Genomic DNA, 57,671 nt, shown 5'->3' on the forward strand with positions numbered 1-57,671 from the left:
CGCCGAGATTTTCGTGACCACGGGTGGTGCATTCGGAACGCGCACGCTGTCTTATTTGATCTTCCAACGGGTTCTGGAAAGCCAGAACGTTGGTCTCGGCTCCGCCGGTGGTGTCTACGCCATCATCCTTGCAAACATTATCGCGATCTTCCTGATGCGGATCGTTGGTAAGAACCTGGATTAAGAATATGGCACGTTCTGTTACCCCCCGCCGGAAGCTCATCAACACAACGGTCGCCTGGGCGATTGGCTTGCTGATCTTCTTTCCGATCCTCTGGACGATCCTCACCAGCTTCAAATCCGAAGCAGAGGCGATTGCAGCCCCACCCATCTTTTTGGGCTTTGACTGGACACTCGAAAACTACCGCATCGTGATGGAGCGGTCCGACTATGGCCGGTTCCTGTGGAACTCGATCATCATTGCAGGGCTTTCGACTGTCCTTGGTTGCATCATCGCGGTACCCGCTGCTTGGTCGATGGCATTCGTGCCGTCCAAGAGGACCAAAGATATCCTGCTCTGGATGCTCTCAACAAAGATGTTGCCTGCGGTCGGCGTTCTTTATCCGATCTATCTGATCTTCATTGAGCTGGGCCTGTTGGATAGCCGCGCTGGTCTGGTGGTCGTGCTGATGCTGATCAATCTGCCGATCATCGTTTGGATGCTCTACACCTACTTCAAGGAAATCCCCGGCGAGATCCTCGAAGCGGCGCGCATGGATGGTGCCACCTTGCGCCAAGAATTGATCTATGTGCTGACCCCAATGGCGGTACCGGGCATCGCATCGACGCTGTTGCTCAACTTCATCCTTGCCTGGAACGAAGCATTCTGGACGCTCAATCTCACAGCCGTCAACGCGGCCCCTCTGACGGCCTTTATCGCCAGCTACTCCAGCCCCGAAGGCCTGTTTTTTGCGAAACTCAGCGCGGCTTCGACGATGGCGATTGCGCCGATCCTCATCCTTGGCTGGTTCAGCCAGAAACAACTTGTACGCGGCCTGACGTTTGGCGCGGTGAAATAAGGAACCTGACAAATGGGACAGATCCAACTTAAACAGGTGACCAAGTCTTTTGGCGACGTACAGGTCATTCCACCTCTTGATCTCACCATCGAAGACGGCGAATTTACCGTCTTCGTCGGCCCATCGGGTTGCGGCAAATCGACGCTTTTGCGTTTGATTGCCGGGCTAGAGGACATCACAACAGGACATATCGAGATTGACGGCACTGACGCGACAGATCTGGTGCCTGCGAAACGCGGCCTCGCGATGGTGTTCCAGTCCTATGCGCTTTACCCGCATATGTCGGTGCGCAAGAACATCGCTTTTCCGTTGCGAATGGCCAAGATGGATAAGGCCGAGATTGACCGCCGCGTGAATGCAGCCGCCGAGGTGCTGAACCTTGCCGACTACATCGATCGTCGTCCGGGCCAGTTGTCTGGCGGTCAGCGTCAGCGTGTGGCCATTGGCCGTGCGATTGTCCGTGAACCCTCTGCGTTTTTGTTCGACGAACCGCTGTCCAACCTTGATGCGGCCCTGCGCGTTGGCATGCGCATGGAAATCTCGGAACTGCACAAGAAGCTCGCGACGACGATGGTCTATGTCACACACGATCAGGTCGAAGCGATGACCATGGCCGACAAGATCGTCGTACTGCACGCGGGCGTGATCGAGCAGGTTGGTTCGCCGCTGGAACTGTACCGCACACCGCGCAACACCTTTGTGGCTGGCTTCATCGGGTCGCCCAAGATGAATCTTATCAACGGCGAAGAAGCGGCCAAACACAACGCGGCCACGATCGGCATCCGGCCCGAGCATATTGATGTGGTCGAAAGCGGTGGCACTTGGACAGGTACGGTTGGCGTGGCTGAACATCTGGGCTCTGACACGTTCTTTCACATCCACAACACTGGACTGGCTGAAACGATCACAGTTCGCGCGATTGGCGATGTGAGCCTGACACACGGCGACACGATCCACCTGAACCCACGCAACGATGAATTGCATCGCTTTGGCGCGGATGGGTTGCGGATCGCATGAAACGGCTCGATGGCAAAGTCGCGTTGATCACAGGCGCCGCGCGTGGCATCGGGTTGGCCTTTGCAGAACGCTATGCGCGCGAGGGCGCGCGAGTGGCCTTGGCCGATGTTGATTTTGAGCGCGCGACAGAGGCCGCCGATAAAATCAACAAAGAGATAGGCGATTGCGCCGTTGCGGTCAGGATGGATGTGACCGATCAAGTCAGCATTGATGCAGGCGTCGCCGATACGGTAAAGGCATTTGGCCAGATTGATATCCTGATCAACAACGCCGCGATCTTTTCCGCCGCCCCAATTGTCGAGATTAAGCGCGCCGATTTTGACCGTGTCTTTGATATCAACGTGGCTGGCGCGCTGTTCACCATACAGGCCGTTGCCAAACACATGATCGAACGGGGCATCAAGGGCCGGATCATTAACATGGCGTCGCAGGCCGGTCGGCGCGGCGAGAGCCTTGTCGCTGTCTATTGCGCCAGCAAAGCGGCCATCATTTCGCTTACCCAATCGGCAGGGCAGAACCTGATCGCACATGGAATCAATGTAAACGCCATCGCACCCGGTGTGGTGGATGGCGAGCATTGGGATGGTGTGGATGCGTTCTTTGCCAAATATGAGGGCAAAGCGCCGGGGCAAAAGAAAAAAGAGGTTGGCGAGGCGGTGCCGTTTGGGCGCATGGGCACGGCGGAAGATCTGACGGGGATGGCGGTGTTTCTGGCCAGTGATGATGCAGCCTATGTCGTGGCCCAGACCTACAACGTTGACGGCGGAAACTGGATGAGCTGATGAAACTCTGCAATGCAACGCTTTCTGCTTTGCCGGATGGTATCTCTGGCCCTGCCTACGATCGCTCGGCGCTGACGCCGGGCATCGTCCACATCGGGTTGGGGAATTTCCATCGGGCACATCAGGCGTGGTATCTGCACAGGTTGATGCAGCAAGGGCTGGCCCATGATTGGGCGATTATCGGGGCAGGCGTGCGGGCTGGCGATGCTGCGATGCGTGATCGGTTGCTGGCGCAGGATTGCCTGACTACGCTGGTTGAATTGGATCCGAATGGCACAAGTGCCGAAGTGATCGGATCAATGATTGATTTCCTGCCGGTCGAAGAAAACAATGCGTCCTTGATCAAGGCGATGTCTGATCCGGCTATTCGGATCGTGTCGCTGACGGTGACCGAAGGTGGGTATTATCTTGACCCGACGGGTGGGCTGGACCTGAACCATGCTGACATCATCCATGATGCCAAGTCGCCAGAGACGCCCGTAACCGCATTCGGCGCAATGATTGCCGCCTTGCGGGCGCGGCGTGATGCGGACCTGCCGGCCTTCACCGGACAATGCTGTGACAACTTGCAAGGCAATGGCGCGATCCTGCGGCAGACGGTTGTCGGGTTGGCGCGGTTGAGCGACCCCGATCTGGCCAATTGGATTGACCAGAACGTGGCTTTTCCAGACGCGATGGTCGATTGCATCGTGCCAGCGACCGGTGACGCTGAGCTGTCATTGGTCCGCGAACTTGGGATCGACGATGCCGCCCCCGTGACACATGAAAACTACCGCCAGTGGGTGATCGAAGATCAGTTCTGCAATGGTCGCCCGCCATGGGAAAAGGCCGGTGCAACATTGACCAATGACGTGCATCCCTATGAGAGCATGAAAATCCGCATATTGAATGCAGGCCATCAGGTTTTGGCGAATGTGGGGGAAGTTCTGGGTCTTGCAACAATTGCGGACTGTATGGCTGACACGCAAGTCGCGGCCTTTTTCCAGAAGGTTCAGCGGACCGAGATGCTGCCGCATGTGGATGCGGTCGCGGGGCTGCCCAATGCCGAATATCTGGCATTGATAGAGCGCCGTTTTGCAAACCCCAAGATCCGCGACACAACGCGGCGCGTGGCATTTGACGGGTCATCGCGCCATCCCGGTTTCTTGTTGCCCATCCTGCGCGATGCATTGTCAGCGGCCGCACTTGTGAACGGCTTGGCCTTGGTCGAGGCGCTTTGGGCGCGGATGTGCGCTGGCACCCGCGAGGACGGATCGGTGATCGCAGCAAATGACCCGCATTGGGAAGCATTGCAGAATGTCGCCAACGCAGCACGGGATGATAGGCAAAAGTGGCTAATGATGACCCAGATCTATGGCGATCTGGCAAGCGCACCGGGCTTTGCAGAGGCTTTCGCGGGATGGCTCGATTTGATCTGGGAAGATGGTGCCCGAGCGGCGTTGTCAGCCTATCTGGATGGGGTCGATATGTCGGCTACCGGGGACGAGCGCGCAGAACGTGCGTCGCAGTCTGGGTAGCGCATGCCGGGCCGCTAAGACGCCCATGCAAAGAATAGAATTTAAGTGATTATGTTGCGCCAAAACGGCGCCGATTACGGCAAGTGCTGACCGTTAGCCACGCATTGTGACCGCATTCTTGGTAGTCTGGCTACGGCTTGGAAGAAGTGACCAGAGGACGCACAAGACCGTCCCAACGATGCCAGCAAGTACATAAGCAAGGAATGCGTAAAGTAGGCTTGAGCCAGCAACAACGGCTGCTATGGCTGCAATCAAGCCGGAAGCAATTCCTAGTATGATGTACAAAATGAGCATTCTTACTCCTGTTAGCTCGCCTTCTTACGACGCGACTCACTTTTCGCGTGTATCTGACCGTCCCAAACAATAGAGGCGAAACTTTGTCTCTATTCTGACGACGCTGCACTCAATTCGTTAACGTACCCTTAACGTTGTTAGCAAAATCAATCGATTCACTTGTCTATTTGAAAAAACATAGCGTTTTTGAGGGAGTCGCCAACCCTTTGATTACAAAACAGATACAATGAGGCTGTTTTCAGCCCATTGCCCTAGGTAACCCGTCCGAGTTGTGCGGGAATCTGCCGGTTTTTCTGCGATTTGGATAAATTTTCTCAGGGGCGCCAAGAGTAGACGCGATCAAGCGACAGGAAAATGGTGCTGCTATTGGTGCGCAGCCCGTCATCGTCGCGGGCATCGGCACGTGCGCCGACGTTTAGTTCCCACAGAGGTGTCAGCTCATATCCATATCTGATGGACACGCCGCCGGTGGCGATTGTCGTGTCACTGTCGAATTCTTCTGATTGGCCAAAATCAAACCCGAAACGGATATTGGTGATCGGAGAAAGATCCCGCTCATAGCTTGCCTGCAGGGTCGTTGTGCCGCTGTCGGCTCCTGCGCCAACGTCACGCTCTGCACTGACCGAGACGAGGCCAGAGGGTATATCTTTGTCGTAGCTCAGCCGGGCCGTGACTTGCGCGTCGCCAACTTCATCTTCTGCGACACCCAATGCACCTTCGAAGTTTCCACCGGGAACGGCAAAGCTGCGTTCGAGAACTGCGGCCCAGAACGTATCGCCATCATCATCGCGGCTTGCAGTCAGACGCGCGGTCAAATCGCCCAGAGGCCGGTCAAAGGTCAAAGCCGTTGACAGTGATTGTGTGTTCTCCGCAGCTTCGCCGTCTTCTTCAAGACGCTCAAACCCAAGGGCAACATTTGCTGTGATGACTGCGCTCAGGTCAAACCGTACGCCGACGTCCACAGTGGCCATGTCCGAATCTACCAGCGCTGTGCTTGCATCTTCATAGCGGAGGGTTTCCACACCAACGCCAAACGAATACCCGATAGGGGCCGTTTCGTTCCAACTTAGGGAAGTGGCGAATGTTGATGTGTTCCGAAAACCAGACCCGGTAAGTTCATCAATATCATCAGGCAGAACGATCACGCCGTCATCGCCAATGAAGTCAGTGATATCACGTAAGAAAGAGATATCGGCGCGCTGAAATGCGAGCGAGGCTTCAAATTCAGCATCCGCCCCTGTCCGGGCATAGGTCAGGCCGACAGTGTTGCTATCCAACACGATGTCGTCCTCATCGATCCGTAGATCGGTCCCGAGTTCGAAGGCAAGGCGCTGGGTTCGGGTCTCGGTTACCGCCTCAAAGTCGAGTGACGTTGTGCTGACAAGACCGTCTTCAACCTCCTCTGTGACAAGATCACTATCGGTGCTAGCTTCGAATTCTTGTGAGAAGTCGAATGTGAAGAACACGCCGCCCGGATCTGCCTCTTGCGCCAAACCGACGGATGGGCAAAGGCAGGTCAGGACAAGAAGGTTACTGAAGTGTCTCATATTCAACCGCCCCCCAGTGGCGCGTTGGGGCGATTAACCTACTCGAACAATTTGCGCTGTGGCACGACGATGACGTCACCTTCGCGTAGGACAACTGCACCGTTGTTGCTGCTGCCGTTGAGAATTTGCTCATAGTCAATCGTATAGATTTCAGAACCGCGGCGCAGTTGGATACGCTTGGTCGCAGCAAAGTTTGTGAAACCACCGAACTGGGCAATTGTTTGCATCAGTGTTGTGCCTGGTGACACCTCGACCAGACCGGTGTTCGTTGCTTCACCCACTACGAAAACACTGCGCACAGGTGGATCTTCATCCTCTGGTGCAAGTGCAGATACGCCGACAAAGACGTTCGGAAGGCTGACAAAGTTTGGCGACAGGCGTTCAGCCAGGACAGCCTGGATTTGCTCAATGGTGCGCCCGCTTACCCGGAGCACGCCAGCGCCGGGCAGCGAGATGCGCCCGTCGGGAGTGACCAGAACCGAACGGTTCAGGCTGGAATCCTCGATCACTTCGATGGTGAGAGTATCACCCGGCTGGACGCGGTAACTCTGTGCGACGGTCATAGTAGACAAAAATACGAGGCTCAGAAGAAGCCCTAGAAATGTTGTAATTCGGGTCATGACATGGCCTTTTACTAAATCGGAACACGGGCACACTGCGCCCCAGCACTGTAATGATAGTAACGCTAAATCACGTTGATCAAAGCGTTAATACGCATCAAATAGGGCGGCTACGTGCCAATTTTCCGCCATTTTCACTATTTCGGCCCCATTTGCGCAACGATGAGAGTGGGCGCAACGGCCAGATATAACACGCCGACCACTGCTCATATCGGCAGTTATTGGTTCGGGCAGCCAGCAAGAGCATGCAGCACTTGCTGGCAAAGAGGTCGCGTTGGACCGGCTTAGTAACCGGTTCCTTTGACGACAACGCGGCAGGTCGCGAACAACAGTTTGATGTCATTCACAAACGACAACCTTGCGACATAGTCGGTATCGAAGCGCGCACGATCAGCAAAGCTGGATTCATTCCGCTCTGACACCTGCCAGCTGCCTGTAATACCAGGGCGCTGCGTATAGTAAGCGCGGCCTGGGTACATATCGATCTGCTCCGGCATCATGGGGCGAGGGCCTACAAGGCTCATGTCACCAATCAGCACATTCCAAAGCTGTGGCAGCTCATCCAGTGAGCTTTTGCGCAGCAGGCGGCCAAGCGGCGTGATCCGAGGATCATTCTTGAGCTTCTGTGTCAGCTCCCATTCAGCAGCCGCTTCAGGATTTTCGTCCAAGTGGCGCTGCAGTTGCTGATCGGCATTCGCAACCATCGAACGCAGTTTCCAGATTTGGTAAATGCGCCCGTTACGGCCAACACGTTCCTGCAGATAGAATGCGCTGCTGCCATCGCGAGAGACAAAGAATGCCAGAACGCCGATGATTGGCGCAATAAAGGGAAGCGCCAAAGCAACACACACAACATCAAACAGGCGCTTAAAGCCTATCTCATAAACGCCGACTTCCGGCATCTGTGGTGTGATGGGACGTGATTTCGTGTGCTCGGAAGCACTTGGAAAATTCGTAGCCATATTAATTTTCACTCGTTTCTAACCAACATGTGCCCAAGAATTGCGGCACTAACCTTACCTAAGAACGTATAACCGACGTTCCATCTAATCGATGTGTTACATGACACTGACTTCAAACAGCCACTGCCTACGCTTACTGATAATAAGGGCCAAGGTGCCATAAAAATAGTCCCAATCGTTCACAATTTATTAATTTTCCGGCCGAATAAGTGTATGATAACACCCATATTTTCATATTGTCGCCGTATTGGAACCAGTGTGTTGCGTTTGCTGCCTTACTTAAAGTCAGCTTTTCCATACCTTCATGAGTCGAACTGGTGGGATTCTTCGTTTTCAACTAAGGATATGACGTGGCGAGTCGCGCTATAGAGGTTATTGTAGGTCAAGGTTGACGGTACTTTGGTGTCCGCGCCGATGACGCGTATATTAGGAGTTGTATTTTCGTGACCCAAACAACCGAAAGCTCTTCATTCGCTATTCTTCCGGTCATATTGGCAGGCGGTTCCGGCACCCGTCTTTGGCCGCTGTCGCGCAAGCACTATGCTAAACAGTACCTCGCGCTTGATGGTGAAACGACGATGCTGCAGGCGACAGTCGCACGCATGGCAGGGCTGCCCTGTGCGGCGCCTTTGGTGATCTGCAACGAGGAAACCCGCTTTCTTGCGGCCGAGCAGATGCGGCAAATGGGACAGGACGGCGCGCGCATCCTTCTGGAACCCGCGGGCCGCAACACGGCCCCCGCAATTACGCTGGCCGCATTGCAGGCCGGGTCAAACGGTGACGATCCTGTGCTGCTGGTCATGCCTGCGGATCACAAGATCAGTGATTCAGCCGCGTTTGCAGCGGCCGTTAATGCGGCTTTGCCCCTGGCCCAATCCGGCAAGCTGGTCACATTTGGCATCACGCCGTCCCGGCCTGAAACGGGCTACGGTTACATCCGCGCTGGTGATGCGATCGCGGGCAGCGATGCCTTTGTTGTCGATGCCTTTGTCGAAAAGCCAGACCTAGCCACCGCAGAGGGCTATCTGTCGGCGGGCGGTTATTCCTGGAACAGCGGCATCTTTCTGTTCCGTGCCAGCCGCTATCTGGAAGAACTTGAGAAATTCCGCCCCAACATTGCGACCTCATGCCGTGACGCCTTTGCTGGCATAGCAGGTGATATGGATTTCCTGCGGTTTGACGAAGCAGCATTCCTGGCCTGCCCTGACGAATCCATCGATTATGCCGTGATGGAACACACCGAAAGTGCCGCCGTCCTGCCAATCGACGCAGGTTGGAGCGATATCGGATCCTGGTCGGCGCTTTGGGAAGCCTCTGAGAAGGATGCCGATGGAAACTGCGAAATCGGAGACGTCATCAGTCTGAACGGTTCCGGTAACTATATCAACGCCGGCAGCCGTATGGTCGCTGCGGTGGGCTTGCAAGATATGGTGGTTGTCGAGACAAAAGATACCGTCTTTGTCGCGCCCAAGGCCCGCATTGATGAGATCAAGGCGCTCGTTGCAAAGATGACGGCAGAAGGTCGCCCCGAATTGGAACATCACCGCGTTGTCTATCGCCCGTGGGGCAAATACGACAGCATCGACATTGACGATCGGCATCAGGTCAAGCGGATCACGGTAAACCCCGGCGCAAAACTATCTGTCCAAAAACACCATCACCGTGCCGAGCACTGGGTTGTTGTGCGTGGCTGTGCCAAAGTCACCCGTGGTGAGGAGACGATCCTGTTGTCGGAAAATGAATCTACTTACATTCCGCTGGGAGAAATCCATGCTCTTGAGAATCCCGGCAAGATCCCACTGGACCTGATCGAAGTACAATCTGGCAGCTATCTGGGTGAGGATGATATCGTGCGGTTCGAGGATAAATACGGACGCGCGTGATAGCGCTTCAAAGCAGGACCGGTTTGTCGCCACCCTCCAGAACCCAATGATAAACCCGCGCAACCTGACGGGCCTTTGCCTGCCAGGTAAAGGCATCCTGCACGCGCGCATGCGCGGCCTTTGCGATTGCAGGCAAGTCCGAGGGATCGTCCAGTATTTCGCCCAGTTTGGTCGCGAATGCGGCGACAATCTCTGCCCTGCTGCCGATCGGCACCTTGAAGCCCACATCATCGGTGACCAATTCCCCAGGTCCTGCATAGTCAATGACCATGGGCACAACGCCCAGCGCCATCGCTTCCAGCACAACGCCGCCGCCAAATTCGCGGATCGACGGAAAGGTCAACAAGTTGGCCTTTGCTGCAACAGATTGCACATCTTCATGGGGTAGGTTGCCGTGGAAGGTGACTGCTTCACTGATGCCAAGCTCTTTTGCCTGCGCCTCAAGTGCTGTGCGCATGGGGCCGTCACCGATCATATCAAGCGTCAACCGTCCGTCGCGCATCGGCTCTGCCGCCGCCTCCAACAGCATGTCGGGCCCTTTGTAAGGGACCAGCCGCCCAATAAAGCAAGCCTTGATCGGGCCAGAGATGTCTTGTTTAGACAGAAGATTAAAGCGCGTTTGGTCGATGGCATTTTCGGGCAGCCAGATGACACGGTCCTGCACATATTCCGGCAGCTCGCTCGCCGTGTGGCGTGACCCGGCGATGATGGCGGCACTGCTGCGCAATGTGCGCCTGCGCTGGGGGTTAAGTTTGTAGGCGCTGCGCACATAGGACAGCCATTCGCGTTCGCGCCTGCGTTCTGAATCAAAACCTTGCGGCCACGGCACACCCCCGTTGAGCGGGCCAAGCATGAAAGGCACGCCTGCCCGCGCAACCTTTGATGCCAAAGGTGAGGCGGTCGTGGGCGACAGTGGCGTCACTCGGTGGACAATATCATAGACACCGGCCCGGATATCTTTGCCGAATTTCTTCCATACCAACCGTTCGAAATATGGGTATGTCAGCGCATCAATCGCGGTCAGCGTCGTCCAGCCTTTGCCGGCCCCCATACGCAGAACGTTGGCGGCTTTATACATCGGGGCCGCAATGGCCTCGCTGTCGATTGCGGTGAAATCAACACCTTCGACCAGGCCGGCCCGTTGGAATGCATCGCGATTGCGGATTTGGGTCACAATATGAATGTCCGCGACCTCGCGCAGCGCATTGGCAAGCGACCAGCCAACCAGCGGGACGCTGACCCATTCGGGGTTGGCCGCTTCGGCGACAACGAGGACTTTTATGCGTTTGGGCATCACGACGGGACCTGACTTAACTTTGCCGTAGTAGCACGCAACTGGGTTTTTTCCATGCAAGAGCGCGCAGCAACATTGCTGGCAAGCAGGTCAGACCCGCCGCGTCTTCACGCATTTGCACCGGAATCTCAGTTTACGCCAAGTTCATCCGCAATGAATTGCGCAATCCCTGCGTAATTCGCTTTGATGACGGGATGAATGCCGTTGGGTACATTGATGCCTGCTGGTGGCGCTGTCTCAAACATGCCCGCATAGGTGATCAGGCTGGCAAGGAAATAGGTGGTGTCCGTGCCATGTGGGTCGCCATCCAAATATAGGTCCGTCACCGAAATACCGGACAGCAATGACGTCTGCGTGATCATCTTTGCGATAATCGGCCCAACCGGGATCGATGTGATTTGCACGTCAGGGCGCCCGTCCTGCAACGCCGTATGGTAATCGTCCCACCAGTCGCTGAACTGGCCAAGGATGAAGGCGTTGTAGTCGTCAAACTCTTGATCCGATGGCGGAAAGTTGTTGATCTGCATTTCGGGCCAGTTTTCATAAATGTAAACGTGGATGCCCGGTTCCTGTGCCGCGACCCAGTCAATCACCCGTAACGTCAGCCCCGCTGTCGAGCCGCCTGCCCAATCGAGGTCTGCCGTCGGGCTTTCGTATTGGACGAAATTCACCGGGGTAAACAGGATGGAGTCAAACCCTGCACTGGCAAAATCCTGTTGGTTGTGATCCCAGAACGCAGGCGCTCCATCAAAACCCCATTCTGATTCCGGTGGTAGGTTGTTGGCGTGATCCCAGTGGAACCCATATTGACCTGCAAAGTTGAAACGCTTCTGTTCCGCGCGGGCGAATTGCACCATCCAGTAAGGTATAGCAGAGCGTGCGGTCCCATTATTGAGCAGGCTGTGCCCAAAGATAAAAGTGCGCCGCTCGCCATCCTCGTGCCCCGCGCTATGCGCAGGAATCGCAACAAGGCCCAATGCACAAACAAGGGCCGCGCTGGTCAAAGAGGTTTTCAATCTGGAGAAAAATGTCATGGGCGAAACGCCTTTCAAATCACTGGTATCAATACTTGTCGTTACAGGTTCGCTACACATCAGATGTGTCAATTTTGCGGATAATACCAGCCTTTTTGCACAAAGTCCCGCGCGCCGGGGCTGATCGCGGGCAAATACCGCAGTTTTAGGCAGAGGCCATGTACGCAACATCCACAAAAAGCTGCAGCATGAGGGTGGCGAGGTCGCATTTATGCCAATAAGATCACACAAGTTGTGGTTTGCGATGATTTGAGTGATGTATTTGATGCCTGTTCTGTCCTTCCGTTCCGTCTGCTCTTTCTACCCGGCAGGTCATCCATCGTTCAAAGGGTTGAATAGCTAAGACCATGCCAACGATTTCAGTGATCATCCCGGCCAACAACGAAGAAGGCTACATTGGTGCCTGTCTAGATGGTCTGTTGGCGCAAAAGACTGCGCAGCCAGTGCAGGTTGTCGTGTCCGCCAATGCTTGTACCGATGCGACAGTACGGATCGCGCAGGATTACCAAGACCAGTTTGCACAGTTGGGCTGGCGATTGGACGTCCTTGATGCACAGGAGGGGGGCAAGCCACCGGCGTTGAACCGGGCGGATGCTGCCGCGACGGGTGACATCAGGGTCTATTTGGACGCAGATGTTGTCATGTCTCCAAGTCTTCTAAGTGAGCTGACAGAGGCATTGAAGGGCGATGCGCCTGCTTATGCCAGCGGCACCATGATTGTCAGCCGTGCCAAAAGCTGGGTTACTCGTGCCTATGGCCGCATCTGGACGCGGTTGCCATTCATGACCGAAGGTGTGCCGGGTGCAGGGCTTTTTGCCGTCAATGCAAGTGGCCGCGCGCGGTGGGATGCATTTCCGTCGATCATCTCTGACGACACGTTTGTGCGCCTGCAATTCACGCCACAAGAGCGGATTTTGGTACCTGCTACCTACACTTGGCCATTGGTCGAGGGGTTCGCGGCCTTGGTCCGTGTGCGACGCAGACAAGATGCAGGCGTTGCCGAACTAGCGCAGCTTTATCCCGGTATCCTGGACCGAGAAGGCAAGTCACCGGTGACTTTGGGTCTTATGATGCGGCTTGCCATCTCTGACCCGGTCGGTTTTCTGACCTATGTTGGCGTCAGCATTGCCGTGCGCCGCAAAGGCGAAACATCGTGGAGCCGGGGACGATGAGCGCATCCGAGATTACCTTGCAAGACGCCAAGGATCAGAATTGGGACGTCATCATTATTGGTGCCGGCATGGGCGGCGGCATGGCAGGGCGCAGATTGGCCGAGCGTGGGCTCTCTGTTCTCTTTGTGGAAAAGGGGCAGATTGGATATCGCACAGAGCGACAGGCCTATCGGGATCATATCGCGGATCCTTTGGCCCGTACGCTGCGTGGCTATTGGCCTAAACCGGTAGAGGAACATGATGGCTCGACCATCAAAAGTTACTTTGCCCCGCTGGGCAGTGGCGTTGGCGGATCATCTGTCTTCTACGCCGCAGCATTGGAACGACCCGAACCGCATGATTTGGATGAGGTGGACGGCATCGCGCATCCAACGGGCGGCTGGCCAGTCAGCTTTGATGAATTCCTCCCGTATTTTGATCAGGCCGAAGACCTTCTTTATGTGCGTGGTGACAGTGATGCCCTGTCCGATGTGCCGTCGCCAAAACTGCGCCCGCCGCCTGATCTGACACCCCAAGAAGCGGCGATGATGGATGATTTGCGCGCGCGCGGTTTGCATCCTTACTATTCACATATTGCCCAAAAACGGGTGGATGGCTGTGCCAATTGCCTTGGCGGCAAATGCCCACGCACCTGCAAGATGGATGGGCGCTCTGCCGGGGTTGAACCTGCGCTTGCGAGTGGCAATGCCACCTTGTTGGCGGGTTGCGATGTTGAGGAATTGATGGAGGGCACGCCGGGCACCATCACTGGCCTGCGTGTGCGTCAGGATGATGAAACGGCGGTTCTGACAGCTGGGACCTATCTTTTGGCGGCAGGTTCTTTCGGGTCGCCTACCTTGTTGCTGCGCTCGCCCGGTCAGTCGGGCAAGGGCTGCGCCAATTCAAGCGATTGGGTCGGGCGGGGGCTGATGTTTCATATCGACAACTTCTTTGCGGTTTGGCCCAAGCGTGGCGGCAAGCCGATCGGCAACAGCCGGGCCGTTTCGACCCGTGACTTCTATGTGCAGAAGGGCCAACGCCTCGGTCTTGTGCAATCAATGGGGTACGAGGCGAACTATGGCACGATCCTGCATTTCCTGATGATGCAGTTCGCCCGGTCACGTTTTGCAAAATTCACGCGGTTGCAAAGGCTGCTGAGTATCCCGGCGCTGTTGGCGGCCAAGCTCTTTGGCAATGCGGACGTCTTTGTGGCGCAGATGGAGGTGCTTCCAGAGCCGGAAAACCGGGTTGTGCTGAACGACAAAGACCCCGAAGTGTTTACGTTTCACTATACTGTCGCCCGCGACATCCTAAGCCGTCAGGCCGTGTTGCGGCGGGCCATTCGCCGGGGGATGGGTTGGTGGCGGATGATGTTTTTGTCGATCAAGCCGGTGGTCAATGTGGGCCATCCGATTGGCACTTTGCGGTTCGGCAATGATGCGGCACACTCCGTGTTGAACCGAGACTGCAAGGCTCATGATCTGGACAATCTTTATGTTGCTGATGGGTCATTTATGCCAACATCGATGGGTGTGAACCCCAGTCTGACGATTGCCGCGAATGCCTTGCGGGTGGCTGACATCATCGCAGATCGGAAAGGATAAGGTGGCACCATGACCGACTACACTCAGGATATCAGAAATGGCGTGGCGGTTGTCACTGGCGCGGGTGCGGGATTGGGGCGCGCACTTTGTCGTCAGTTGGTTGCTGAAGGGGTGCAGGTGGCCGGGATCGGACGCAGTGCCGAACCACTTGCAGAACTAGCCAATGAATTGGGCGACGGGTTTCACCCCGTCATGGCGGATGTCGCTGACGCGGCAGCTGTCGCAGCGGCCTTTACCGAAATCGAAGACACTGCAGGCACACCGACAATCCTGATCAACAACGCTGCCGTCTATCCCCGGCGCGATATCCTTGATGAAACGCCAGAGAGCTTCATGCAATCGGTCAACATCAACCTTGGCGGCGTGTTTCATTGCTGCCACGCGGTGCTGCCCGGTATGGTCGCGCAGGGGTATGGGCGGATCGTGAACCTAAGCACGTTTGCACATCTAAGTCCGGCACCTACGGCCGCGGCTTACTCTGTCACGAAAGGGGCTGCGCGGGTTTTGACGAAATCGCTGGTCGCGGATTTGGGTGATCGGTTCCCCGATATCGTGATCAATGACTGGATCCCCGGCGCCTTGAAAACCCAGATGGGAATTCCCGATGGGATTGACCCTGAAGATGCCGCCAAATGGGGCGTGCGGCTGGCGCTTTGGCATGACCCGATGCTGAATGGACGCCTGTTTGATCGGGATACAGAGTTTCTTGATCCGGTGTCGTTTAAGCGCAAGCTATTGAACCGGGTGACAGGGCAGAAACGCGTGCCATTGCGGCTGTCCTGACAGCCCCGCTTTAGACAAACCCTTGCAGTAGTTGCGCCATGCCCCAGCCCATTGCTGCGCCAAGCGGAACAGCAGGCAGCAGGCGAATTTCGTTGAGCAGCGAGACCCATTGTTCGCGGCGCCCCTTCGTCAGCAAAAATCCGATTTCAGGGATGCGGTGCAGCGCAATAACCACCAGACCGCCGGTGATGGACCCAAACCCAAATACGGCAATCAACAGGCCGCTCCAAACGGTGACAGCCCGCACGAGGCTTAGCTTGGTCATTTCCTTGAGGCGCCGTTCGGCTACAAATGCTTCGCGTAACAAACCGGGGCCAACCAGGATCATGCCAACGGCAAGTATCTGGATGATCGGAGCGATTTCAGCATAGCGATCATCATAGACAATCCCGACCAGCGTTGGCGCAAAGGTCATCAACCCACCCGCACCCAGCATCGACAGACCGTCAAACAAAAGCCTGTAACGGTAATATTGGCGCCGCCAGACGCTCGCCTCTTCATGCTTTTGCAACTCGGTGAAGACCTGAAGCCCCATCTGCGCATGCACAGAGCTTAGGAACATCTCAACAAGGTCCACGATCTGGCGGGCCACATAGTAGAACCCGAAAGAGCTTGCCGACATCGCAAAACCAAGCACAAATCGGTCTGCTACCAGCAGGATGGCCGTCAGCCCTGATTGTCCCGCAATCCACTTGCCCCGGTCGATGATGAGTTTGAGGTTCGTCCGGTCCCAGTTCAACCGCATGGCTGGCCCCGCGTAGAGCGCGAAGCTGAAGATCACCTGTATCACTGCCCCGATCAGGAACGCGTAGACGAGCGCCCAGATACTGCGCAACCAAAACGCCAGTGTGATTGTAATGGTTAACGACACGACTGCCCGGATCAGGTTTTCAATGCTGATCTGACGGAAGTTCATATTACGCTCGTAAACGAACCGTGAGGTCGAGGCGAAACCCGTGATGATTGATGCGATGCCGATGCAGGCAATGGCATAGGGCAGCACCCCCACGGCATAGCTTGATTCAGCAGGGAACCATCCAGCGTCCTGACCCAGTTTGATGCCGAATGCGACGCAACAGCAAAGCAAGAAGATCAGCAATCCGCGCAGAATTTGCGCGGTCCAGCAGGAGCGTAGGAAGTCGTCGTCCAGTTCCCCCTCTTTGGTAAGGATCAGGGCGCGTACACTGATGTCCGAGAACTGCTCGAAGATGTAAATGAAGGTCATCACAACTGCAAAGACACCAAACACATCCGGTGTCAGAATGCGCGTCAGCACAATTGTCGAAACGATCCGCGTGATCAGGTGAACGACAAAGACCAGTGTCGAGAGTGCGGCGGATGTAATGATCTTGCGCCGAAAGCTACCTCCATCAGACAGAGCACTAGTCAGGCGTTTCTTGAGAGGATTCATTTTTTACCGATACACCGCACATCATAATACTTCACGCGTTCTGAAGGACATCAGGCGCATTGGCAACAAAAACACCTGTTGAAGTGGATGAAATCAACGATCTGCGTCATATTCGGTTGAGACAAGCACGCGTCAGTCATGTTACCACGACGCGACAAAACCCCATTTATTCGCCGGACCGATGCCCAATTTTTTTGCCTATGTAGTGTTTTTCAGTTGGCCCGTGATCATGGCGGTCCTGTTCAAAAGGTTGCCGGCAGATCGCGCATTGGTCTGGTCATTGCTCGGCGCACTTTTGTTCCTGCCGGAAGAGACGTATTTCGATTTTCCGGTTGTCCCAACCATGAACAAGGAAACGCTACCAAGCGTGGTTGCAATGCTGCTTTGCCTGTTCATGGTGCCGCAAAAGATCAGGTTTTTTCCGCAATCGCGACTTGCGACCATGCTCATTCTTGGGTTCCTGATCTCTCCGTTGCTGACATACCTCAACAACACAGAAGCAGTGTTCTGGGGCCCGATGGGCATTCCGGGTCTGTCATGGAAAGACGGTTTGGCAAATGTTCTGCGCCATGCGATGACGCTGATCCCCTTTGTGCTGGGTTATAATCTGATCAACAACGCAGAGGCGCGAAAAAACTTCCTGACCATCTATATGATCGCAGGGCTGATCTATTCGGTGCCTATGCTCCTAGAGGTACGGCTAAGCCCACAGATCAACCTTTGGGTTTACGGTTTCCTGCCAGAGCTCTTTGGCCAGCAGATCAGGTTTGATGGTTTTCGGCCGGTTGTTTTTATGCGGCATGGCCTGAATGTGGCGTTCTTTGCGGCGATTGCCGTGCTGGCTGCGGCGACTTTGCTGAGGGGGCAAACGGCCGGTGGGCGCGCGCGCTACTTGTTTATCCTGTTTTACCTTTTTGTGGTGCTGGTATTCTGCAAAAGCGTCGGATCGATCCTCTTTGCAGTCGTCTTTGTTCCCATCATTGTGCTCGCGGGTGTTCGTTTGAAAGGTTGGGCCATCATGGTTTCGGCGTTACTTGTCCTGACCTATCCGGTCCTGCGCGCTGCTGATCTGATCCCTACCAAAGAATTGGTGAGCTATGCCGCGATGATCCAGGAAGACCGATCGTTATCTTTGGATTTCCGCTTTTTCAACGAAGCGATGCTGCTTGAACATGCCTCAAAGAAGCCGATCACCGGATGGGGGACCTGGGATCGCAACCGGGTGTTTGACAGTGAAACAGGCGACGATATTTCGGTGACCGATGGATTTTGGGTGATTGTGATCGGTGTGATGGGGTGGGTGGGCTACATCAGTGTGTTTGGCCTGCTGACGTTGCCGCTTCTCAGGCTTTGGCGTTGGCGCAAGCGAAAAGCTGAGTTCAAGGAACCGCATATCGTCTATGGGATCGCCCTGATGCTGGCGGTGAGCCTGCTGGAACTCATTCCCAACGCCACGATCACACCAATGACATGGCTGATCGCGGGTATGCTGCTCAGGTGTCGGCCGCAAGATGCGTCAGATATTGCAAAGCCGGAACATACGGCAGAGGACGAAAGCACAGCGCCGCGTTTGCACGTCAGGCAACGTCGAGGGCAAAAGGCGGCGGCATATGATGCCCCCGCCCTTCAAACCCATCAGCGCGCGACCCGTTGATCAGAACCCCAGGCGGGCCAAACGGGGATAAACTTTGCGGAAAATCACCGGTGGCAACCAGTTTTCCAGCAAGGTCTGCCGCTTAAACTGCCGATCGACCTTGTCCTCGGTGCCGGGGCGCGGTTTGAAGATGGTCGAATGCTCCACACGCGTCGGATCCCACGTCGCGGTATAGTAATAAAGCGCAATGGACTGCCGCGGTTCCCCTTCGGGGTGGTTTACCTTCTCTGGATTGCCGTGAAAGGTGTTTGATCCGGTCGAAAAGCAACACATGCGATTGAACATCGGCACAAAGCTTTTGACCTTCGCGCTCATGTCATTTTCCCAGATCTCGAACGATCCGCCCCATTCTTCGCGCCAGTCATCGTTAAGATAGATCAACACGTTCAGGCGGCGTTCAACTGACATCTGCTTGTGCAGGTTAAAGTCGGCATGGATATCCAGATGCCCGCCGTTGCTGACGCGGTGAACACCTGCGCCAATAAAGTATGGATCGGGGATCAGCCCTTTGATCCCGGTCATTTCCTCAAGGAACAATAGGAATGGTCGCGAATTAAAGGCATGGAACAGTTCGCGCGAATATGTGGGCAGCCGCTCAGGGTTATACTGCGTCTTAAGGTTTTCCTGCGCACGCTGAAATGTCGCGCTGTCCTGATCTTCCTGCAGGGTCACCAGATCGGCTTGCACCTTGCGCAAGACGTCTTCGGGAAGAAAGTTATCGATACAGATATGGTGGTACGGCTCACCGCCTTGATACTCTTCAGCAAAAGGTGCGGCAGCAGCGCGGGCCGTGTCCACGTCAATGCTCAAGCGTTCGGGATCAATATTGTAAATTGACATATCTGGTTCCTGTCGTAATCGTAAAAAGTGGCCAACAAACCATTCTGCGCCTACGATAGCCGAGAGCAGCGCCCCGGAGAGTCGTGTTCACAGAAATCTGCCAAGACCTAGCTTGACTAATATCACATATCTAGCCCTTACGTACAAATCTCTGTCGGGTGGTTATGCCAACAACACGTCAATTACGGCGAGGACAGAAACAATATGGAAGAAACGCAGATAATAGCACACTGCGCATTCCGCAACTGGGATGCGGGTATTGGCGATCCTACCGTTTGGGGGTGGCTGACGGTTGCGATTTATGCACTTGCGGCCATTGTTGCTGGGGTGACGGCCTATCGTGGACCCTTTCCAGACATGTCGCGCACGCGCGAGCAGATATTCTGGGGATGCCTTACCGTCGGGCTGGCCTTTCTGTCCGTCAATAAACAGCTTGATCTGCAATCACTCATGACCGTCATTGGGCGCTGCTCCGCATTACAGCAAGGCTGGTACGAGGATCGACACACCATTCAAGGGCTTATGATTTTGGGGTTGGGTTTGTTCGTTGTCGCAAGCGGTGTCTTCTTTCTGATCCTTTTGCGAGGCACCTTGCGCCGTTCGGCTCTGCCTGTGCTGGGGGGTGCTTTTGTCAGCGGATTTGTTCTGATCCGCGCGGTCGGGTTTCACAATGTCGATCAGATGCTCGGCATGCGCCTGCCTGCGGCGCTAGGCTCTGTGAAGGTGAACTTTCTGCTCGAAGCGCCGGGCCCTTTGTTGATTATGTTCACGGGGCTGTGGCTTCTGCGACGTGCAGCGTGGAAAAGTGAATTTCCAGACTGACTTTTGCCGTCGGCGCGGGCATAAGCAGCGCGAAGTAAGTTTGATTTCCAAGGTGCATTTGTCGTTTGTCTGAAACTCCTTCCCCTCTTTTTGTGATTAATATCCGCCAAACCGGGTTCCGGTTGGGCGTGAATGTTGCCGATGCTGACGATCTGCTTGATCTGGCGCGGGTGCGGCTGCAGAACCATGACGGTTTTGCGCTGGCCACAGTTAACCTCGACCATCTGGAAAAACTGCGCCATCCGGGGCCTTTCACTGATGCTTATGCTGCACAGGATTTTGTCGTGGCAGATGGCAATCCAATTGTGTGGCTATCACGGCTTGCGGGGCGCCCGGTGTCGCTTGTGCCCGGATCAGACATGGTTTTGCCGATGGCAGCGGTTGCGGTCGAAACGGACACACCGGTTGCCTTGCTTGGCAGCACGCAAGAGGCCTTGGCCGCGTCCGCCGAAGCGCTCAAGGCTCACGCACCGGGGTTGAACATTGTTGGCACTTTTGCGCCGCCGTTCCCCTTTGATCCCGGCAGCGCCATGGCGGATGACCTGCTGGATGAAGTCGCGGCGACTGGCGCGCGGCTGGTCTATCTGGCGCTAGGGGCGCCAAAGCAAGAGATACTTGCCGCAAGGGGCCGGGCACGTGCGCCGCAATTGGGCTTCGTTTCAATTGGGGCCGGGCTCGACTTTCTTGCAGGCACGCAAACCCGCGCACCCAAATGGGTGCGCAAGCTGGCGATGGAATGGGTCTGGCGGATGCTGACAAACCCGCGCCGGTTGGCGAAACGCTATGCGCTAAGTGCGGTCATTCTGCCGGGTTTGGCCATTGATGCGCTGCGGCAACGTTGGGGCAAATCCTAGCTGGTTTCGGGATATCTGCATTTATTCAGCACGACGCCCAGTAGATTGGTGCGCGTTTCCAGTTCCTGCTTGCAGCGGCCAATCTCATCAAGCGTTGAGGCCTCAGCGGCCCCAATCAACAGGGTCGCATCAACCTGATCGATGAACGCCATTGTGTCATCGGCAACCAGCACCGGCGGCATGTCGAACAGCATAACATCCGGCTGGTATTGCGCTTCGATCGCGTCAATCACATGGGCCGCTTTTGTGCCATGCAACAGTTCTGCTGAATTGGGGGTATCTTTGCTGGCGGCGACGGCAAGGCTGGCCTTGTACCGTTTGATATGGTCGCGAGGCTGTGCGGTGCCCGACAGAACCTTGGCAAAGTTAGTGCCGTCGTCCAATTGCAGCATCCGGGCTATGGAAGGTGTGCGAAAATCAAGCTCAATCACCATGACGCGCAGATCGGTTTGCCGGGCCAGACTGAAGGCAAGGTTCAAGACAACCGTCGATTTGCCGCAATCAGTACCGGGCGAGGTGAATGCGACCCTGCGCCAGTTCTTGCTGCGCATCTCATGCAGAAGTTTCGTGCGCATGACGTCAAAAGGTGTTGCATGCGGGTTGGCTTCCAGCGTCATGATCCGGTTGCGCCTGAGCGACTTGGGGTTCACGTCAAATTGCGGCAGGCTGATCCAATCGTCTGTTACTGTTCCATCGACAGGGCTTGCACCCCCGGTGCCAGCCTGACCTTGGCGCTGCGTTCCGGCAGATTGGCGTTCGTGGCGTGCTTTTTCGATAGCCTCGCGAATACGTTCCATGTGTTACGCCCCCACCATGCTGCTTATGCGTTCGATCACTGTCTCCAATGGCATGATCTGCGTATGCACCAGGTACAACAGTGCCGGCACGCCGATTGCCGCCGCGATGATCGAGAAGGCAATCTTGAGATATCGCACCAGCGTCTGACGCGGCGTGGTCAGATATGGCAATGTCGCAAAAGGTTTTGCGCCAAAGGCATTGGTCACTTCAACCGGTCGTCTGATACCTTGATTGAGTAACACCATCAGGAAAACCAGCGCCGCACCAGCTGCGGCACCGGCCATGACGCTGCCAGCGACGATCAGTTTGCGGTTGGGTGCAAAGGGTGTTTCCGGGACGCTCGCCTCTTCGATCACAACGATGCGCTGCCCTTTTGACAGCGCCTCGATCCGGTCGCCGGTGCGTGCTTCGGCCAAAGCGACGGTTGCCTGATCAAACTGCTCGCTGATGTTGTCGTAATCTCGCTGCAGCGTGCCTAAGGTGATCGCGTTTTCCGGTGTCGCGTCGATGGCGTCGATCAGCTTGTCCATCTCTTCTTCTATCTGGCTTTTCTGTTCAGCAAGAAAAGAGATTTGCCCGTCGATATCGGAAATCTGCAAGGAATAAGCGGTCAGCAATCCGTTGCCTTGCACACCACGTCCAGTCTGAGCATTTACGCGCTCTTGCAGGGATTCAACCTGCGTGCGCAGCTGGATGACGCGTGGGCTTTCGGGGGAATAGATCACAAGCGCTGCGGCAAGATCACCTTGAAGCTCACGCAACTGCCGTTGTTCGGGTGACATGCTTGCTTCGCTCAGATCAATCCGCCCGGTTTGCTCAAAAAGCTCTGTCAGGCGGGCCCGCCGGTCGCTCAGAGATGAAAACTCGCGATTGATCTGCGACACGCGTTCCTGAAGGGCGGTCAGGCGGGTTCGCTGAAACTCGACGCTTTCGGGCAGGGCATTGCGGTTCTTGAGCTGAAATTCCAGAACCCGGGCGCCCTGTTCGGCCAATTCAGTGTTCAGGCGGGCCACTTCTTGTTCGAAGAATTCAAGTGTTTGCCCAGATGCTTCTGTCCGAATTTCTACGTTCTGTTCAAGAATTTGGTTCAGGATGGCATTGGTGACATCGGCCGAAATCTTGCCAGACGAAGCCTCAAACGTGATCAGAACCAGGCCTGTGCCATCACGGGTCACAGGCACACCAATCTGAACCCGCTCTGTCATATCTTCGACGATTTCTTCGCCGGTCATTTCCGTGATGTCTTCATAGACATTATGTTCACGCGCCGTTTCCAGTAGGTTTGAACGGGTCAGAACCCGCTGCCGGACCGCGCCCAACAGCTCGGTCGAGCCTGCGCGAACGGTCGAGGCAGCCAGATCATCGGGGATCGTCGGAGACTCGACCAGCAGGCGTGCTTCGGCGCGGTAGACTTTTGGCAATGTCACGGCGAGGTAGCTGCCCGCGGCCGCGATGCAGACCAACACCAGCAAGAAATAGTGCAGGCGCCGCAGGAACAGGGAAATGAAGAATTTGATGTCGGCGATCATTTCGTAACACTCTCTTCAGGCTCTTGCGCGGTACGACCAAAGAAGGTCCCATCATCCAGCACGACCTGCACTGTCTTTGCCGTTACGCTTTGCGCCCCGGCGGTATAGGCATACACCATCGCCAAATCACAAAGCTGATTGACCAGACGCGGCACGCCGCCTGTTGCCTGATAAACTGATGCGGCGGCGGCTTTGTTGAACAGCACTTTGTTCGCGCCGGCGATCTTCATACGGTGACGAATATATTCATAGACGGTCGCCGCATCCATATGTTTGAGGTGGAAACTGGACGACACCCGCTGTGCAAATTGGCGCATTTCGGGCTTGCGCACCATGTCCTGAAGCTCTGGTTGCCCGATCAGGATCAGTTGCAGCAATTCGTCCTTGTTGGAGTTGATGTTGGTGAACATGCGCAGTTCTTCAAGCGACTCGTTTGTCATGTTCTGTGCTTCATCGAAGATCAGGACAACGCGTTGGCCACGGGCGTATTCCGCGATCAGGAATTCCTGAAACGCTGCAAACAGCTCTACATACCCGGCGCCCGGCTCCGGCTTTTGGTTCAGCGCCATAAGCACCCAATGCAAAAGCTCGCCCCGGTCGCCATGTGCGTTCGAGATGAGGCCGACCGTCAGGTCTTCGTCGAGGTTCTGCATCAGTTGCTGCAGCAAGGTCGTCTTGCCTGCGCCAACTTCGCCGGTAATCAGGGTGATAGGTGCGCGGGTCAGTAAACCATATTCCAGCATTGCATACGCGCGCGTATGTTGCGCGGTCCAATAAAGGAAGCTCGGGTCAGGGAGCACCGAAAACGGCCGCTCTGTCAGGCCGAAGTGCTCTGTGTATAGGTCAAATTTCTTGTTCATTGGTCGGAATGCTCAGGTTTCGATCCATCTTAATATGCTTTTCTAAAATGACGTAGCTTAAAGCGGTTTGTCTGGCTTTTGGCCATAACGATTTTGCTTACTTGCCAACATCGAAAGCCCTGTTGGGCAGCCGTTTTGCATATCAAGATAGGGCTTCATACCGACGCGGTTTCCTCATTAACTCAGCCAACACGCCCGCTTGATACTTGCGGGTGCCAAGGCGACACAACTCGTACAGGTGTTCTTAGCAGGTTGTACCAAACCTAGCGTGAACGTCACATTTCGCCCTTTGACCTTAAAGGGATTCTTTGGTGAACAACAGGGCTACTCTGTGTTGGTGCGTTGCCAATCGCACCAGAGAACGTGAACCTCTTGAAGGCCGCAGTTGGACTGCGACGCAGTGACCCATATGTTCGCCCGAAAAGCGGTGGAGACTCAAACCGACCTGTGCCAACATCCCGGTGATTCATTCAGAGTGATCTCTATTTTATGTACTTCTACATTCGGGCAAATCTTCATCTTCTGGCGCTGAAGAGGGGGCGGTTTTGAAACCGGACCCCATATATGTCGCACGGCCAAGGCTGCCAGAACTGTCGGATATGATGCCGCTGCTGGAAGAGATTTGGGGCAGCCGTATCCTGACCAACCGGGGGCCGGTGCTGCAAAGATTTGAAACGGCGCTTAGTAAATATCTGGGGGTGGAGCATCTTTCCGTTGTGTCCAACGCCACGCAGGGAACGGTCCTTGCTATGCGGCAGGCGGGCATAACGTCCGGTGAAGTGATCACGACGCCGTTTTCCTTTGTGGCGACGGCGCATGCCATCCGGTTATCCGGTGCAACGCCTGTCTTTGCCGATATTGATCCTGAAACGCTCAATCTCGATCCTGCACAGGTCGAGGCAAAGATAACGCCCCAAACCCGTGCCATCTTACCGGTGCATACATTTGGTATACCCTGCGATGTTGACGGGTTGGCAGAGGTCGCCGCCCGCCACGGGATAGCGTTGATACATGATGCGGCACATGCCTTTGGGGTGCGCCGCGATGGGCAATCGATTCTGCGGCATGGTGATATGTCCGTGCTTAGCTTCCACGCCACAAAGGTGTTCAATACCTTCGAGGGTGGCGCTGTAATCGTGCAGGATCGGGATACAAAACTCGCCATTGATCGGCTTGCCAACTTTGGCTTTGCGGATGCGGTGTCGGTTGATGACATCGGCACCAATGCCAAGATGAACGAATTCAACGCTGCTGTGGGTCTTGCGCAGCTTTGCGGGTTTGATGATGTGCTGGCCGCGCGACACGTGGTTGCCGGGCGTTATTCGGCGCGACTTGAAGGTGTTGCCGGATTGCGTTGTGTTTGCCCAACAGGTGTTGCGGGGCATAATTCTTACGCCTTTCCCATCCTGATTGGCCCCGATTACCACATTGACCGGGATGCTCTTTTTGCTCGGTTGGAGGATGCGAATGTCTTTGCGCGTCGCTATTTCTACCCGCTGATTTCTGATCTGGCGCCGTACAGCGATCTGCCTTCCGCGGCGCCCGACCTTTTGCCGGTCGCAAGCAAGGCGGCGGAACAGGTTTTATGTTTGCCGCTTTACCACGATCTTGACGAAGCCGCACAGAATAGAGTCATTGATGTGATCCTGGCGGGCAGTTGAAGCGGCGTTAATCGGGGCCCGGAAATAATGTATCGAGCTTGCCGGTGAAGTAATAAAAGGCAAGACCGCGCCATTCATGAACGGCGGTGTCGGTGAGCTGTAGCCCTGAAACGAAGTGCTGTGTGCTCAGCGGTTCGAAGGGTGGAAACCATTTGAAATCGACAGGGTAAGGTATGGGGTCAAATCCCAGACGCCGGTAGGTACCAATGAGGCGGGGCATGCGGTGTGACGGTGTGATCACCCACCAGACCTCATCACGATCCGCGCCAACCAGTGCCAGTGTATTCTGCGCCCGTGCGGCGGTTGTGGGCGCGTCCGGGTCTATCATGATCCGGCCGCCGTCAACGCCAAACGCAAGCAGGATGCGACGCATGCCATCGGTACCACGCAAAGGGGCGGCGGGATCATTTGTGCCGTTACCGCCTGTCAGAATGATGCGCGCCTCTGGATAACGCATGGCCAAAAGTGCCGCCGTGGGAACCGCTTCGCCACCCTCTTCAAGCTCCATCAACGATCCGTAGTGGTTGGCGTGACGCTCGCTAAGCCCTGCACCTAGCACAATGATCCCAAAGGGCGGCGGGGCCTGTTCCAGATCAACGGGCGCGAAGCGCGTCTCAAGCGGGGCAATCAAAAGGTGACTAATGCTGGTCCCGCCAAAGACCAAAAAGCCGGTCAAACTGACGCTAAGGCTGGTGATTGCTGTGCGACGCCAGCGCAGAAGCAACGCAATAAGGGCAATGCAGGCAAGAAGCAGAAAGAGTGTCGAAGGTGTGGTAAGAGTGTCCAGCGTGTCTTTGATAAGGGGCATATGCGATCTGACTTCAGCTCTTTCGATTGATGAAACTATAGCAAGTTATTGAAGTCTCACCATTACCTGTAAGGTGGTCAGGGTTTCCTGACCCTGCTTTTTGCATAACATTGCCTTTATCATGAACGGAAAATGACATAGCTTTGTGCTTGGTTCCGAGTATTCCGATGACGTTATTAATAACATGTGGTTGATATAATGAGTGCGACTTTGACTGACATCGACGCGGCTGAAACTGACATTGCTATTGTCGGTATGGCCGCGCATTTGCCTGGCGCTGATACCGTCGCGGCCTATTGGGAGAACCTCAAGGCCGGGATCGAATCGATCCGCAGCTACAGCAAAGAAGAATTGCTGGCCGCTGGCGAGGCGCCGCACCGGATCAATCGTCCTGACTATGTGCCTGCTAGTGCTCCTTTGCAGGGCTACCAGAATTTTGATGGCGAATTCTTTGGCCTGTCCGCCAAGGAATCCGCGATCATGGACCCTCAGCACCGCCGTTTGCTTGAAGTGTCCTGGGAAGCGTTGGAGAACGCGGGCCACATGCCCGAGCATACCAAGGGCCCTATTGGTGTTTTTGCGGGCTGCGGCATGGGCAGCTACTTCTATTTCAACATCTGTTCCAACCCGAAACTGGTCGACAATGTTGGCCTGTTTTTGTTGCGCCATACAGGCAACGACAAGGATTTCCTCTCAACCCGGTTGAGCCATATCCTTGATCTCAAAGGCCCAAGCGTGAACGTGCAGACGGCCTGTTCCACGTCGCTTGTCGCTACTCATTATGCCGCGCAGGCATTGCTATCAGGGGAATGTGACACTGCATTGGCGGGCGGCGTCACGATCGAGTTTCCGCAAGGCCAAGGCTATATCTACAAAGAAGGCGAAGTGCTGTCCCCGGATGGCCATTGCCACGCCTTTGATCATCGCGCGCAGGGCACTGTCTTTGGGTCTGGTGCAGGTGTTGTTGTGATGCGCCGTCTCAAGGATGCAATTGCCGACGGTGATCATATCTGGGCCGTGATCAAGGGCACTGCCGTGAACAACGATGGCGCTGCAAAGGCGGGCTATCTCGCGCCGTCCGTTGATGGGCAAGCTGACGCGATTGCCGAAGCGCAGATGATCGCCGAAACCCCTGCCGATACGATTGACTATATCGAATGCCACGGTACCGGCACCTATCTGGGCGACCCGATTGAGGTGGCGGCCCTTACGCAGGCCTTCAGCGAAACAACGGATGAGGTTGGATTCTGCCGCATTGGTTCGGTCAAAACCAACATTGGCCATTTGGACACCGCCGCAGGCGTGGCAAGTCTGATCAAGGCGTCGATGTCGCTGCATCACAAGCAAATCCCGGCCTCTTTGGGGTATGAGAAACCCAATCCTGCCATTGATTTCGAAAACTCGCCATTCAAGGTGAATGACAAACTTAGCGATTGGGTCAGCCACAAAGGACCGCGTCGCGCTGGTGTGAACTCATTGGGTGTGGGTGGGACGAATGCACATGTGGTCTTGCAGGAAGCACCTGTGCTGCCTGCGTCAGAGCCTTCGGAATGGCCTTTCCAGATCCTCACTGTGTCTGGACGCAACAAGGCGGCTTTGGACGCGAATTCTGCCGCTCTTGCCGCGCATTTGCGCGCGAACCCCGATCAACCGCTCGCCGATGTTGCGTGGACGTTGCAGAATGGACGCCGCGCTTTTGAACGCCGCCGTGTCATTGTGGCCGAAACCCATGAAGAGGCCGCAGCACAGCTTGAAAAGAACGACCCGCGCCGCGCCTTCAGCCATACTGCTGTGGGTGAAAACCCCGACTATGTCTTCATGTTCCCCGGCGGTGGCACGCAATACACCGGCATGGGCCGCGACCTGTACGAGACAGAGCCGGTTTTTGCTGAATGGATGGACCGTGGGCTAGAAGTCCTGCAATCCAAATTGGATTTTGACATTCGCGCTGTTTGGTTGCCCGAACCGGGGCAGGAAGAGGCGGCAGAAGCCAAGCTAACGCAGCCTTCTGTGCAATTGCCGCTGATCGTGATTGTGGAATACGCGCTGGCGCAACTGTGGATGAACTGGGACGTGAAACCCACAGCGCTCACGGGCCACTCACTGGGTGAATATACGGCTGCATGCCTGTCCGGGGTAATGTCATTTGAGGATTGCATCGGATTGGTGCATCTGCGCGGATCGCTTCTTGATAAAGTGCCCGGTGGCGGAATGTTGTCCGTTGCTTTGCCGGTTGATCAGTTGGAACCGCTTTTGGGTGACGATCTGGATCTCGCGGCGGTGAATGCGCCGTCGCTCAGCGTGGCCACCGGTGCGCGCGCGCCATTGGATGCGCTTGAGGCGCAGCTGAAGGCCAAGGAAATTGATTGCCAGCGCATCCCGGTTGATGTCGCAGGCCATTCGCGGATGCTTGACCCGATCCTGAAGGATTTCGGTGACTACCTGCGTTCGATTAAGCTGAATGCGCCGCAAATCCCTTTTACCTCGAACAGCAATGGCGCGTTGATCACTGCCGATCAGGCGCAAAGCCCTGACTATTGGGTCAACCACCTGCGTGGGACGGTCTATTTCGCAGATTGCCTCAGCACACTGGCCACCGAAGAAGAACGCGTGTTCATCGAAATCGGCCCCGGTAAGGCGCTGTCTTCGCTCGCGGGACAGCATGACAAGATTTCGGCCAATCAGGTGATATCAAGCCTGCGCCATCCCAAGGATGATATCGCAGATGATGCGTATTTCCTGGCCATGCTTGGCCGCGTTTGGGCAGTGGGCGGCAGTTTTGACTGGGCGCAAATCTGGGGCGATGCGCGGCGATTGCGTGTGCCGCTGCCCACTTACGCCTTCCAGCATACCGCCTATTTTATCGAACCTGGCATTGCGACAACGGCAGAAGAACCCGAGTGGCTGACGCGGAGTGAAACGCCTGAAAACTGGGGTTACCGTACCGCGTGGTTGCCGCGCTACGCGGCCTGCGATGTGGATGTCACCGGCGATTTGTCCGAGGCCGAGAAACAAATATGGCTGGTATTTGCGGATGATGCCGGGCTGACAACGGCAGCGGCCGACCGTCTGCTCGAGGCGGGTCATGACGTGATCTCGGTGCGGTCAGGCGACACTTTCGCCCGCGACGGTGAAGGCGGATACTTCATCGCGCCAGAGCGTGGTCGCGAAAGTTATGACCAGCTAATTTCAGACCTCAACACCCGCGATCTGATCCCGACGCGCGTTCTGCACGGCTGGATGATCACCGCTGATGAGAGTTTCCGACCCGGATCAAGTTTCTTCCACCGCGTGCAAGAACAAGGTTTCTATAGCCTGTTCTTCCTGGCTCAGGCGATTGGTGGTGAAGACCTTTCTGACAACATCCATATCTGTGTGCTGTCCAACGGGGCCGCCCAGCACAAGGATGAGGCGCTGCCGCACCCCGAAAAGGCCACACTGACCGGCCCGGCTCGCGTGATCCCGCGCGAGTTCCCGCAACTGACGGTCACAACCCTTGATCTGGAATTACCCGCGCCAACAGGTCGCAAGAAACGTGGATTCGCCAAGGCGGACACAGACAAGCTGGTTGATCATATCCTTGAAGATGCCTTGGCTGATCCCGGCAATGGCACTGCTTTGGTGCGCGGCGGCAAACGGTTTGAACTGACGTACCGGCCCGCCGATCTGACCGAGCTGCCGGATGACGGCCCGTTGCCGGTTCTCAAGGACAAGGGCGTTTATCTGATCACGGGCGGTTTTGGTGGCATCGGGCTGACGCTGGCCGAGGCGCTTGTCAGGCGCTGCGGCGCGCGCATCGCGCTGCTGTCGCGTTCTGGTTTGCCACCGCGCGAGGCTTGGGAAAATACGCTCAAGAACGCGCCGCCGACGGCCTCTGTTGCGCGCGGGATTAAAGCCGCGCAAGCGCTCGAGGCGCTGGGCGGTGAGGTGCTGCCTGTTGCCGCTGACGTGAGCAACGTGGAAGACATCCGCGAGGCGCGCGCGCAGGTCGAAGCCGCATTTGGCCCAATCAACGGTGTGATCCACGCCGCTGGTCATGTTGATGACGCCCCGATCATGGCCAAGGATATCACCAGTATCGAGGATGTTTTTGCCCCTAAAATCCACGGCACGCAGGTGCTAGATGAGGTTTTCCCGGACGGTGATCTGGATTGGCTGGTGCTCTTTGCGTCAACCTCGACGGCAACTGCCCCGATCGGACAGGTCGATTATGTTGCGGCGAATGAGTATCTGAATGCCTATGCCAAATCCCGCAGCGGTGACAAAACGGCTGTGCGCGCGATCAACTGGGGTATCTGGGCCGATGTCGGTATGGCCGCTGACGCCATGGAAGTACGCACCGGGTCTGTCGCACCCGCCGAGGTGGCAGAGGCCGACGCGCCGATGCTGGACGCAAAGACCTTTGACCGGGCTGGCAATCGTGTCTTTACCGCCACCTATCGCAGCGCCGACCGCTGGTTCCTTGATGAACACCGCACCAGTGCGGGTGATGCGCTGGTTCCCGGTACAGGCTATCTTGAGATGGCGGCAGAAGCCCTGCACGAGATGGGTGAGACAGCCGCGTTTGAAATTCGCAACCTATATTTCCTGCGGCCCTTTGCGGTCGGGGATACCGGATCAGTAGATCTGCGGTTGAGCTTGCCGCGCAGCGATGCAGGTTATGATTTCCTTGTCGAAAGCGGTAGCGACGGGGCCTATGCGCAAAACGCGCAGGCCAGTCTGCAGTTCCTGCCGATGGAGACACCGGAACCGCTTGATATCGCAGGCATTGCCGCGCAGTGCGGCGCGCCGATTGAGGCCGGTGATCTGGGCTGGATTTCCTCCCCACAAGAGGCGCATTTGAAATTCGGGCCACGCTGGCGTGTCCTGCAATCCACAGCCTTTGGCGACGGCGAAGGCCTTGCCACGCTGGAACTGCCCGAAGCCGCGGCCCAAGACCCGGACGCAGGTTATCTGCTGCACCCCGGTATGATGGATCTGGCCACAGGCTGGGCGATGAAGCTGATCAAAGGCTACACTGCACAGCATCTTTGGGTGCCGGTGTCTTATCGGTCGGTCAAGGTTTACGCACCGCTACCCGCCCAAGTGGTCAGCTGGGTGCGCAACGCCAGTGACAACACGTCCGAAGCCGAGATTGCAAATTTTGACATCACGCTGGCCGCGCCCGACGGTACCGTTTGCGTTGAAATCACTGGGTTCTCAATCCGGCAAATGGCCGAGATGACGGGCTTTGGTGCGCAGGAACCGACAGCAGCATCGCAAAACGACGATGAAGCCGCACGCCCCTTGTCACCCGCCGAAGAACGTCTGCGTCATAACCTGTCACAGGGTATCCGGGCAGAGGAAGGGGCGGACCTATTTTTGCGCGCCATGCTTAGCCCGCACCGGCAGATCATTCTGTCATCGCTTGATCTTGATGCTTTGATTGTTCAGGCGGGCCAGAACGATGACGACGATGGCGAAGACGGGCAAAAGTTCTCTCGCCCGCAACTCGATAGCGATTTTGTGGAACCCGAAGGGCCCATTGAAGAACGGCTTGCCGCCTTCTGGCAGGACCTGCTTGGGGTGGATCAGATCGGGGCCGAGGACAGCTTCTTTGACCTTGGCGGGCACTCTTTGATTGCCGTGCGTTTGTTCGCGCAAATCCGCAAGGCGTTCCAGGTCGATTTCCCGATCTCGGTTCTGTTCGAGGCCCCAACGATCCGCAAATGCGCCGAATTGATCGCAGCACGCGGTGTGACTATCGAAGGCGAAGAGGCACCAGCTGATGCGCCGCAGGCTCCGACACGCCGCTTCACCCATCTGGTGCCGATGCACCAAGGCGAAGGCGGGCACAAGCCGCCGTTCTTCCTTGTCGCAGGCATGTTCGGCAACGTCTTGAACCTGCGCCATCTGGCGCATCTGATCGGCAGTGACCGCCCGTTTTATGGGCTACAGGCGCGCGGCCTTTTGGGTGGCGAGGAACCGCACCGCACGATTGAAGCTGCAGCAACCGATTATATCGCAGAGCTGCGGCAAGTGCAGCCGCATGGCCCGTATCACCTTGGTGGTTTCTCGGGTGGTGGCATTACCGCTTATGAAATGGCGCAGCAGTTGCGGGCGCAGGGTGAAGAGGTCGCCGCGCTTGTGCTTCTCGATTCGCCACTGCCGATCCGACCGGAGGTTGACCGCTCTGCTAAGTTGCGGATCAAATTGCAGGATCTTCGCCGTGGCGGCCCAAGATATGTGGCTGAATGGGCCCAATCCCGTATCGCATGGGAAATCGCAAAGCGCCGTGGTCGCGAAGAAACCGCTGATGAGGGTCAACAGTTCCATAATGTCGCGATTGAAGACGCCTTTATGGAAAGTGTGGGTGCCTATCAGGTCAAACCATGGGACGGCACCTTTGCGCTGTTCCGGCCACCCTTGGTGCCGAAATGGATCGTTGGTGGGCGACCTATCAGTGACGAGCGTCACTACCTCTATCACGATAACGATTGGACCAAATTCGTCCCCAATATCGAAGTGTTCGAAGTGCCGGGCGATCACGACAGTATGGTGCTGGAACCCAATGTGCGTGTGCTTGCCGCGCGCATCCGCCGCTATTTGGAACGCCCCGCTACGACCAGTCCCAGCCTTTACAAAGAAGCTGCTGAATAAGTGTCTGATCCACGTATCCTGACCATCGTGCTGAATTACAAAACAGCACAGATGACCCTGAAGGCCGCTGCCAGCGCGCGCGCGGCCATGCAGGGCTTGCCCGGTGAAATCGTGATTGTTGATAACGACAGTCAGGACGGTTCGTTTGATGAGATGGCCGCCCATATCGCTGCCGAAGGTTGGGACACTACACGCGTCATCCAATCGGGCCGCAATGGCGGGTACGGGGCAGGCAATAACGTCGGCATCCGGGCGGGCATGGCTGACGGCAGCAAACCGGATTACGTCTATATCCTGAATTCTGATGCCTTCCCTAAACCGGACGCGATCAAGGTTCTTTATGACCACCTTAATACGACACCGACCACAGGTTTCGCTGGCAGCTACATTGAGGGCGAAGATGAGGTGCAGCACCTTACGACCTTCCGCTTTCCTTCCATCTGGAGCGAATTTGAAGGTTCAATTCACTTTGGCCCTGTCAGCAAGCTGTTGAAATCCCACCGTGTCCCGCGTGATCTGAATGAGACTGCGCAGGTTGACTGGCTTGCCGGTGCATCGGTCATGATGCGGCAGGATATCCTTGATGAAATCGGCCTCTTTGATGAGACGTTCTTTCTTTATTTCGAAGAAACCGATCTGTGCCTGCGCGCACAGAAGGCCGGGCATCAGATCATGTATCTTGCCGACAGTATTGTCACGCATATCGGGTCCGTTTCGACGGGGATGAAGGAATGGAAACGCGTGCCGGAATACTGGTTCGACTCTCGGTGGTACTATTTCAGCAAGAACCACGGGCGGGCCTATGCGGCCTGTGCGACATCGCTGCACCTGATCGGAGGGAGCCTGAACTGGGTGCGCCGCAAGCTAACTGGCAAAACCCCCGGCGGTGCCCCGCATTTCCTACGCACGATGGCACGCCATGATGCCGCCGCCCTTTTCAAGTTTCAGCGCAGCAGACCACCCGAGGTCAGCCCGCAAATCGGAGAATAATCCATGTCCTCTTTTCGTGCAGTGATTATCGGTAATGAATCCCTCGCCATTCAATGTGGTGAGATGCTGCGGGAGGCGGGCCATACGATTGCCGCCGTCGTTACACGCAATGCTGATGTCGAAGGCTGGGCGCAGGGTGCGGCGCTACCTGTTGTCTCATCTGATGCGGATCTTGCCGCAGCGCTGGCCGATATCCCTTGCGATTGGCTGCTGTCCATCGCCAACCTTGATATGATCCCGGATGCGGTGCTGTCCTTGCCTGCACGCGGCACTGTGAATTTCCACGACGGCCCGCTGCCCCGTTATGCCGGATTGAACGCTCCCGTCTGGGCACTTTTGAACGGTGAGGCGGAATACGGCATTAGCTGGCATATGATCGCGGGCGGCGTCGATGAGGGCGGTCTGTTGGCGCAAAGCTTCTTTGACGTGGCCCCAGACGAAACGGTGCTGACCCTTAATACTAAATGCTATGCGGCGGCCATCGACAGCTTTGGCACGGTGATCGAAAAGCTGGCAAGCGACGCCCCTGTTGTCACAGCGCAGGACCTGTCGCAGCGCAGCTATTTTGCCAAAAATGACCGGCCCGCCGGTGCGGCAAGGCTGGATTTCGCACAGACGGCCCGCAAGATCACGACATTGGTGCGCGCGCTGGATCACGGTGACTACTGGAACCCGTTGACCTGCCCCAAGATCGCCTCGGCCTCTGGTGTCTATCTTGTCAGCAAGGCCGTCGCGGGCAAGGCCGCGTCTGATGCGCCAGCGGGCACGGTGATTGCCGTAGATGAAGAAAGCCTGACGGTCGCAACTGCAACAGCGCCTGTCATGCTAAGCGGCTTGCGCGACGCGACGGGTGGTGCGGTATCGGCAACCAAGATTGTCAGCGTTGGTGATCAGCTACCAGCGCTTGATCCCGCAGAAGCAGAGAGTTTGACGGCCGCGCTTAAGGGTACGCTGAAGCAGGAACCGGACTGGCGCAATGCGCTTGCCACGATGTCATCTACAGCTTTGCCGCAAATCGATATGAGCGCTGATCAAGGTGACGTCACGCACCTGCCACTGAACGGCGCCGCCGATGATCTGGCCAAGGCTTTGCGCGTCATGGGCGATGCACTTGCAGAAGAACCCATTGCGATTGCTCTGGGCGTTGCGCACGATGCGCCGGGATACCTCAACAACTGGGTTCCACTGCACAGCGGTGACGACATCAACGATGCCAAGGCACGCGGCCCATTCGCTGCCGATCTTTGCGCGCGCATCCCCGGTGGGGTGGCGACACCGGCGTTGGGGCTGTCCGAGGCGGGGCACATCCCCGGCACTGCTTTGACGGTTTCGGGCACTACCTTGCATGCAGATTTGGGCAAGATAAGCGCAGACCCAGCCCAGATTATGTCGGATCGGCTTGATCATATGGCGGCACAGATCGCAAAGGGTGTGGCACCAACGGTGCTGGCTGATGCAGAGCGCCAGAAGGTGCTTTTCGACTGGAACGCGACCGCCACCGACTTTCCTGCCGATCAGTGCATCCATCAGGCGTTTGAGGCGCAAGTCGCCAAGACCCCCGATGCCGAAGCGTTGGCTTTCGAAGACGAAAGCCTGACATATTCTGAATTGAACAAACGCGCCAATGCACTGGCCCATGTGCTGCGCGACAAGGGCGTCGGCCCGGATGTCATTGTTGGCCTGCATCTGCGGCGGTCCTCTGCTTTGCTGATCGGGGCTTTGGCGATCATGAAGGCGGGTGGGGCCTATCTGCCGATGGATCCAGCCTATCCGGCGGACCGTACGGCGCTCTATATTGAAGACAGCGGCACCAAGGTGATCGTAACCGACAGCGCATTGGCCGCTGATTTGCCTGATGGCACCGCTGAAACAGTCCTTATGGACGAACAGCCAGCGGGCACCGAAACCGGGAACCCTGATAGCGGCGTCACCGGCGTACATATGGCCTATATGATCTACACCTCCGGTTCGACCGGGCGACCCAAAGGGGTAATGGTCGAGCACCGCAATGTGGCGAACTTCTTTACCGGCATGGACGACCGCATCGCGCATGATCCCGCGGGGGTCTGGATGGCGGTCACATCGCTATCGTTTGATATCTCTGTGCTGGAACTGTTCTGGACCCTCGCGCGTGGGTTCAAGCTGGTGATCTCGGGCGATGACAGCCGTGCATTGGTTGCAGGTGAAGGCAGCGCGCCGGGCGTTGGCATGGACTTCAGCCTGTTTTACTGGGGCAATGACGATGGCGTGGGCCGAGGCAAGTACCGCTCGCTTTTGGAAGGCGCCCAATTTGCTGACAAAAACGGGTTCTGCGCGGTGTGGACGCCGGAACGGCATTTCCACGCATTTGGCGGCCCCTATCCGAACCCATCGGTCACCGGCGCGGCTGTCGCTGCCGTCACTCAGAACCTCGCAGTGCGCGCAGGGTCTTGTGTCGCGCCGCTACACCACACAGCGCGGATTGCCGAAGAATGGGCAGTTATCGACAACCTGACCAACGGCAAAACTGGCCTTGCGATCGCTTCGGGTTGGCAGCCTGACGACTTTGTACTGCGGCCCGAAAACACGCCGCCCAAGAACAAACCGGCGATGTTCGACGCAATCCGCGATCTGCGCAAACTCTGGGCAGGCGAAACCGTAGAATTCGCGCGGGCCGATGGCGAAATGCATGGTGTTGTCACGCAGCCGCGCCCAGTGTCCGAGAAGCTGAATGTCTGGGTGACCACGGCGGGCAACCCAGAGACGTGGAAAGAAGCAGGCACAAACGGCTGCAACGTTTTGACCCACTTGCTGGGCCAAAGTGTGGGCGAAGTGGCGGACAAGATCGTCATCTATCACGATGCCCTGCGGGCCGCTGGCCACAACCCTGATGATTTTACGGTCACTTTGATGCTGCATAGCTTCCTTGCAGACACCCGCGAACATGCCCGCGAAATCGCACGCGAACCGATGATGGACTACCTGCGCGCCGCCGCCGGTCTGATCAAACAATACGCCTGGGCCTTCCCCGCGTTCAAAAAACCCAAAGGTGTCGAAAACCCGATGCAGATCGACCTTGGTTCTCTTGATGAGGATGAGATGGATGGCATCCTGGAGTTCGCGTTTGAACGGTATTTCAACGACAGCGGCCTGTTCGGCACGGTTGAGGATGCGATTGAGCGGGTGAAAGAGGTCAAAGCCATCGGCGTGACCGAGGTGGCCTGTCTGATCGATTATGGCATCGATGTAGACCTTGTGCTTGAGGGACTCAAACCCTTGGCCAAAGTTGTTGCGGCCAGCAATCAGGATGTGGCGGATGGTGATTATTCCATCGCTGCCCAAGTCGCCCGGCACAAGGTCACGCATCTACAATGCACGCCCTCAATGGCGCAGATGCTGACGATGAACGATGAGGCCCGTACTGCCCTTACCCAGATCAAACATATGATGGTCGGAGGAGAGGCCTTGCCCGGTGCTCTGGCGGATGAGCTGCGCAGCCTGACCGGTGGGCATATCGAGAATATGTATGGCCCGACCGAGACGACAATCTGGTCAACAACCCAAACTGCTAGCCCCGGCCAAGGTGCGGTGCCCATCGGAACACCTATCGCAAACACCCAAGTCTATGTGCTGGGCGATGATATGGAGCCAAAACCCATTGGTGTGCCCGGTGAGCTTTATATCGGGGGTGATGGTGTGACGCGCGGCTATTTCCAGCGTGATGATTTGACTGCCGAACGCTTTGTTCCCAATCCATTCACTGATGGCCGGATGTATCGCACCGGCGATCTGGTGCGATGGCGCGCCGACGGGCGGCTTGATTTTCTGGGCCGGGCTGACTTCCAGGTCAAACTGCGCGGTTACCGCGTGGAGCTGGGCGAGATCGAAAGCGTCATCGACCAGCAAGCGACGGTGCAGCAGTCCGTTGTCATCGCCCGCGAGGATACGCCGGGTGTCGTGCAACTGGTTGGTTATGTGCTGACCGATGGTGCATTTGATGAAGCAGCGCTGCGCAGGGATATGTTGGGGTCTCTGCCAGACTACATGGTGCCCCGCCATTTTGTGACGCTGGATGCCTTTCCGCTGACGCCCAATAAGAAGATTGATCGAAAGGCGCTCCCCCCGCCGGTTTTGGGTCAGGTAGCAACACCGGCCGAAGCGACAGCAGCAGCTCCCGCGACCAACGCGCCAGCCGCATCGGTTGATCTGGGATCAGAGGCTGAGATCAGCGAGCGGATCGCCGCGATTTGGTCTGCGATGCTTGGCGTGCCGCAGATCGGCCCAAAAGACAGCTTCTTTGATCTGGGCGGGCATTCTTTGCTGGCCGTACAGGCGCACCGGGAAATTCGCAGCACGATGGGTGTGCAGAAGTTGTCGATCACCGATATTTTCCGCGCACCCACCTTGGGCGCATTATCCAAGATTGTGGCTGATAAGTCCGGCGTTTCCGCACGGCCCACACCCCCAGCAGCACCCAAGACAGCAGCCGAACCTGCCGTTGCCGCGGCGACACCAGTGGGATCAAGTGACACATTACAGGACGCGATGGCCCGGCGGCGCGAAATGCGCGAACGGCGGCGCAATCGGTGATGCAAGATATCAAAGCGGCACTGGAGCGCCTACTGGGCCCCAATGTTGGAATCGGTGTCACCGATCCGCGTGACAGCCCTTCGGGCCTTTGGCCGGAAGAAGCCGCCGCTTTGCCGCGCGCAATCCCCAAACGACGGGCCGAATATGCCGCAGGCCGCCGCGCGGCCCGTCAAGCCATGGGGGCCTTGGGCCTGCCTGCCGCAGCCATCTTGAATGCCAACGATCGCGCGCCGATCTGGCCCGCGGGGCTGACCGGGTCAATTGCCCATTGCGACGATTGCTGCATCGCGGCTGTCACTCTGACTAGCGCGCATCGCGCGCTAGGCATCGATCTTGAACCGGCAAAACCGTTGGATGCTGACTTGATTCCAACCATCTGCTGTCAGACAGAGCAGGATTGGGTGGCTGGGCAAGCGGACCCCGGTCTTGCCGCCATGACGATCTTTTGTGCCAAAGAGGCGATCTATAAAGCACAATATCCCCTGACCGGGCAGGTGATCGGCTATGATGCCGTGACGGTGCATTTGGCGGATGGTGATTTTGCAATTACCGCGCATCCCACATTGCCGGACATGCAAGGTGCCGTGGTGATCAAAGGAGGGCTGATTTTGGCCGTTGCCTGTGCCTAAACGCTTGATCCTGTTCCTGTTGTCGCCTGTGTTGGTGGTGCTTGGCGCACTTGGGCTTTATACGCGCGATCCCGCACCGCTTGATGCAGAGCGTTTCGAAGCGCTTTATTCAGAACCTGCGCCTGCACCGGACGGGCGGCGCCAAGTCTATCATTTGGGTCACAGCCTTGTCGGTCGCGATATGCCTGCGATGCTTGCCCAATTGGCCGGTGAAGGGCACGGATTTGCCAGCCAACTTGGCTGGGGTGCGCCGTTGCGGTCACATTGGGATGTTGATGAACCTATCAATGGGTTTGATGCGGAAAACGCTCATTCTGACTATCGCGACGCACATGAGGCCGTGGCATCCGGCGACTATGATGCGCTGGTCCTGACCGAGATGGTCGAGCTGCAAGCGGCAATCGATTATTTCGATGCCGCCCGGATGCTGCACAATTGGACCGACAAGGCGCATGGGTCAGGCATGGCCGTCTATTTCTACGAAACCTGGCATCAGTTGGACGATCCCAAAGGCTGGCGTGCGCGGTTGGATCACGATCTTGGCGCGCTTTGGGAAGGGCAGATCATGCGGGTGGCGCTGGCCATGGAAGACACGCCGCAACCGATGTACCTGATCCCCGGCGGACAAGTCATGGCTGCCATGGCGGACGCGTTGGAAGCCAAAGGACCGCTTGGCCCGCTCGGCAGCTACCGCGATATTTTCAGCGATGAGGTGCATTACAATGACTACGGCGCCTATCTGATCGCGCTGACGCATTACGCCGTGCTGTATCAGCAAAGCCCGGTGGGTTTGCCGCACACGCTGCTGCGCGCTGACGGCACGCCAGCCGATGATCCCGGTCCAGAGCTCGCGCGCTTTATGCAAGAGATCGTATGGGAGGTTGTTACCTCGCTCCCTCGGACTGGTGTACCGTCTTAGAAACCAAACAGATTGGCGTCTGTAATCGCACCCGCGATCAGCTTGTCCTGATCCGTTTCGGGCATCCAACCCAGTTCATCTTTTGGTTTTGTATTGTCGAACTGCGTGAAATGCGCCCGCGATTGCCAGTCTTTCAACGAGGCACGGGTGATCCCCTTGCGCCGCAGCAGCGTGACCTTGAGCATGTGTTTCACCGCATCCGAAGCAAAGAGCGCATGCAGCGAACTGGACGTCACATTCAGGCGCGCACCCATCTGATCATGGATCGCCGCGAAATAGTCGCGAGCTGACATCATCGGATCACCCACTAGATTATAGGATTCACCCTCAATCCCGTCTTGTTCCATCATGCGGATCAACCCATCAGTCAGATCGTCGATCAGCACAAACGGCAGATTGTTCTTGCCATGGCCCCAGATGCGCACGGCGCCCGCCCCATGCCACCGCCCGATACCCCAATGCTGCAACGGACCACCGATCCCGACAACAATACCGGGGCGCGCGATCACCAAGGGCAATCCACGGCCTTCGTGCATCTCCAGCAATTGCCGTTCGCATTCTGCCTTTGAGCGCGCGTACATATTGCGGTCGGTCATGTCGTCGGCATAGCCCGTTGCTTCGGTGATGCTGCCGTCGGTGCTGGACATATCGTAGGATGCAATCGTGCCGGTGTAGATGAAGCGCCGCACACCTGCCGTCATCGCCGCCTCGGCAACGCCCACGCTCACGCCGACGTCGTTGATCAGCGCATCATCCCAAGTTTTGTCCATGGATTTGGCAAGGTTATAAACCGTATCGATCCCCTCCATCGCCTTGGACATTCCGTCCACATCACGCATCGAGACCGAGACGGTTTCAACATGGTTCTGGATATCTGCAAATGGTCCGGTCCGGCCACGGCTGACAACGCGCACGTCATGGCCGCGCGCCACCAGATCGCGGGTCAGCGCACGCCCGATAAAGCCGGTGCCGCCAATCACCATGACTTTGGGTTGCGGTTTGCCTTTGGGATGGGCGGGCACTTTGTGGGTGGGCATCATTGCCAACGCATCATCGATGCTTTGCATCACGGTCACGGCGGTCACCATGTCATAGCGTGCATCCAAGGGCCTACCGTTTGCAACGCTGTCATAGAAACTGCCAACCGCGCCGCGAAAGCTCAGCCCATACGGGGATTTACGGTTCAGCGATGTCACTTGACGGACAACATTTACCCCGCCTTCACGGAAGTGTTGCCAGCCTTGTGACAACTGCGCGCGCAGCGGGTTCACCACCAGATCGGCGGTATTTTCGCCGCGCACCACCAGCGTGTCCGATGCATAATCAAACCGCGCTTGCGCGGTCGAGCCGCGCAGGACAACGCTGCGATCATCGACGGTTTCCACCAGCGAGATGTTGAAAGTCACATCCACATCACCAACGCGCGCCAGAATGCGCCAGCCCTGATGGCGAACTTCATCACCGGGCAGGGTGATCGGCTTGCTCAACTGTAGGTGCGAAACCTCGACAGGCCCGAAAAGATCCGTCGCAAAGGCGAACAGATGCGGGCCAAGTTCCAGCAATAGGTTCTTTGGTTCGCGAAGCAGCCAGAGCCCAAAGGGGCCAGAGCGCAGCGGTGGCAGAGGGAAACACCAGTTGATCTCGGCCATTGAAATGCGCCCCAGAGCACCCGATTGCGCGGCCTTCTTAAGCCGTTCATATCCTGGCATCCCTAGAAAATTATGCCCAGCCGCCATGAGCCGATCCGCCTTGCGGCCCACCGCGACCATGTCAGACGTCTCTGCTGCAGAGACACCAACCGGCTTTTCCACAAAGCAATGCAGGCCTGCCTCGGCGCATTTCACGGCCAACATTTTGTGGCTGTCGGGCGGTGTCAGAATATGCACGGCATCCAGATTTGCCTTTGCGATCATTTCATCCAGATCGCTATAGGCGTCGGCACCATATCCGCTGGCCAGAGCTTCGGCGGCACCGGCGGACATATCGCAGACGGCGGCAAGTTCCACTCCGGGCAGCGCTTTGATCGTATCGGCATGCCAGGTGGCAATGTAGCCCGCGCCAACAATACCCGCGCGCAATGGTTTATTCGCCATGTTCATTCTCACTTATACTCAATAATCGCCATGTCGCGGTTGCGCAGTTTGCGCCAATGATAGGTCAGCAGGCCAATGAAATTTGGCAGTTTAGACAGGCTCAGAAAGACGGATTGATGCATTGCCTTTTGGCGCGGCAATTCACCGTTCTCTAGCCCACGCACTGTGCGGATGTAAGACATCAGATAAAGCGCCAGCACTGCGACCAGCAAGAGCGGGGCAAAGATGACCCCGACGATTGCAAGGAAAGGCAGGATCGCGCCATAGACCCAGACCCGTTGGCGGGCGCGGGCGAAGTATTCCGGGTGCAGATCACCCACTTGGGCAAACCCATGGCCGGTGCGCACGGCCCGCCGCCACCATTGCCCGAAGCGCATCATATTGGCGTCATGTAGTGTCATCTTGTTAGGTAGGCGGTGGACGCGCCAACCTGCCTTGCGCACGCGCGTACAAAACTCATCGTCTTCGGCGGCAATCACGCGCGGGTTAAACCCGCCAGTCGCAACAAAGACCTCTGCGCGGACCATCATATCGCCGCCGCAAGCCTCGATATCGCCAGCAGGGCGGTGCCATTCAAAGTCGGTCAGACCGTTGTAGACGCTGGCATCGGGGTAAATCTCGGCACGCCAGCCGGTCACAATGCCCATATCGGGGTTCTGCTCCAATGCAGCGATGCCAGCGGCAATCCAGCCGGGTTCGATCATGCAATCGCCATCTATGAACTGTACGAAGGTCGGCTTTGGGTCGAGCGCCTCGAACCCCGCATTGCGTGCCCGTGCTGCCGTAAACGGCACGCTCAGGTCCAGTTCCACAACCTGCGCACCTGCATCACGCGCTGTTTGCATGCTATCATCGGTCGAGCCGCTGTCGACATAAACGATCTGCGCGACTTCGCCTTGCAATGACGCCAACCCCGCCGCCAGACGCGCGCCTTCGTTGCGGCCAATCAAGACCACTGCGGTGTCGGGTGCCGTGTTCATGCGGTGTCATCCTTGGGCTGCATCAGGATCTGCTTGAGTTTTTCCGCCTCGGTAGCAGAGGCAAATTCCGCTGCCACCTTCGCCTGCCCGGCCTGCCCCATCTTGGCGCGCAAAGCGTCATCGCCCAGTAGGGTTTTCAACGCATCGGCCAAGGCAGGAGCGGCCCCCGGTGGAACAAGCAAACCACTGACCCTGTCTTCGACCAGTTCCGGCACCCCGGCGATCCGGCTGGTCACAACCGGGACTTGTGCCGCCATCGCTTCCATCAGCACAACGGGTACGCCTTCGGCAAAACTGGGCAGTACGAAGATATCCGTCGCAGAAAGGGCTTCAGCGACTTCGGCTTGTGATTTGTAACCGCAGAATTCCACATGATCGGTCAGGCCCATGTTAGCCGCGCGCATCTCGAGATCGGCCCGTTCTGGCCCGTCTCCGATCAGGCGCAGCTGCATATCAGGGTGATCGGCGACCACCGACTTGAGCGCCTCAAACAACACCGGCACACCCTTTACGGCCGCCAATCGGCCAACAAATAACAAAGTTGGGCGTGCAGGGCGGGGACCGGGCGCATAACGCTCGGGCGCGACCCCGCAGTGAATGATATGCAACTTGCGCCAATGCTCTGGCGCGGAAAACACCATCGCCTGCGAGCGGCAGAAGTCGCTGATACAGGCGACAAAGCTGGCGGTTTCGATCTTTGCGTCCAGTCGCCAGTGGTTTGGTTCAAAGAAAATATCAGGCCCGTGCAGCGAGAAACTGTAAGGGATGCCTGTCATTTCAGAGGCGATCATGGCCAGTGTACAGCTTGATTTGGCAATGTGGTTATGTAGATGCTCCACATCTTCACGGCGCAGATGATCTGCCAAAACGGCGGCCTCAAGAAAATAGAACATCTGAAAGAGAAAGTTGCGCAGACCCGGCGGTGACGTGCGGGCCGCAAGGCGGAGTGCGCGGAAATAGCGCCCCGGCTGGCGCAACGCGCGGATGTGGCAAGCAACAAGGTGGGCGGGTTTCTTGGCCGCAGCCAGAACCTTGAATGTTGCTGCCGCTTCGGCCTTTTGCTCGGGGCCGACGTGTTGCTCTGGCGGCGTCGTGCGCACCGAACAGGTGATGACGTCCATGCCCAGTTTACGCAACTCCTGCACTTCGCGCAGGATGAAGGTGTCAGTGGCGCGAGGGTACTCACCAGTGAGATAGGCGATCTTCATGTTTCGGCCTCGCGTGATGCCTGAATGGCTGCGTCAAACCCTGTCAGCGCCTCGCCATCCATCAACGCCTGCATGCCAGCGGTGTCATAGCGCACTGGCATCATCCGTGCTTGGAGGATTGCAGGGTGCAGCAATCCGGGTTTCGATGAAAACGGCAAGAGCTGCCCCAGAAATGACAGTAAACGCCATGGCAGCACGACAGATGGTTTTGTCCAGCCAATGCTTTGCAGATACTGACCACGTGCCGGTGGGTTCGGATCAATCACGTTGATCGGACCATCCGGCGCAGTTTCACAGGCCTTCACAATCGCTAAAGCACAGTTTTTGACATAGACCGTGGGCAATTCGCCAGCTTTGGTGAACTGCACCAAAACCGGACCCGCCGGCGCACCAAGATGAGCATTCCAAAGAGCATTCGGCCCGTAAACGGCACCGGGCCGCAGGATCGTTTGCGGCAGATTAAAAGACGCCGCGATCTGTTCCTGCAATAGCTTGTTCTGGCAATACACATCACGCTTTTCTGGCGTGGCTTCCAAGGCGGATGCCTCGTCAATCTTGCCACCCTCGGCGACGGCATCATGGGCATAGACGGAAACCGAACTGATCAACACCAATCGCGGTGTAGATGGCGAATCGATCATTGCCTCGCACAGGGCTTTGGTTGCTTCCACGGTATCGCGTTTTTGCTGGGCTGCGTCACCGCTGATTGTGGCGGCTAGATGAATGACCGTGTCAGCGCCATCAAGCGCCCCTGCCAGCGCGCCCTTCTGCATTAGATCAGCAACAACGGGTGTGACGCCATCGTCCCACTCGGGGTGGATGGCCGCTTCGCGTCGTACAACGGCGCGCACATAATGCCCGCGCGCACGGGCGCAGGCGACAACTTCGCGCCCGATGAACCCAGCGGCACCTGTGACCACAATCGTCTGTTGGGCCATCACTTGCCCCCTTTCAACGACTGCGCCCAAGGCTGCGGAGCAGGCGGTTCACAGGTCGACTGCATCGTTTGTGACCCGCTGTGCTCGCCTGCGTTCTGCAAGGCCAGCGTCACTTCGTTCACATGCAACGCCATCTGCATCGCCGGTGTGGGATCAGTACCTGCGGCAATGTCGTGCAACATCTGATCAGGGCCGAGGAAGAAATTCATGGTTGCCGCACCACCCTTAGCGGGCACCGGGTGCAGGTCCTTGCCGGGCAGGCGCATCTTGCGCGTCAGGGGCAATTCCAACAATCGCCTGCGAATGCGCATCCGCTTGCGGAACTGCACAGAGGCAAGGTTGTCCCAGCACTCATCAAGTTCCAGCACACCCCGGTCACCCACAATACGAATTTCGTGGTTATGCGGTGCAATGATTGAGCAGGTCAGGCGGGTCACCACGCCAGAGGTGTGAAACAGCGTGCCGATCGATAGGTCATGCGCTGCTGGATCATCGCCAGTCAGTTGGGCCGAGGCCGCAACAACCGTGCGCACAGGGCCGAACATCTGTATCAGCCAGGTGAGGTAATAACCGGCATGCTCCATTGTGCAGCCAACCTGAAACTCATCCTCGGCGGGCCAAGGCGCGCCAGTTTCGCTTTTCCAATGTTTGTAAGGCGCTTGCCTGATGTAGCCGTCATCAATTTCGGCATAGGCCAAACGGATTTTTCCGGGTTTGGCGCTACGCACGGCGGCCCAAAGAGTTTGGGCCGATTGGGACAGATAGCTGCAAGGCGCTGCACCCAGATGTAGACCAAGCCCGGTGGCCAGATCAGCCAATTCCATGGCTTGCGCCATTTCCATCGCCAAAGGCTTTTCGGAATAGACATGCCGTTCGGCCAATAAACAGGCGCGCGATACGTCAAAATGTGCATCGGGGTTTGTCAGGTTTAACACCAACCCATCAGCAGGCAGGGCCGCCAATAGTTCCTCTGCAGAACCAAAGGCAGGCAGTTTCCAATAATTGCAGAATGTCGCCAGACGTGCGGCATCCAGATCATAGGCACCAACGATATTCAGATCAGGATAAAGCGCGATTGATTTCATATAGAAATCAGCCACATATCCGGTCCCAATGATTGCGATGGAGGGTGTGTGCGGTACGACCATCAGGGATCCATCAACCCCAATAGATAGGCGCCATATTCTGTCTTGGCATAGCGGTTTGCCAATGCAGTCAGTTGCGCCTCATCAATCCAGCCTGCGCCAAAGGCAATCTCTTCAGGGCACCCTGTTTGCATGCCTTGGCGGCTTTGCAATGTCCGCACAAAGTTACCCGCATCCAGCAGGCTGGCGTGGGTGCCTGTATCGAGCCAGGCATAACCACGGCCCATGCGCTCGACGTTCAGTGCGCCCTCTTGCAGGTAGCTTTCCAACAAGGTCACGATTTCCAATTCACCACGCGGGCTTGGGGTGATCGTGCGCGCCCGATCGGGGGCTGTGCCATCAAGGAAATAAAGGCCCGTCACTGCATAGTTCGAGGGTGGCACGTCAGGTTTTTCAACAATTTCTGTCACGCGGTCATCGGCATCCATGCCAACAACGCCGTAGCGTTCGGGGTCAGCGACGCGGTAGCCAAACACGGTTGCCCCATTGGGTTGCGCATCAGCACCAGCCAACAGTTCCGGCAGACCGTGCCCAAAAAAGATGTTATCGCCCAGAACCATCGCCGATGGGCCGCCATCCAGGAAATCCTCGGCGATCAGATAGGCTTGCGCCAGACCATCGGGGCTAGGTTGGACCAGCCATGTGATCTGCACACCCCACTGCGACCCGTCACCCAGCAGGTTCTGGAACTGCGCTTGATCCTGCGGTGTTGTGATGATCCCAATTTCGCGGATGCCCGAAAGCATCACGACAGACAGCGGATAATAGATCATCGGCTTGTCATAGATCGGCATCAGTTGCTTGGACAAACCCTGAGTGATCGGCCAAAGCCGTGACCCCGTGCCACCAGCAAGTATCAGTCCCTTACGCATACTCATTACAACTTTCTATGGGCTCAATATGGTTCAGTTATGACGATGCGAACATGTCGCTTAGGGCAGCCTGCCAATCGGGGCGGGAAATGCCAAATGTGGTTTGCAATGATGTGCAATCCAGCCGCGAATTAGCTGGACGCGCGGCAGGTGTGGGGTAGTCCGCGGTTGGAATATCCGTAACAGAGGTTTCGCGGCCAGCTGTTGCAAAGATCGCGCGGGCAAAATCGGCCCAGGACACATTTGGCGCACCGCTAAAATGATAGATACCGCTGCGGCCTTGGCCCGCCGCCAGCGCCTTGGCCATTGTCAGGCAGGCATCCGCGATGGCCGCCGCTGGTGTCGGCCCCCCGACTTGATCGCCCACGACTGTCAGCGCATCGCGCGTGTCAGACAGGCGCAACATGGTCGTGACAAAGTTCTTGCCAGTCGCATCGAAGACCCAAGCGGTGCGCAGGATCGCAGAGTTACCGCCTGCGGCGGTCACCTGCTGTTCTCCCGCGCGCTTTGTCCTGCCATAGGCACCCAGCGGTCCGGTCGGTGCATCCGGTGTCCAAGCGGGCCCCTCGGACCCATCAAACACGTAATCGGTCGAGATATGCACAAAAGGCACGCCCTTTGCTGCACAGGCCTGCGCCATAGCGCCGGGTGCGTCTGCATTGATCACGTGGGCGGCGGCTTCTTGATCTTCGGCTGCATCAACTGCGGTCCATGCAGCGGCGTTAATGACAGCATCAGCTTGCGCATCGGCAATGGCAGCGGCGCAAGCGGCAGGGTTATTCAAATCCGCTTCATTACGTCCCAGGGCCGTGACTTGCACGCCATGATCGGAACCAGCCGCGATCAATGCGCGGGCAACCTGCCCGGTTTTGCCAAACACCAGAACCTTCATGATGTGCCCAGCCGGGTGCCAACACCGTCGCGGTCCAGCAGCGGCTGCCACCAATCGGCGTTGTTCAGATACCAGTCCACCGTCTTGGCCAAGCCTTGGTCAAGCGTGACCGACGGACGCCAGCCCAGTTCATCGCGCATCCGGCTGGGATCAATGGCATAGCGCAGGTCGTGGCCGGGCCGATCCGTGACATAGGTGATCAAATCGGCATGTGGGGCCGCATCAGGACGGTGCTGGTCAAGCAATGCACAAATCATCTGCACAAGGTCGATATTGCGCGCCTCATTCTCACCGCCAATGTTGTAGCTGCGACCAACTTTGCCACGGGTCAGCACGGTCAGCAGCGCGTCGGCGTGATCTTCGACATAAAGCCAGTCACGCACGTTTTCGCCCTTGCCGTAAACCGGGATCGGTTTGCCATGTAGGGCGTTCAGGATCACCACCGGGATCAGCTTTTCGGGAAAGTGATAGGGGCCGTAGTTGTTTGAGCAATTGGTGAGGACAACCGGCAGGCCATAGGTCTCTGCCCAAGCACGCACCAGATGGTCACTGGCAGCCTTAGAGGCAGAATAGGGGCTGCGCGGATCATAAGCGGTGTCTTCGGTGAACTGCCCTGTTGCACCCAGAGAGCCATAAACCTCATCGGTCGAGATATGGTGGAAACGAAACGTATCGGGCTTGCCTTGCGTATCCCAATACTGGCGCGCGGCCTCTAGCAATGTGTAGGTGCCGGTGACGTTGGTCTGAATAAAGGCGCCCGGCCCGTCGATGGACCGGTCTACATGCGATTCCGCGGCCAGATGCATGATGGCGTCGGGTTGATGTGTGGCCAGAATTCGATCCATCGCGGCACGATCACAGATATCTGCTTGCACGAATGCATAAAGCGGGTCGTCAGCAACGCTGGCCACATTCGCCAGACAGGCGGCATAGGTCAGCGCATCAAGGTTCACAATTGCATGACCCTGGGCCACAGCCTGCCGCACGACCGCAGAGCCGATGAAACCGGCACCCCCTGTGACAAGGATTTTCATGATGCGGGCTCGTAGGTGAAGGGCGATGCAAGATCAGTAAAGGCGGGGGCGATGGCATCCTTGTCCGACAAGACTGCATCGTCGGTTTTAATGCCCCAATCAATCGCAAGATCAGGATCGTCAAAGCGTACCGACCCTTCGGTCGCAGGTGCGTAGGTGGCAGAGCATTTGTAAGCGACGATGCAATCCGGCGTGCGAGTGACAAAGCCGTGCAGGAACCCTTCGGGGATCAACAGCTGATTGCCCTTTTCCGCGGTCAGTTCTACCCTGACCCATTGGCCGAAACTTGGCGAGCCCAGACGTACGTCCACTGCCACATCCCAGATCACACCTTGGATCACGCGCACCAGCTTGGCCTGTGCGGCTGGAGGTGCCTGAAAATGCAGGCCGCGCACGGTGCCGATGTCTTGGCTGTATGACTGGTTGTCCTGTGAAAACTGAAAGTTGATGCCGTGTTGTGCTAGCGCATCTGCATTGTAGGTTTCGCTGAAATGCCCGCGCGCATCGGCAAACCGCCGGGGCGTGATCTCAACAACACCGGAAAGGGCGGTTTCTTCAATCATCTTGGTTGACACCTAACACTTTGAACATACTTTAACTTATCACTGCTGTTTAGGCGATAAAGGTCATGAAATCCATCCCTTGGACCGCCCCGCGTTGTGGTTTGCTAGCAATGTGTGTGTTGTGTTTTCCCATTGATGAAAGGTGCGTGCGCCCTTTGCAGCATTCAATGCCTCAATTGTCGCAGGTAGGCCGCGACAATGCTACTTTGCAGGTGTAGATTCTGTCCAAATACATGGGATTTTCACCGGATTCGCTATTGTATACTATTGTCTACCGAACGCAGAGCGCGTATGCGAAGCCGGTATTCAAAGCCAGCAAACCAGATGACCAAGAGGGACAGCCAGATGTCAAACTCCAATCTTCGCGATATCATATACACAAAAACCGATGAAGCGCCGCAGTTGGCCTCGGCTTCGCTTTTGCCGATCCTGCAAAAGTTTCTGGGGTCGCAGGGCATCAGTATCGGAACCAAGGACATCTCGTTGGCGGGGCGCATCCTGTCAGCGTTTCCAGAACGGCTGAGTGACGACCAAAAGGTCGCGGATGACCTCGCCCTTTTGGGTGGTGTCGTGAAAGAGGCCAGCGCCAATGTCATCAAGCTGCCTAACATCTCGGCCTCGGTTCCGCAGTTGATGGAAGTCATCGCCGAATTGCAGGGCAAAGGGTATGCCATCCCCGATTATCCCAACGATCCGCAGACCGATGCCGAAAAAGAGGCACGCCAACGCTATGATGCGGTCAAAGGCTCTGCTGTGAATCCGGTGCTGCGCGAAGGCAATTCGGATCGCCGCGCCCCGTCGTCGGTCAAGGCCTACGCCAAGGCCAACCCGCACCGCATGGGCAAATGGTCGGCTGATAGCAAGACGCGCGTATCCACGATGGGTGCAAATGACTTCTTTTCAAATGAGACATCGGTAACGCTGTCTGAGGCGCAAACGCTGAAGATTGAACTGACCGGTGCTGACGGCGCTGTCACCACCCTAAAAGACGGCATAGCGATGCCAGCGGGCACGATTGTTGATGCAACCTTCATGTCGGCCAAGGCGCTCAAGGCGTTCTTTCACCAACAGATCGAAGCGACGCGCGCCGAAGGCACGCTCTTTTCGCTGCACATGAAGGCAACGATGATGAAGGTCTCGGACCCGATCATATTTGGTCACGCTGTTGTGGCCTATTTGCAGCCGATCTTTGATACATATGCCGATGATTTTGCCGCTGCCGGGATCAGCCCGAATGCGGGCTTTGGCACGTTGTTTGATGCCATCGACGCGATGCCCAATGGCGCAGCAATCCGGGCCGAGATTGACGCATTGCTGGCCGAACGCCCGCCGCTTTACATGGTCAATTCGGATCGTGGCATCACGAACTTGCATGTCCCGTCAGACGTGATCATCGACGCCTCAATGCCTGCCGTGATCCGTGCGGGCGGCAAAGGCTGGGGGCCGGACGGCGAAGAGGACGACACCAACTGTGTGATCCCTGATAGCTCTTATGCACCGGTTTATGACGCCTCGGTTGAATTCTGCAAAGCCAACGGCGCACTTGACCCGGTGTCCGCAGGTACGGTGCAGAACGTGGGCCTCATGGCACAGAAGGCGGAAGAATACGGCTCGCACCCAACAACTTTCGAACTCTCGCAAGCAGGCACCGTGCGCGTGATCGCGGACAACGGCGATATCCTGCACAGCCATGCGGTAGAGGCCGGTGACATCTGGCGCATGGCCTCTGCCCGCCGCGCGCCGATTGAAAACTGGATTCAGCTTGCGCTCGACCGTATGGCGACGACGGGCTACGAGACGATCTTCTGGCTCGACCGCAACCGTGCGCATGATGCTGAACTGCTGAAATACGTCGAACCTGCGCTGGCAAAGGCAGGTGTCGCCGACAAGGTCAAGATCATGGCGCCGCGCGACGCGACGACGCGGTCATTCGAAGTGATCTACCAGGGCGACAACACTATCGCCGTCACAGGCAACGTATTGCGCGACTACTTGACCGACCTGTTCCCGATCCTTGAGGTCGGCACATCGGCCAAGATGCTGTCTGTTGTTGGTCTGATGAACGGCGGCGGCCTGTTTGAAACGGGCGCCGGCGGCTCTGCTCCCAAGCACGTGGAACAGTTGGTCGAAGAAAACCACCTGCGCTGGGATTCGCTGGGTGAATTCTGCGCATTGGGTGAAAGCCTGCGGTTTCTGGGCACTGCAAAGGGGAAACCTGCAGCCGCCATCATGGGTGACGCCGTTGATACCGCGACAGAGAAACTGCTGTCCGAAGGGCATTCACCAAAACGCAAAGTGGGACAGCCAGACAACCGGCACAGCCACTACTGGTTTGCGCGTTTCTGGGCTGAGGCCCTCGCGGCGCAATCTCAGGATGCAGCGCTGGGCGCGCAATTCGCACCTTTGGCCGATGCTTTGGCAGCAAACGAAGACGCCATCGTGAGTGAGCTTTCGCAAGGGCGTGGTGCGGCTGTTGATCTGGGCGGTTACTATCATACTTCTGAGGCGCTTTCCGCTGCTGTGATGCGGCCGTCAGCGACACTGAACAGCCTGATAGACTGATCGGCTGTCACCTTTGTTTCAATGAAAAGAGCGCCTGCATAAGGCGCTCTTTTTGCATCAAGAGACCACCCGTGTCTGTTGCGATGTGATCTAAGATCGTGTGTTGGTTTGCTTAGCGGTGGGCGACGGCGAAGTTCTGATCTTAGTCACCACCATGAACCGCAAACATATCCAGTCCCGCGTCGCGTTGTTCGATGATGCGAAAGGCTTCTTTGACGCCTGCGTCGGTTAGTTCACGGGCAACAGTGAGGATTGTGTTGGGGTCATGTTCCGCACACATATCCATCATTTGGCTCAGTTCTTCTTGGGCGGCGGGCAAGGCCGCCTCAATGGACGGCGCGCCATACATCTCAACGAAATGCTGGGCGAGGCTGTTGACCAAGGCAGACAGCTCTGCCGGTTCAATTTGCGTGACGGCAACAAATGTCACCCGCCCAAAGGTTTCCACACCAAGCCAGCCATTGGAAAACGCCTGACGGGCCTTCCCGGTGAGGTCGCCCCCTGTCCAATTGGAAAACTCGAAGCCACCCGAAATGCACCATTCCCCGGTGCGCCCAGGCGAGTGAAAGACGTTCATGTCACTTTCGTCAAAATGGATCGCGCGCGCGAGTTTCATATCAAGCCTCCAATAGATGGGTGAGGGGGATCATATGGGTGTTGGCCCCGTCGCGCAGCAACATTCCAAAGTGTTCATCGATGCCAAGGAATTCACCGGATAAGTCAGCTTTTTCAACGGCTTGCCCAATACCGTGCGCGATGCCAGACCATTCCTTGTGCAGTGGGGCGGCACCTTCGTCACTCCAGCGGTTGACCCACACCAATGTGTGCCGCACCCAGGCCTCCAGCAGGTCGTTTACGTCAACCTCAGCGCAACCTTCGGAGAACAACGCCGTCTGATCTGGCGTGAGCCCCGTTTCGGCGTTGTCAGGCCAAATGCGCAAGTCCAACCCGATGATGAGCCAGTCCGGTTCTTGCGTGGGATCGTTATGCGAACATGCTGCCTGCAAGTGTCCGCAGGTGCCACCGTTCAGGCGAATGGCGCCGTCCCAATCAAGATGCACACCCACCTCAGGCGGGGCAAGCGCCCCAAGGGCATTCTGGAAACCGACGCCACATATCGGCAGGATGGCCATCGCGTCGCGCAGCGGGACTTCTGGTGCAAAGACGATGGCGGCCTGCATCCGATCATTGCTGAGGTGATAGGTCACAAGGCCCGCATCGCAGCCCAGCGTGGCCTTGTCGCGGGCCGCGCCAAACGGATCACTTGCAACAGGTGTTGCTGTGAACAGTGGGGGTAGGCTTATGTCCCTCACGCTTTGCCTGCGTCGATCAATGCTTTGGCAACCGCACGGAAGCCCTGCGCTTGCGCGGACTCAGGCTTGGATACGACAATTGGTGCGCCACCATCTGCCGCCAACCGGATGTCCAGATGCAGCGGGATTTCAGCCAATAGAGGAACGCCAAGTTTGTCCGCTTCGGCCGTGACGCCACCATGTCCAAAGACGTGTTCCTCGTGTCCGCAGCTTGAACAGATATGTGTGCTCATGTTCTCGATCATGCCGATGATTGGTGTTTTCATCTGATTGAACATGTCGATCCCTTTGCGGGCATCCAGCAGGGCGACGTCCTGTGGCGTCGACACGATGATCGCCCCATCAAGCTGCGCCTTTTGCGCAAGGGTCATCTGCACGTCGCCAGTGCCGGGTGGCAGATCGACGATCAGCACATCCAACGCGCCCCATTGAACCTGCGTCAGCATTTGCTGCAACGCGCCCATCAGCATTGGACCACGCCAGACAACGGCCTGATCCTCGTTTGTCATCAGGCCGATCGACATCATCGTGACGCCAAAGTTGCGCAATGGGAGGATCAGCTTGCCGTCTGGGCTTTGCGGGCGTCCAGATACACCAAGCATTCGCGGCTGAGAGGGGCCGTAAACGTCGGCATCCAGCATCCCCACGCGACGCCCTTCGGCGGCAAGGGCGCAAGCAAGGTTTGCCGCAACTGTTGATTTACCAACCCCGCCTTTGCCGGATGCCACAGCGATAATGCGGTCAATGCCTGCGATCTTCTCTGGGCCAGTGGGTTCTGCCTTGCGGTTTGGCTTCAGATCGGGCGGGGCTGCGGGTTTCGTATGCGCTGTCATCACGATGGAAACGGATGTCGCCCCAAGTGCGGCCAGTTTTTCCTCTGCCTCAGCTTTGATCGGCAGGTAAGGTTCGGGGCTCGCCACTTCCATGACAAAGCGTATGGCACCGTCTTCGACATTCAGCGCGCGGACAAGCCCTGCAGACACGATGTCATTGCCGGATGGGTCCTTGATTTCTTTCAGACAGGCGAGGGTCTGATCACGCGTAACGGTCACTTATGCGCCTTCTATCTTACCAGTGACCACATGTTCGAGGTCGATGTCGTTGATTGTCAGGACAACTTTCGCATCAAAACTCTTGCCGGCTGTGCCGTTTGCGCCGCGCATCGCTTCTTCGATGACTTGCTGAGAGGTGACCCCAACCTGTTTCAAAAATTTTCGCATCGACATGTTGAACTCTTCGCTCATGCCTTGATCCTCCCTGATGTGTTGACGCTTTGACCCTAGCGACCCTAGGCTAATGCGCAAGCAAACCATTGAGGGGGGCTTGTGACATGCTGAAGGAACTACTTGTTTGTCTGGCCTTTGCAGGGTCGTCAGCAATGGCGCAGGACAAATCCTTTACGTTGCAAAGCCCGTCGGCATTGACTGATACGGGGCTTTTGAACCACATATTGCCGCGTTTCTCATTAAAGACTGGCATCCGCATTACCTTATCAGAGGACGAAGGCATCGCCGCATTTGGTCCCGACGGTGATCCTGTGTTCCGGCAAGGCGACACGATCTGGCACTTTCGCAACTCCGAGAATGACAACACCCAAGCCTTCTATGATTGGCTGACTTCTGACGTCGGCAAGCGGACGGTTGAAGGCTTCACGCCAGACGAGGGTGTGCCTTTCAGCGCGGATGTGAGCGTTCAAGTTGCTGCAGTGGTCGTGGCATTGACGGGTGATGCGGTTCTTGGTGAAGACGTCAGCCTGTCGCGTTGCGGCCGTTGCCATGTGGTGAACGACAGCAATCGCATGAACGCCATCGGATCGACCCCATCGTTTGCCCTGATGCGGAGTTTCTCCGATTGGGAGGGGCGGTTTCAAACGTTCTATCTGCTAAGGCCGCACGCAGCCTTTACGCAGGTGAAGGACGTCACAGACCCGTTTCCGGACAACCTGCCTTCCCCGATCGCACCAATAGAGGTCACGCTGGATGAAATTGACGCGATTGTTGCCTATGTCGGCACGATTGCCCCGGCGGATTTGGGTGGTCCGATACAGTCTCAGTGATCTTTGCGCTTTGACAGGTAGTCATCCGTCGTGCGTGGCTTTGGCCGCTCTGACCCCTGAAACGGATTGTCAGTTGAATGGAACTGCGACTGAATTCGGCAGTTGTCGCACATCTGGATCATCTTTGCTGCTTGGGTGGTCGCAAACATCGCGTGCTTGCCGGCAAGTTTCTCGGTGATCTTTTCAACCGTTGATTTCGACCCGAACAGCGCACCACACTCTACACAGGCAAAGGGTTCTTCCTCGTGCAAGACGACTTCGGACAGGGACGCTGCTGTCAGGTTCAGTTGGGGCTGCAGCGTTATCGCCTTTTCCGGGCAGATGTTGCTGCACAGGCCGCACTGTAGGCACGCATCCTCTTGAAAGCGCAGTTGCGGCATGTCGCTGTTGTCGCCAAGCGCACCCGATGGGCAAAGCGAGACGCAAGACAGACACAGTGTGCAAGCGTCTGGATCCAAGACAACAGTACCATAAGGTGCGCCATCTGGCAGGGTGATGACCTCTGCATCAGGTTGCAGTGTCTTGGCCGACAAGCGGGCAACCTGACGGCGGCTACCTAACGGTAAAATCGGGTCACAGCCGACCATATCGGGCGCGGCTGATAGCGCATCCACCATCGCGTCGGGATCGGGTACAAAGATCATTGCAACAGCGTCACCACCAGCGACAGCTTTCGCAAGATCCGCCTGTGCCATCAACACATCCACCTCAGTGTTCGGAGACATCAGGATGTCCACATGCCCAAAGCCACACGCAAGCGCTGCGAGCATTTCGGCATGCCCAAAACCCGACAAAGCGTCGGTTTCAAACGGAATGACATCCGCAGGTAACCCCCGCCCAAAACGCGCAGCAAGAGAGATCATTTCGTGCCCGTGGGTTGCATCATGGACCAGCAACCGTGGCGTGCCGCCACCCGCTTTGCGGTAGGTACTGGCCAGCGTGTTGAGGCGTTGAAAGATCGTGTCGACAGGTGGCGCATCATAGGAAATCGCACCAGATGGGCACACCGCCGCGCATGACCCGCAGCCAGCACAAATCATCGGATCAATCGCGACATGTTCACCTGCCGAAGTGATTGCACCAGTTGGGCAGACATTCAGGCAATTGGAGCAGGCGGGCTGTTCTGCCCTGCTGTGTGCGCAAGCCGAGGTTTCCAATTTGACGTAAAGCGGTTTTTCAAATGTGCCGACAATCTGGGCTGCGTCAAAAACGACCCGCGCAATTGAAGGGGCATGTCCGGGGTCAGCGCGCAGATACCCTTCGCGTTTTTCGTGCGCAGGAAACAATGGCTTTGCTCCGCTAAGATCTACCAATATGTCGCAATGCGACACTGCGCCATTTTTCGGACCAGTCAGCGAAAATGCACCCCGACCGCCAAGAACAACTTGCTGTAATTCATCAATCTTTACGGAAAACCCGCCGAGTGCGCCGGATGCCTGACGCAGCTTGCCAATCACGCAGTCAAATCGGCGATCAGCGGGGATATCCTCGGCTGTATCGAGCAAAACCGTGACGGCAAGGGTCT

General features: G+C 56.9%; 45 protein-coding genes (2 of these 45 running past the window's edge). 20 read left to right on the forward strand and 25 right to left on the reverse strand.

Going from position 1 to position 57,671, the window contains the following annotated elements; translation table 11 throughout:
* The 5 genes in view from DHN10_RS01115 to DHN10_RS01135 are tightly spaced (at most 12 nt apart) and all read left to right on the forward strand, a layout consistent with a single transcriptional unit that may run on beyond the window.
* A protein-coding gene (locus DHN10_RS01115; RefSeq protein ID WP_108813413.1) for a carbohydrate ABC transporter permease crosses the window boundary here: on the forward strand, positions 1-184 show its final stretch. The gene continues 680 nt to the left of window position 1, outside the view; the window shows 184 of its 864 coding nt (coding positions 681-864); the start codon falls outside the window, past its left edge; its stop codon occupies positions 182-184.
* Between the two features lie 4 nt (positions 185-188).
* Positions 189-1,019, forward strand: coding sequence for a carbohydrate ABC transporter permease (locus DHN10_RS01120; protein ID WP_108813414.1), 831 nt, complete (start codon positions 189-191; stop codon positions 1,017-1,019).
* Positions 1,020-1,031: 12 nt separating this feature from the next.
* Positions 1,032-2,036 (forward strand): ABC transporter ATP-binding protein, encoded by a 1,005-nt coding sequence (locus DHN10_RS01125; RefSeq protein ID WP_108813415.1) that lies wholly within the window; start codon positions 1,032-1,034, stop codon positions 2,034-2,036.
* Positions 2,033-2,818, forward strand: coding sequence for an L-iditol 2-dehydrogenase (locus DHN10_RS01130; RefSeq protein ID WP_108813416.1), 786 nt, complete (start codon positions 2,033-2,035; stop codon positions 2,816-2,818). The genes DHN10_RS01125 and DHN10_RS01130 overlap by 4 nt, the downstream gene beginning before the upstream one ends.
* A complete protein-coding gene (locus DHN10_RS01135) occupies positions 2,818-4,335 on the forward strand; it encodes a mannitol dehydrogenase family protein (RefSeq protein WP_108813417.1) in 1,518 nt (505 codons plus the stop codon). The genes DHN10_RS01130 and DHN10_RS01135 overlap by 1 nt, the downstream gene beginning before the upstream one ends.
* Before the next feature lie 608 nt (positions 4,336-4,943).
* Here the strand turns inward: DHN10_RS01135 and DHN10_RS01140 are convergent.
* The 3 genes from DHN10_RS01140 to DHN10_RS01150 all read right to left on the reverse strand — a co-directional run bounded on the left by DHN10_RS01140 (position 4,944) and on the right by DHN10_RS01150 (position 7,758).
* Entirely contained in the window at positions 4,944-6,176 is a 1,233-nt protein-coding gene (locus tag DHN10_RS01140; RefSeq protein WP_108813418.1) for a hypothetical protein, read from the reverse strand.
* Between the two features lie 38 nt (positions 6,177-6,214).
* Positions 6,215-6,796: a polysaccharide biosynthesis/export family protein gene (locus DHN10_RS01145; RefSeq protein ID WP_108813419.1), complete on the reverse strand. Its 582-nt coding sequence runs from the start codon at positions 6,794-6,796 to the stop codon at positions 6,215-6,217.
* Between the two features lie 284 nt (positions 6,797-7,080).
* Positions 7,081-7,758: a sugar transferase gene (locus DHN10_RS01150; protein WP_108813420.1), complete on the reverse strand. Its 678-nt coding sequence runs from the start codon at positions 7,756-7,758 to the stop codon at positions 7,081-7,083.
* Between the two features lie 443 nt (positions 7,759-8,201).
* Here DHN10_RS01150 and DHN10_RS01155 point away from each other — a divergent pair, with 443 nt between their 5' ends.
* A complete protein-coding gene (locus DHN10_RS01155) occupies positions 8,202-9,641 on the forward strand; it encodes a mannose-1-phosphate guanylyltransferase/mannose-6-phosphate isomerase (RefSeq protein WP_199910616.1) in 1,440 nt (479 codons plus the stop codon).
* Between the two features lie 7 nt (positions 9,642-9,648).
* Here DHN10_RS01155 and DHN10_RS01160 read toward each other — a convergent pair whose 3' ends face one another.
* Both DHN10_RS01160 and DHN10_RS01165 read right to left on the reverse strand, forming a co-directional pair.
* Complete coding sequence (locus tag DHN10_RS01160) at positions 9,649-10,935, reverse strand: glycosyltransferase family 4 protein (RefSeq protein WP_108813421.1); 1,287 nt, start codon at positions 10,933-10,935, stop codon at positions 9,649-9,651.
* Between the two features lie 128 nt (positions 10,936-11,063).
* The gene (locus tag DHN10_RS01165; RefSeq protein ID WP_159086887.1) at positions 11,064-11,969 is read right to left on the reverse strand and encodes a hypothetical protein; all 906 of its coding nucleotides are present in this window, start codon (positions 11,967-11,969) and stop codon (positions 11,064-11,066) included.
* Positions 11,970-12,316: 347 nt separating this feature from the next.
* On the opposite strand from DHN10_RS01165, the gene DHN10_RS01170 reads away from it, so the two are divergent.
* From DHN10_RS01170 to DHN10_RS01180, 3 genes are read left to right on the forward strand one after another with little or no spacing between them, the layout of a single operon-like run.
* A complete protein-coding gene (locus DHN10_RS01170; protein ID WP_108813423.1) occupies positions 12,317-13,141 on the forward strand; it encodes a glycosyltransferase family 2 protein in 825 nt (274 codons plus the stop codon).
* Entirely contained in the window at positions 13,138-14,724 is a 1,587-nt protein-coding gene (locus DHN10_RS01175) for a GMC oxidoreductase (RefSeq protein ID WP_108813424.1), read from the forward strand. The genes DHN10_RS01170 and DHN10_RS01175 overlap by 4 nt, the downstream gene beginning before the upstream one ends.
* 9 nt (positions 14,725-14,733) lie before the next feature.
* Positions 14,734-15,507, forward strand: a complete 774-nt coding sequence (locus tag DHN10_RS01180) for an SDR family oxidoreductase (RefSeq protein WP_108813425.1) — start codon at positions 14,734-14,736, stop codon at positions 15,505-15,507.
* Between the two features lie 10 nt (positions 15,508-15,517).
* Here the strand turns inward: DHN10_RS01180 and DHN10_RS01185 are convergent, their stop codons facing one another.
* Positions 15,518-16,918: an oligosaccharide flippase family protein gene (locus DHN10_RS01185; protein ID WP_108813426.1), complete on the reverse strand. Its 1,401-nt coding sequence runs from the start codon at positions 16,916-16,918 to the stop codon at positions 15,518-15,520.
* A gap of 229 nt (positions 16,919-17,147) precedes the next feature.
* Here DHN10_RS01185 and DHN10_RS01190 point away from each other — a divergent pair, with 229 nt between their 5' ends.
* Entirely contained in the window at positions 17,148-18,572 is a 1,425-nt protein-coding gene (locus DHN10_RS01190) for a hypothetical protein (protein WP_159086888.1), read from the forward strand.
* Here DHN10_RS01190 and DHN10_RS01195 read toward each other — a convergent pair whose 3' ends face one another.
* Positions 18,573-19,412, reverse strand: coding sequence for a 2OG-Fe(II) oxygenase (locus tag DHN10_RS01195; RefSeq protein WP_108813428.1), 840 nt, complete (start codon positions 19,410-19,412; stop codon positions 18,573-18,575). It lies immediately after the preceding gene.
* A 204-nt stretch (positions 19,413-19,616) separates the two neighbouring features.
* On the opposite strand from DHN10_RS01195, the gene DHN10_RS01200 reads away from it, so the two are divergent.
* On the forward strand, positions 19,617-20,234 hold the full coding sequence (locus DHN10_RS01200) for a hypothetical protein (protein WP_108813429.1): 618 nt from the start codon (positions 19,617-19,619) through the stop codon (positions 20,232-20,234).
* A gap of 65 nt (positions 20,235-20,299) precedes the next feature.
* Positions 20,300-21,088 carry a WecB/TagA/CpsF family glycosyltransferase gene (locus DHN10_RS01205; protein WP_306419246.1) on the forward strand — a complete coding sequence of 263 codons (789 nt, stop codon included), beginning with the start codon at positions 20,300-20,302 and terminating at the stop codon, positions 21,086-21,088.
* Here the strand turns inward: DHN10_RS01205 and DHN10_RS01210 are convergent.
* The 3 genes from DHN10_RS01210 to DHN10_RS01220 are packed head-to-tail and all read right to left on the reverse strand — an operon-like array spanning position 21,085 to position 24,275.
* Positions 21,085-21,885 carry a CpsD/CapB family tyrosine-protein kinase gene (locus DHN10_RS01210; RefSeq protein ID WP_108813430.1) on the reverse strand — a complete coding sequence of 267 codons (801 nt, stop codon included), beginning with the start codon at positions 21,883-21,885 and terminating at the stop codon, positions 21,085-21,087. The two genes, DHN10_RS01205 and DHN10_RS01210, sit on opposite strands and share 4 nt — an antisense overlap.
* A gap of 3 nt (positions 21,886-21,888) precedes the next feature.
* Positions 21,889-23,415 (reverse strand): GumC family protein, encoded by a 1,527-nt coding sequence (locus DHN10_RS01215; RefSeq protein WP_108813431.1) that lies wholly within the window; start codon positions 23,413-23,415, stop codon positions 21,889-21,891.
* The gene (locus DHN10_RS01220; protein ID WP_108813432.1) at positions 23,412-24,275 is read right to left on the reverse strand and encodes an ExeA family protein; all 864 of its coding nucleotides are present in this window, start codon (positions 24,273-24,275) and stop codon (positions 23,412-23,414) included. Before DHN10_RS01220 ends, DHN10_RS01215 begins: the two co-directional genes overlap by 4 nt.
* Positions 24,276-24,820: 545 nt before the next feature.
* Between DHN10_RS01220 and DHN10_RS01225 the strand changes: the two genes are divergently transcribed.
* On the forward strand, positions 24,821-25,936 hold the full coding sequence (locus DHN10_RS01225; RefSeq protein ID WP_234416942.1) for a DegT/DnrJ/EryC1/StrS family aminotransferase: 1,116 nt from the start codon (positions 24,821-24,823) through the stop codon (positions 25,934-25,936).
* 7 nt (positions 25,937-25,943) lie between these two features.
* On the opposite strand, the gene DHN10_RS01230 is transcribed toward DHN10_RS01225, so the two are convergent.
* Positions 25,944-26,744, reverse strand: a complete 801-nt coding sequence (locus tag DHN10_RS01230) for a YdcF family protein (protein ID WP_108813434.1) — start codon at positions 26,742-26,744, stop codon at positions 25,944-25,946.
* A 198-nt stretch (positions 26,745-26,942) separates the two neighbouring features.
* Between DHN10_RS01230 and DHN10_RS01235 the strand changes: the two genes are divergently transcribed.
* From DHN10_RS01235 to DHN10_RS01255, 5 genes are read left to right on the forward strand one after another with little or no spacing between them, the layout of a single operon-like run.
* Entirely contained in the window at positions 26,943-33,383 is a 6,441-nt protein-coding gene (locus tag DHN10_RS01235) for a type I polyketide synthase (RefSeq protein ID WP_108813435.1), read from the forward strand.
* Positions 33,384-34,373 (forward strand): glycosyltransferase family 2 protein, encoded by a 990-nt coding sequence (locus DHN10_RS01240; RefSeq protein WP_108813436.1) that lies wholly within the window; start codon positions 33,384-33,386, stop codon positions 34,371-34,373. It abuts the gene before it with no gap.
* A gap of 3 nt (positions 34,374-34,376) precedes the next feature.
* Complete coding sequence (locus DHN10_RS01245) at positions 34,377-38,942, forward strand: MupA/Atu3671 family FMN-dependent luciferase-like monooxygenase (protein WP_108813437.1); 4,566 nt, start codon at positions 34,377-34,379, stop codon at positions 38,940-38,942.
* Complete coding sequence (locus DHN10_RS01250) at positions 38,942-39,571, forward strand: 4'-phosphopantetheinyl transferase family protein (RefSeq protein WP_108813438.1); 630 nt, start codon at positions 38,942-38,944, stop codon at positions 39,569-39,571. Before DHN10_RS01245 ends, DHN10_RS01250 begins: the two co-directional genes overlap by 1 nt.
* Complete coding sequence (locus DHN10_RS01255; protein WP_234416944.1) at positions 39,564-40,490, forward strand: hypothetical protein; 927 nt, start codon at positions 39,564-39,566, stop codon at positions 40,488-40,490. Before DHN10_RS01250 ends, DHN10_RS01255 begins: the two co-directional genes overlap by 8 nt.
* Here DHN10_RS01255 and DHN10_RS01260 read toward each other — a convergent pair.
* The 9 genes from DHN10_RS01260 to rfbC are packed head-to-tail and all read right to left on the reverse strand — an operon-like array spanning position 40,487 to position 50,215.
* Positions 40,487-42,583, reverse strand: coding sequence for an NAD-dependent epimerase/dehydratase family protein (locus DHN10_RS01260; RefSeq protein ID WP_108813884.1), 2,097 nt, complete (start codon positions 42,581-42,583; stop codon positions 40,487-40,489). The two genes, DHN10_RS01255 and DHN10_RS01260, sit on opposite strands and share 4 nt — an antisense overlap.
* Before the next feature lie 8 nt (positions 42,584-42,591).
* A complete protein-coding gene (locus tag DHN10_RS01265; RefSeq protein ID WP_108813440.1) occupies positions 42,592-43,563 on the reverse strand; it encodes a glycosyltransferase in 972 nt (323 codons plus the stop codon).
* Entirely contained in the window at positions 43,560-44,771 is a 1,212-nt protein-coding gene (locus DHN10_RS01270) for a glycosyltransferase family 4 protein (RefSeq protein ID WP_108813441.1), read from the reverse strand. The genes DHN10_RS01265 and DHN10_RS01270 overlap by 4 nt, the downstream gene beginning before the upstream one ends.
* Positions 44,768-45,709: an NAD-dependent epimerase/dehydratase family protein gene (locus DHN10_RS01275; RefSeq protein ID WP_108813442.1), complete on the reverse strand. Its 942-nt coding sequence runs from the start codon at positions 45,707-45,709 to the stop codon at positions 44,768-44,770. Before DHN10_RS01275 ends, DHN10_RS01270 begins: the two co-directional genes overlap by 4 nt.
* Positions 45,709-46,857, reverse strand: coding sequence for a Gfo/Idh/MocA family protein (locus DHN10_RS01280; protein ID WP_108813443.1), 1,149 nt, complete (start codon positions 46,855-46,857; stop codon positions 45,709-45,711). The genes DHN10_RS01275 and DHN10_RS01280 overlap by 1 nt, the downstream gene beginning before the upstream one ends.
* The gene (rfbA, locus tag DHN10_RS01285; RefSeq protein ID WP_108813444.1) at positions 46,857-47,732 is read right to left on the reverse strand and encodes a glucose-1-phosphate thymidylyltransferase RfbA; all 876 of its coding nucleotides are present in this window, start codon (positions 47,730-47,732) and stop codon (positions 46,857-46,859) included. Before rfbA ends, DHN10_RS01280 begins: the two co-directional genes overlap by 1 nt.
* A gap of 31 nt (positions 47,733-47,763) precedes the next feature.
* Complete coding sequence (rfbD, locus tag DHN10_RS01290) at positions 47,764-48,618, reverse strand: dTDP-4-dehydrorhamnose reductase (RefSeq protein WP_108813445.1); 855 nt, start codon at positions 48,616-48,618, stop codon at positions 47,764-47,766.
* Entirely contained in the window at positions 48,615-49,652 is a 1,038-nt protein-coding gene (rfbB, locus tag DHN10_RS01295) for a dTDP-glucose 4,6-dehydratase (RefSeq protein ID WP_108813446.1), read from the reverse strand. Before rfbB ends, rfbD begins: the two co-directional genes overlap by 4 nt.
* Positions 49,649-50,215 carry a dTDP-4-dehydrorhamnose 3,5-epimerase gene (gene rfbC, locus DHN10_RS01300; RefSeq protein WP_108813447.1) on the reverse strand — a complete coding sequence of 189 codons (567 nt, stop codon included), beginning with the start codon at positions 50,213-50,215 and terminating at the stop codon, positions 49,649-49,651. Before rfbC ends, rfbB begins: the two co-directional genes overlap by 4 nt.
* Before the next feature lie 345 nt (positions 50,216-50,560).
* Between rfbC and DHN10_RS01305 the strand changes: the two genes are divergently transcribed.
* Entirely contained in the window at positions 50,561-52,777 is a 2,217-nt protein-coding gene (locus DHN10_RS01305; protein WP_108813448.1) for an NADP-dependent isocitrate dehydrogenase, read from the forward strand.
* Positions 52,778-52,919: 142 nt separating this feature from the next.
* Here the strand turns inward: DHN10_RS01305 and DHN10_RS01310 are convergent, their stop codons facing one another.
* Genes DHN10_RS01310 through DHN10_RS01325 form a run of 4 tightly spaced genes read right to left on the reverse strand, consistent with a single transcriptional unit; the run spans position 52,920 to position 55,334 of the window.
* The gene (locus tag DHN10_RS01310; RefSeq protein WP_108813449.1) at positions 52,920-53,393 is read right to left on the reverse strand and encodes a DUF6505 family protein; all 474 of its coding nucleotides are present in this window, start codon (positions 53,391-53,393) and stop codon (positions 52,920-52,922) included.
* A gap of 1 nt (position 53,394) precedes the next feature.
* Positions 53,395-54,090, reverse strand: a complete 696-nt coding sequence (locus DHN10_RS01315) for a biotin/lipoate--protein ligase family protein (RefSeq protein ID WP_108813450.1) — start codon at positions 54,088-54,090, stop codon at positions 53,395-53,397.
* Positions 54,087-55,142 (reverse strand): Mrp/NBP35 family ATP-binding protein, encoded by a 1,056-nt coding sequence (locus tag DHN10_RS01320; protein ID WP_108813451.1) that lies wholly within the window; start codon positions 55,140-55,142, stop codon positions 54,087-54,089. Before DHN10_RS01320 ends, DHN10_RS01315 begins: the two co-directional genes overlap by 4 nt.
* A complete protein-coding gene (locus DHN10_RS01325; RefSeq protein ID WP_108813452.1) occupies positions 55,143-55,334 on the reverse strand; it encodes a DUF6494 family protein in 192 nt (63 codons plus the stop codon).
* 86 nt (positions 55,335-55,420) lie between these two features.
* On the opposite strand from DHN10_RS01325, the gene DHN10_RS01330 reads away from it, so the two are divergent.
* On the forward strand, positions 55,421-56,146 hold the full coding sequence (locus DHN10_RS01330; RefSeq protein WP_108813453.1) for a hypothetical protein: 726 nt from the start codon (positions 55,421-55,423) through the stop codon (positions 56,144-56,146).
* Here the strand turns inward: DHN10_RS01330 and DHN10_RS01335 are convergent.
* On the reverse strand, positions 56,140-57,671 hold the 3' portion of the coding sequence (locus tag DHN10_RS01335) for a 4Fe-4S binding protein (RefSeq protein ID WP_108813885.1). Its footprint extends 412 nt past the window's final position; 1,532 of the gene's 1,944 nt are visible here — the last part of the coding sequence; its start codon lies off the right edge, out of view — the gene reads right to left on this strand; it ends in the stop codon at positions 56,140-56,142. The two genes, DHN10_RS01330 and DHN10_RS01335, sit on opposite strands and share 7 nt — an antisense overlap.

The organism is Loktanella sp. Alg231-35 (assembly GCF_900143545.1).
Lineage (GTDB): Bacteria > Pseudomonadota > Alphaproteobacteria > Rhodobacterales > Rhodobacteraceae > Yoonia.

What these genes read in the sequence shown, in the direction of transcription:
- DHN10_RS01120 (WP_108813414.1), top strand. Translation starts at nt 189, where the DNA reads ATGGCACGTTCTGTTACCCCCCGCCGGAAGCTCATCAACACAACGGTC.
- DHN10_RS01125 (WP_108813415.1), top strand. Translation starts at nt 1,032, where the DNA reads ATGGGACAGATCCAACTTAAACAGGTGACCAAGTCTTTTGGCGACGTA.
- DHN10_RS01130 (WP_108813416.1), top strand. Translation starts at nt 2,033, where the DNA reads ATGAAACGGCTCGATGGCAAAGTCGCGTTGATCACAGGCGCCGCGCGT.
- DHN10_RS01135 (WP_108813417.1), top strand. Translation starts at nt 2,818, where the DNA reads ATGAAACTCTGCAATGCAACGCTTTCTGCTTTGCCGGATGGTATCTCT.
- DHN10_RS01140 (WP_108813418.1), bottom strand. Translation starts at nt 6,176, where the DNA reads ATGAGACACTTCAGTAACCTTCTTGTCCTGACCTGCCTTTGCCCATCC.
- DHN10_RS01145 (WP_108813419.1), bottom strand. Translation starts at nt 6,796, where the DNA reads ATGACCCGAATTACAACATTTCTAGGGCTTCTTCTGAGCCTCGTATTT.
- DHN10_RS01150 (WP_108813420.1), bottom strand. Translation starts at nt 7,758, where the DNA reads ATGGCTACGAATTTTCCAAGTGCTTCCGAGCACACGAAATCACGTCCC.
- DHN10_RS01160 (WP_108813421.1), bottom strand. Translation starts at nt 10,935, where the DNA reads ATGCCCAAACGCATAAAAGTCCTCGTTGTCGCCGAAGCGGCCAACCCC.
- DHN10_RS01165 (WP_159086887.1), bottom strand. Translation starts at nt 11,969, where the DNA reads ATGACATTTTTCTCCAGATTGAAAACCTCTTTGACCAGCGCGGCCCTT.
- DHN10_RS01170 (WP_108813423.1), top strand. Translation starts at nt 12,317, where the DNA reads ATGCCAACGATTTCAGTGATCATCCCGGCCAACAACGAAGAAGGCTAC.
- DHN10_RS01175 (WP_108813424.1), top strand. Translation starts at nt 13,138, where the DNA reads ATGAGCGCATCCGAGATTACCTTGCAAGACGCCAAGGATCAGAATTGG.
- DHN10_RS01180 (WP_108813425.1), top strand. Translation starts at nt 14,734, where the DNA reads ATGACCGACTACACTCAGGATATCAGAAATGGCGTGGCGGTTGTCACT.
- DHN10_RS01185 (WP_108813426.1), bottom strand. Translation starts at nt 16,918, where the DNA reads ATGAATCCTCTCAAGAAACGCCTGACTAGTGCTCTGTCTGATGGAGGT.
- DHN10_RS01190 (WP_159086888.1), top strand. Translation starts at nt 17,148, where the DNA reads ATGGCGGTCCTGTTCAAAAGGTTGCCGGCAGATCGCGCATTGGTCTGG.
- DHN10_RS01195 (WP_108813428.1), bottom strand. Translation starts at nt 19,412, where the DNA reads ATGTCAATTTACAATATTGATCCCGAACGCTTGAGCATTGACGTGGAC.
- DHN10_RS01200 (WP_108813429.1), top strand. Translation starts at nt 19,617, where the DNA reads ATGGAAGAAACGCAGATAATAGCACACTGCGCATTCCGCAACTGGGAT.
- DHN10_RS01210 (WP_108813430.1), bottom strand. Translation starts at nt 21,885, where the DNA reads ATGGAACGTATTCGCGAGGCTATCGAAAAAGCACGCCACGAACGCCAA.
- DHN10_RS01215 (WP_108813431.1), bottom strand. Translation starts at nt 23,415, where the DNA reads ATGATCGCCGACATCAAATTCTTCATTTCCCTGTTCCTGCGGCGCCTG.
- DHN10_RS01220 (WP_108813432.1), bottom strand. Translation starts at nt 24,275, where the DNA reads ATGAACAAGAAATTTGACCTATACACAGAGCACTTCGGCCTGACAGAG.
- DHN10_RS01230 (WP_108813434.1), bottom strand. Translation starts at nt 26,744, where the DNA reads ATGCCCCTTATCAAAGACACGCTGGACACTCTTACCACACCTTCGACA.
- DHN10_RS01235 (WP_108813435.1), top strand. Translation starts at nt 26,943, where the DNA reads ATGAGTGCGACTTTGACTGACATCGACGCGGCTGAAACTGACATTGCT.
- DHN10_RS01245 (WP_108813437.1), top strand. Translation starts at nt 34,377, where the DNA reads ATGTCCTCTTTTCGTGCAGTGATTATCGGTAATGAATCCCTCGCCATT.
- DHN10_RS01250 (WP_108813438.1), top strand. Translation starts at nt 38,942, where the DNA reads ATGCAAGATATCAAAGCGGCACTGGAGCGCCTACTGGGCCCCAATGTT.
- DHN10_RS01260 (WP_108813884.1), bottom strand. Translation starts at nt 42,583, where the DNA reads ATGGCGAATAAACCATTGCGCGCGGGTATTGTTGGCGCGGGCTACATT.
- DHN10_RS01265 (WP_108813440.1), bottom strand. Translation starts at nt 43,563, where the DNA reads ATGAACACGGCACCCGACACCGCAGTGGTCTTGATTGGCCGCAACGAA.
- DHN10_RS01270 (WP_108813441.1), bottom strand. Translation starts at nt 44,771, where the DNA reads ATGAAGATCGCCTATCTCACTGGTGAGTACCCTCGCGCCACTGACACC.
- DHN10_RS01275 (WP_108813442.1), bottom strand. Translation starts at nt 45,709, where the DNA reads ATGGCCCAACAGACGATTGTGGTCACAGGTGCCGCTGGGTTCATCGGG.
- DHN10_RS01280 (WP_108813443.1), bottom strand. Translation starts at nt 46,857, where the DNA reads ATGGTCGTACCGCACACACCCTCCATCGCAATCATTGGGACCGGATAT.
- rfbA (WP_108813444.1), bottom strand. Translation starts at nt 47,732, where the DNA reads ATGAGTATGCGTAAGGGACTGATACTTGCTGGTGGCACGGGGTCACGG.
- rfbD (WP_108813445.1), bottom strand. Translation starts at nt 48,618, where the DNA reads ATGAAGGTTCTGGTGTTTGGCAAAACCGGGCAGGTTGCCCGCGCATTG.
- rfbB (WP_108813446.1), bottom strand. Translation starts at nt 49,652, where the DNA reads ATGAAAATCCTTGTCACAGGGGGTGCCGGTTTCATCGGCTCTGCGGTC.
- rfbC (WP_108813447.1), bottom strand. Translation starts at nt 50,215, where the DNA reads ATGATTGAAGAAACCGCCCTTTCCGGTGTTGTTGAGATCACGCCCCGG.
- DHN10_RS01305 (WP_108813448.1), top strand. Translation starts at nt 50,561, where the DNA reads ATGTCAAACTCCAATCTTCGCGATATCATATACACAAAAACCGATGAA.
- DHN10_RS01310 (WP_108813449.1), bottom strand. Translation starts at nt 53,393, where the DNA reads ATGAAACTCGCGCGCGCGATCCATTTTGACGAAAGTGACATGAACGTC.
- DHN10_RS01325 (WP_108813452.1), bottom strand. Translation starts at nt 55,334, where the DNA reads ATGAGCGAAGAGTTCAACATGTCGATGCGAAAATTTTTGAAACAGGTT.
- DHN10_RS01330 (WP_108813453.1), top strand. Translation starts at nt 55,421, where the DNA reads ATGCTGAAGGAACTACTTGTTTGTCTGGCCTTTGCAGGGTCGTCAGCA.